Genomic DNA, 55,209 nt, shown 5'->3' with positions numbered 1-55,209 from the left:
TATTATACATGAATTCCTTGAGAATAAGGTGTCAACTTTATTTATACAGCATCACGATGAATCTGGAAACGCAAACTTTAAAAATGATAGAATGAAATGCACCTATGAGTATAAAGTTAATGGTATTTCATATAAAAAGAAAATTACGTTTCAGTCACCAGGTATGGTAGCTGTAAAGTTCCCTTAAACAATAACGGTTTATTATGATTCGAATAACCCTTCTAAGAGCGTTTGCAAGGAAGAAGCAAGTCAAGGATCACAGCGGACAGCTGGTTGTTTGGGAACAATAGCTTTTGTAGCTATCACATTTATTGTTATTTATAATTTGTTGAAATTAGTATAAGAGAGGTTATTGGTAATCCGTGTTATTGCCGGTATTGCAAATAATATTAATCAGGCAGTAAAGCTTGGTAATTCACAGGGAAAGTTATATTACAGCGATATTGATAAACTGCAGAGCAGTCTGGATGATGTAAAGAATGTGCAGGATAGAAAAATCGGAATTCGTAGGAGGTATCGAAAAATGAATAGGAAAACTTTATTCTGTTTTCTGACAGCTTTGATAATGATTTTTGTTCTTGCCGGCTGTGGTGGAAAGAATAGTGGTGGGAATATTGACAATGTTCAAATTCCTGATTGGAAACCATCGGAAATATATTCAGACAGTGATATTGAGGCGGCTTTCCAAACAGTAAAAGACTATTTCGGCAACGAATTTGACGGCTGCACACTGACAAAACTGTCCTATCCCGGAGATACATACGCCGATGAATTTTATGAATGGGCTGAACAATATGACGCGGATGAAGCAATCGTAATATTATCATCTTTCGATGTAGACTCATCAGGCGGGGATGGTTCGCTTAATCCGGATTCAACATATGATGATTGGAAATGGATTCTAATTAGGAATGACAGTGGGAATTGGGAACATGTTGACCACGGGTATTAAAGCGACAGATTCCAGTTTGCAGAATTAAGAAAATTGGTAATTGTGAGGAGAAAAGAATGAATATAAAGCAATTTTGGAAAGCTGTTCTTGCTCAGGATGAGGAAGAAATCAGAAAATATTTCCACAAGGATGCCTATGTAAATTGGCATTGTACTAACGAACATTTTACTGTGGATGAATATATTATTGCGAACTGTGAGTACCCTGGAGAATGGGACGGAATTATCGAACGGACAGAAATGGTAAATGAGTTAATTATCACCGTTACGCAAATCAGCCCTCACTACGATAGCAGGCGCCGAACCAACTATGCGCAAAAGGGGCTCTATTTTTCGCACGTTGAGCATTGGTATAGGATACCAGGCGCAGACCGTCGTGAGGACGCAGATAGGCAGATATTACAGCCCGTAGTGACTGTTACTCCGTCCGAACACTGGAATCGAAAGAGTGACAGTCATAAATAAAAATATCTGATCTATCAAGGACGAACAGAGTTGATGCGGTAGGGGAATTTACTTCCCCGTGAGCGTTTAGCAACTGTGCGAAAAATACGTCTTTTGCGGGTGAGAACCTAAAACATAGTTGGTGACATGAAAACCATAGAGCAGATTGGAAAGCCGGGCGTAGCGCTTCTGAACCCCTTTAGGGGTGCCTTCCACGGCGGAGCCAAGGATTTCCTTTCGGAAACGGAAACAAGGAAGAATCACGGTATCCGCCGCCAGAGAACCACGGAAATAGGGCACCCGGGAATGCGGTGGCGCCACAGAAAGCGTTGCGTGTGGCGCCACGTTCGTACGTTCGAACCAAGGAAAAAAGCAGGAGAGAGGAACAAATTTTCCACCCTCTCAGACAGCCAACCGCCCGGAGGGCTACTTGACAATAGCAACACTTTTGACTCACCTTGCAAAAAATTTAATTTTCGGCAGAGGAAGAATATCGAATAAGGGCATAGAAAAAGTGTTGCCAGTCGTCACCGACAACACCATGCACAAGGAACGTTTCCGGGAACCTACGCACTGTATGCATTGAGGGATGCAAAGTCACAGCACAGCGCAAGAACCAACAGAAACCCTTACCAAAAGCATACCGCAACACATCCCCTCTGTCAAACACAGTCCCACCCACAAGCATCACCGTAAACGCCAGTGTGCCTTGACAGTAGGGGGAGCCGTGTCAGCCTTGTGTCCGTGGCACGTGCCCACGCACTTCGGGAACGTTCCCCGGGCACCGTCAAGGCTCGGCTCCGGGTTCATGCTGTCAAGGCTAGGTGATGCCACACACACCAAGAACAGACCAGCCCCAACCGTGCCACAGCAACACTTCACCAGGCACATTTTACAACCGTCATGTGTACCGCCCATGCAGAGCCAACACATGACGGTCTGTTAAGGAACAAATCAGCCCTTACTACGATAGCAGACGCAGAACCAACTATGCGCAAAAGGGGCTCTATTTTTCGCACGTTGAGCATTGGTATAGGATACCAGGCGCAGACCGTCGTGAGGACGCAGATAGGCAGATATTACAGCCCGTAGTGACTGTTACTCCGTCCGAACACTGGAATCGAAAGAGTGACAGTCATAAATAAAAATATCTGATCTATCAAGGACGAACAGAGTTGATGCGGTAGGGGAATTTACTTCCCCGTGAGCGTTTAGCAACTGTGCGAAAAATACGTCTTTTGCGGGTGAGAACCTAAAACATAGTTGGTGACATGAAAACCATAGAGCAGATTGGAAAGCCGGGCGTAGCGCTTCTGAACCCCTTTAGGGGTGCCTTCCACGGCGGAGCCAAGGATTTCCTTTCGGAAACGGAAACAAGGAAGAATCACGGTATCCGCCGCCAGAGAACCACGGAAATAGGGCACCCGGGAATGCGGTGGCGCCACAGAAAGCGTTGCGTGTGGCGCCACGTTCGTACGTTCGAACCAAGGAAAAAAGCAGGAGAGAGGAACAAATTTTCCACCCTCTCAGACAGCCAACCGCCCGGAGGGCTACTTGACAATAGCAACACTTTTGACTCACCTTGCAAAAAATTTAATTTTCGGCAGAGGAAGAATATCGAATAAGGGCATAGAAAAAGTGTTGCCAGTCGTCACCGACAACACCATGCACAAGGAACGTTTCCGGGAACCTACGCACTGTATGCATTGAGGGATGCAAAGTCACAGCACAGCGCAAGAACCAACAGAAACCCTTACCAAAAGCATACCGCAACACATCCCCTCTGTCAAACACAGTCCCACCCACAAGCATCACCGTAAACGCCAGTGTGCCTTGACAGTAGGGGGAGCCGTGTCAGCCTTGTGTCCGTGGCACGTGCCCACGCACTTCGGGAACGTTCCCCGGGCACCGTCAAGGCTCGGCTCCGGGTTCATGCTGTCAAGGCTAGGTGATGCCACACACACCAAGAACAGACCAGCCCCAACCGTGCCACAGCAACACTTCACCAGGCACATTTTACAACCGTCATGTGTACCGCCCATGCAGAGCCAACACATGACGGTCTGTTAAGGAACAAATCAGCCCTTACTACGATAGCAGACGCAGAACCAACTATGCGCAAAAGACAAGTTTAACGAATAGTTCTGCGGGAAGATGACTCTGTAACGCTTCATAAAGCTTGTTTCGTCTGTTTTAGCAGATTTCCGCGGAATCCAGTAATATGGTGAATGGACCGTCATTCAGCAGGGATACTTTCATGTCAGCACCAAAGATTCCTTTTTCTACCTTAGGAATACTTTCGCGGCACCTGCTGATGATATATTCGTACAGTTCATTCGCCATATCCGGTTTACCGGCGTTGATGAAGGACGGGCGATTTCCTTTTTTGCAATCTGCGTACAGTGTAAATTGTGATACCAGCAACAATTCACCGTTAACGGCATGCAGATCCAGATTGGTCTTGCCCTGGGCATCTTCAAAGATCCGCAGACCAAGAAGCTTTTTAATCATTTTATCGGCAATTTCCCTGGTGTCTGTCTCAGCCACGCCGATCAGCACCAGGAAGCCTTTGCTGATGCTGCCGGTTACCTCACCATCTACCTTTACCTCTGCATGCTGTACTCGCTGTATTACAAATCGCATCTGCCTACTTCTCTCCTACGTTTTTCTCTTCTTGATCTTTTTTATCCTGTTCAAAATCAACTTGATCTTTGATCTCATGGTCCCTTTGTAGCCTGGAATCCAACTGATGGAATCCTTCCTCATCAATATTCTTAAGATAAGAGTACTTTACAGTCTCTACCGGCAGATCCTTTTTCCGAAGAAACGTATTGACTACTGCCTTAATCGCCGCATAAATTACCGCAAAAATGGGCACACCGACGATCATGCCAAGGATTCCGAACAATCCTCCGAATACCGTGATTGCAAAAATAACCCAAAATCCCGTAAGTCCTGTGGAATTGCCAAGGATCTTGGGACCTAAGAAGTTGCCGTCAAACTGCTGCAATACCAGAATAAACAGTACAAAATAAACACAGTTTAGCGGATGCATCGGGTCAACCACCAGGATCAGAATAGCACTGGGAATCGCTCCCAGGTAGGGGCCAAAGAAAGGAATAATATTCGTTACACCTACGATTACACTGACTAAAGCTGCATAAGGCGTCTGCAGTAAGGTGGTTCCGATAAAGCACAGACATCCGATAATAATGGAATCTACGATTTTACCGCCAATGAATCCGATAAAAGTATTGTGGGTAAAACGAAAGCTTCTGATCAGACGGTTTGCGGACTTCTGCTCAAGGAAAGCATATGTCATTTTCTTTGCCTGTCCGGCAAACTTTTCCTTGCTTGCCAGAACATAAATGGAAATAACAAATCCTATAATGAAATCCCACAGACCTTTCAGAATATTTATCACACTTAAGGATACTGTCATGAGCACTTGACTGGTCTTGGTCAGCACCGTGTTATTTAACCAGTTCTCCAGCTCTACGGAATATTTATCGATCAGTAAAGTAATCTGACTTCCCAACTCCGGATTATCATCCATGATCTTACTGATCCATTTTGTAAAGTTACTGATATAGGTATCAAAATTAGATGCAATGTTTACAATACTGGGAACAATCTGAGAAAGCATCATAGCAACCAAACTGTAAATCAAGGCAATAAACAAAAATGCTGTGATCAGAATACCGATTCCACGGACAATGGAATTGCGCTTCTTATTTTCCTTCACCTTCAGTTTCCGACACAGAGGGAATAACAGCTTTGTCTCTATATAATTCAATACCGGAGTCAACAGATATGCTGTCACCAGACCATATAACACGGGCATAAGAATTCCTGTGATCGTACGGAATCCTGATTTGATACTGTTCCCATGGAATAACAGATAATAGAAGCAGATACTGGCTGCAATGGTCAGAAATGCGGTCAGCCCCCAGCGAAAATACTTATTGTTTTTTAAGTCGTATTTCATTCAACTACACCTTTCTTCATAAAATCTTATCTCTTTTAATATACTATGGTTTTGCACTCACCACAAGAAGAAATCTGTCGTTTTTGTTGAAAAAGAATTCCCGGCAGTATAAAATAGATACCAGTAAAAGAATGGAGTTAACAATGACATTACAAAAAGTATTGAGCCGTGTCAGACAGGCCGTGGATGACTATCATATGATTGAAGAAGGCGACCGGATCGCCGTGGGAATCTCCGGCGGCAAGGATAGTCTTACTCTCCTGCTGGCTTTAAATGAACTCAGCAAATTTTATCCGAAGCATTTTACGCTTATTGCTGTAACGGTCGATCTTGGATTTGACAATCTGAATCTGGATGAAATCCGTACACTGTGTGCTGACAGAGACATCCCCTATACCGTAGTGAATACCTCCATTGCCAAAATCGTATTTGAAGATCGTAAGGAAGACAATCCCTGTTCCTTATGCGCCAAAATGCGAAAAGGAGCCTTAAACGATGCCATCAAGGCTGCCGGATGTAACAAGATCGCATACGCACACCATGAGGATGACGTAGTGGAGACTATGATGCTGTCCCTCTTCTATGAAGGGCGTCTGCATACATTCTCTCCGGTAACTCATCTGGATAAAACAGACTTAACCGTGATAAGGCCTCTGATCTATATGCAGGAATCGGAAGTCATCGGCTTTGTGAACAAATATCAGATCCCTGTCGTAAAAAGTCCCTGTCCCGCCGACGGACATACCAGGCGGGAATATGTCAAAGAACTGCTTGGGCAACTTAATAGAGAGAATCCCGGCATCAAGAACCGTATCTTTACCGCGATTCAAAAAGGAAATATGGAAGGATGGACCGATTACTTTGGCAGTCATTAAAGAAGAAAATTACCACGATGAACAAAATAAGAACAATATTCTCAAGCTTCGTAAGGTACTGGATACGCTTCCGCCGTTCTGCCGAGATTTTTTCCGTGGGATCGAACCCTATACCTCCACCAGAACCAGGCTTGCTTATGCCTATGACATCCGTCTCTTTTTTGAATTTCTCCATGAGACGAACAGCTATTGTAAAAAAAGAGAGATTACCGAGCTGCCTTTGTCCGTCCTGGATATGGTGCAACGGACGGATATCGAAGAATATCTGGACTATATGAGCCTGTATCAGAAGGACGGAAAAGATATCACCAACGAGGAACGTGGTAAGGCAAGAAAGCTTGCCGCTCTACGGAGTTTCTATAATTACTATTTTCAGAGTGAACGCATTCAGAAAAATACCGCGGCACTGGTTCCCCTTCCGAAACGCCACGAAAAAGAGATTATCCGGTTAGAGCCTAACGAAGTGGCTATTCTGTTGGATCAGGTGGAGGACGGCACTAAGCTGACCAAAAAAGAGCTGGAATATCATAAGAAAACAAAACTTCGCGATGTTGCTCTGCTGACCCTTCTTTTGGGAACCGGTATTCGTGTATCGGAATGTGTAGGACTGGATATTAATGATGTGGATTTCGATAACGGCGGCATCAAGATCCGGAGAAAAGGTGGATATGAGGCAATCGTCTACTTCGGAGATGAAGTAGAAACCGCTCTGCTTGACTATCTGGAACAGCGGGAACATATCATCCCTGCGGAGGGACATGAAAATGCACTGTTTTTGTCCTTGCAGAACCGCCGTATGGCAGTCCGCTCCGTAGAGAATCTGGTGAAAAAATACGCTTCACGCGTCACCACCCTGAAGAAAATCACCCCCCATAAACTACGCAGCACTTACGGTACCGAGCTCTATAAAGAGACCGGCGATATCTATCTGGTGGCGGATGTTCTGGGGCATAAGGATGTCAATACCACAAGAAAACACTACGCAGCGTTGGAAGAACAGCGTCGTAAGCAGGCAGCGAATGCCTTTCATCTGAGGGAACACTCTGGCAGACATTCGGAGCATCCGGACAGCTAATCTCCTGCTATAAATAACAATACACCGAATCACATTACACTTATGATCCGGTGTATTTTATATTATTTCATCTTAATTACTTCACAAAGTCATAAGAATAATAGGGTACGATCAGTGTCTGTCCGGCACGGATGCTGTCCTCTTCCGCCAGATGATTGATACTCTGTACTTCTGCAATATATTCCTTCTTATCCTTATATTCATCATAATCGATGTAATCATCGGACAGATCCCATAAGGTCTCTCCGTATGCAACAGTTACCTGTGTATAATATTTGAACTTCAGCTGATCTTCTCCGGAGCTTGCCAAAGAACGGATTCCGTGATAGGACACTGCACAGAATGCAATCACACAGATGGTAGCAAGCATGGTAACTATTCTGCGCTGCAGCTGACGTCTCCGTCTCAGCTGTCTCTTATATATTCTTAACTCTCTGTCTGTCATATAGTATACACTCTTCTGTACTCTCATAACTCATTCACCTCATATAAGAAAACGTGTTCGGGAACATTTGTTCTTTATGTTTGTATTATATCGAACATGCATTCTGATGTCAAGCCAAAAATCGAACATATTTTTGGAATATATGTTTGCTTTTTGTTTTTTGCTATGCTATAATCGTTATATAAAACAACAAGAACCAGCATTTATCGGAGGTCATTTATGGGTTATGGAAAGATCACTGCCAAGCAGCAGGAAATATTAGATTATATCAAGGATGAGATTTTGAAGAGAGGCTATCCCCCTACCGTACGTGAGATCTGTGAGACGGTGAATCTGAAGTCTACCTCTTCCGTACATTCTCATTTAGAGACACTGGAGAAGAACGGCTACATCCGCAGAGACCCGACCAAACCCCGTGCCATTGAGATCTGTGATGACAGTTTCCAGATGGTACGTACCGAGATGGTAAGCCTCCCTGTCATCGGCAATGTTGCTGCCGGACAGCCGATCCTCGCGGAGGAGAATATTCAGGACTACTTCCCAGTTCCCGCCGATGTGGTACCCAAGGGAGACTCTTTCATCCTGAACGTTCGCGGAGAGTCCATGATCAATGCCGGTATTTTTAACGGCGACCGTGTCTTCGTGCATGCCCAGAACACAGCACATAACGGCGAGATTGTTGTTGCTCTGATCGATGATTCCGCTACAGTTAAGACCTTCTATAAGGAAAAGGGACATATCCGTCTCCAGCCGGAGAATGACACCATGGATCCCATCATCGTCGATGACTGCCAGATCCTTGGCACTGTGTTCGGCGTGTTCCGATTCTACAAATAGCTTGAGCACTTTGCTATTATTCTCTATCTGATTTTCTATAATGGTTTTCTATAATGGTATTAAAAAAATTCCTCTGTATCTTTACAGAGGAATTCTTAATTCAAAAAAACTACAGTTCTATGAAATTATATTTACATTATGTAATCTGTCAGATATTACTCCTCTGGGAATCGTACCTTCATATAAGAAATGATCTCATCCACGCATCTTTCGTATCCCAGCTTGGAGCTGTCCAGACACAGATCATAGTTCCTTGCATCTGTCCATTCCCGTCCGGTATGATACTTATAGTACTCCGCACGGTGCTTATCCGTCTTATTGATAAAGCGCTCCAATTCCTTCGGGCTCATGCTATGCTTCTTCGCTGCACCTTCCAGACAATATTCCTTCGGGGCATGAATAAATACGCTGAGGACATTTGGGTAATCCTTCAACACATAATCCGCACAACGACCGATAATGACGCAGGATTCCTCCTTTGCCAGGTCACGGATGATCTTCGCCTGATAGTTAAACAGGTTATCTGTAGATGTAAAATCATCGCTTTCCGGAGGGATCAGTTCTCCATGATATTCTTTCCTGGCAATATGGAACAGACTGGTGTTTTTCACTTTTTCGTCCGCATTCACGAACAGAGCCTCATTGATTCCGCTGTCATCACTGGCAAGCTTCATCAGCTCTTTGTCATAATAATGGACATTCAGCTTCTTTGCCAGCATCTCGCCGATGGTTCTTCCTCCGCTTCCATACTGTCTTGCAATGGTAATAACTACATTATTCATCCCAATCACCATACCTTTCTGTCTCTGCTGCTTCCACCCGCAGCGACTTACATCAAGGGTTATTCACCCAGATATGCTTTCTTAATGGAATCATTATTCAGAAGGTCACTTGCTTTGCCTTCCAGAACGATCTTACCGGTCTCTAATACATACGCTCTGTCAGCGATAGACAGTGCCTTCTTCGCATTCTGCTCAACTAACAGAACCGTAGTACCGCTCTTGCTTACCTCCTGAATAATATCAAAGATCTCATTGACGAAGATCGGAGACAGTCCCATAGACGGCTCATCCATTAATATAATCTTGGGATGAGACATCAGGGCTCTGCCCATTGCCAGCATCTGCTGTTCACCGCCACTTAAAGTTCCTGCCATCTGGTTCTGACGTTCTTTTAAACGGGGGAAACGCTCAAATACTGTCTCTAAGGTCTGAGCGATCTCTTCTTTATCTTTTCTGGTGTAAGCACCCATCATCAGATTCTGTAATACGGAAAGCTGTGCAAATACTCGTCTTCCCTCCGGTACATGCGCCATACCCATGGATACGATCTTGTGTCCCGGAATTTTGACCAGATCCTGACCTTCAAAAGTAATGGAACCTTCCTTCGGCGTCAGCAGTCCGGATACGGTGTGCAAGATTGTCGTCTTACCGGCACCGTTGGCGCCGATCAGTGCAATGACCTCACCCTCATCTACATGGAAGGACACACCCTTTATGGCCTGTATCATGCCGTAATATACTTTGATATCATTTACCTCTAACATTGCCATAGCCATCTATCCTCCTATTCGCCCAGATAAGCCTTGATGACTTCCGGATTGTTCAGCACATCACTGGTCTTACCCTGACACAGCACACGACCGAAATTCAACACCGTAAGTTCCTCACAGATTCCGCTTACCAGTTTCATGTCATGCTCGATCAGAAGGATCGTCATATCAAAATGCTCTCTGACAAAACGAATGGTATCCATCAGTTCCTGCGTCTCGTTGGGATTCATACCTGCAGCAGGCTCATCTAACAGAAGAAGCTTCGGTTTGGTAGCCAGTGCTCTGGCAATCTCTAACTTTCTCTGTTTACCGTAGGGAAGATTATCAGCCAGTGTATCTGCTTCCGCTTCCAGTCCGAATACCTTCAGAAGCTCCATGGCTTCCTCCGTCATCTGCTTTTCTACTTTATAATATTGGGGCAGACGTAAAATTCCCGTAATGGTACTGTATCCCATATGGTTGTGCAGTCCTACTTTTACGTTATCGATTACAGACAGATCCTTGAACAGTCGGATATTCTGGAAAGTTCTTGCAATACCCGCCTGATTGATGTCGATAGTCTTTTTGCCGGTGATATCCTTGCCATCCAGGGTAATAATTCCCTCTGTGGGTTTATATACACCGGTCAGCAGATTAAATACGGTGGTTTTTCCGGCACCATTGGGACCGATCAGTCCATACAGTGCACCTTTTTCAATACTGATATTAAAATCATCTACCGCACGAAGTCCGCCAAAAGAAATGCCTAATTTTTTTGCCTCTAATAATGCCATGATTATTCAGCCTCCTTTTTCACAGACTTCTTACTCTTAAATCTGGCTGCTACTTTCTCTCTCCATTCAATACATTTCGGAGCCCAGTTAAACAGCATCATAACGATCAGTACGATGGAATAGATCAACATACGATAATCGTTCAGTCCACGTAAAAGTTCCGGCAATAACGTCAGAATTACAGAAGCAATAATGGAACCGCGGATGTTACCGATACCGCCCAGTACAACGAACACCAGAATCATAATAGACATATTGTATCCGAAGTTCTTAGGCAGTGCTGTCAGGGTAGACAGATTGTGTGCATACAATACTCCTGCCACGCCTGCGAGAGCTGCGGAGATAGAGAAAGCCATCAGCTTATATTTGGTAATATGAATTCCCACGGATTCCGCTGCAATGGTATTATCACGAATAGCCATGATTGCACGACCGTCTCTGGAATGAATCAGGTTCAATACAATAAACAGCGTCACAAGTAATAACACAATACCAATGGTAAAATTGGAGTCATGAGGAGTACCGGTGATACCCTGCGCTCCTTTAATAATGACCTGACCGTCCTCAGACATATTCAGATCCATGGTGTTGGTAAAGGAAATGTGGAAGCCATTCTCATCCAGTCCCACAAACAGAATATTGACCAGGTTCTTAATGATCTCGCCAAAGGCCAGCGTTACGATGGCAAGATAGTCACCCTTCAGACGAAGTACGGGAATACCGATCAGCAGTCCGAAAATACCCGCAAACGCGGCGCCGATCAACAGTGCACAGAAAAAGCGAAGCCCGGAAGGCATTGCGGTATTTTCCATGACTTTGGAGAAAAAGGCACTGGTAAAGGCACCGATACACATAAATCCGGCATGACCGAGGCTCAGCTCTCCCAGGATGCCTACCGTAAGGTTCAGAGATACCGCCAGAATCGCATAAGTACACAGAGGAACCAATAAGCCCTGTATCAGACTGCTCACTGCACCGGCAGACACCAGGATCTGCATGATCACATAAGCTGCGATCACCATTCCGTAAGTAATAAGGTTATCACGGAAGGTTTTATTCATTTTCTTATTCGATAATTTCTTCATATTATTCACCTGCCTCTTCCCTTATACTTTTTCCTGAATATTTTTGCCAAACAGTCCGGCAGGTTTTACCAAAAGTACAACAATCAATACCGCAAACACAATAGCATCTGCCATCTGGGAAGATATGTAGGCTTTGCCGAAGATTTCAATAATACCGAGCAGAATACCACCGACCAGAGCGCCGGGGATGGATCCGATACCACCGAATACAGCAGCTACGAAAGCTTTGATACCCGGCATGGAACCGGTATAGGGTGTCAGGGAAGGATATGCGGAGCATAACAGCACACCTGCCACTGCTGCCAGACCGGATCCGATTGCAAAGGTAAGCGCAATGGTTCCGTCCACATTGATTCCCATCAGCTGTGCCGCTCCTTTATCCTCGGATACCGCCAGCATGGCCTGACCGGCTTTGGTCTTATTAATAAAGAACATCAGACCGGCCATAATAACCAGACAGGACAGAATCGTCACGATCGTCTCACCGGTAATATTGATCTGTCCGTCTGCCAGCTTCAGTGCCGGAACAGATACTACTGAAGTAAATGCCTTCGCATTGGCGCCAAAGATCAAAAGTGCCACATTCTGCAGCAGATAGCTGACACCAATTGCAGTGATCAGTACCGCCAAAGGAGAAGCTGCCTTTCTCAAAGGCTTGTAGGCTACCTTTTCAATAGCCATTCCAAGCAGAGTACAGGCAACAACAGCTGCCAGAACACCAATCACAGGAGAAAGCCCCATGGTACTGCACATTGTATAAGTAATAAATGCACCGACCATAATAACATCACCATGTGCGAAATTCAGCATTTTAGCAATACCATATACCATGGTATAACCTAATGCGATCAGCGCATAGACACTTCCAAGGCTGATACCGTTGATCAGATAACTGATAAAACTCATGTGAACTACCTCCATTCATGCGAATGCACAAATTATCGTATAAAATAAAGTATAACTAAAATAAAGTATAACAGAACATACCGGGAAAAACAACTGCTCCCCTATTATTGCAAAATCTCTGGCATTAAGTAAAGAGGGCTACCCTGCGGTAACCCTCTTTGGAAACTTTGTCAGCAAAATTACATAGCCTTGTAAGCACCATTCTCGATCACAACAGCCTTAGGAGCCTTGTTAGCCTCACCGTCTGCGGTCCAGGTCATGCCGTTACCGGTCAGACCATCTACAGTGATCTCTGTCATGGCAGCCTTCATACCCTCACAAATATCAGAAACACTCATATCAGGAGTAACACCGCTCTTCTCGATAGCAGCCTTGATCACATAGATAGCATCATAGCTGTCTGCTGCGAACTGGTTGGGAGTCTCACCGTATTTTTCCTTATACTTAGTTACGAAAGACTGGGTCAGATCATCGGTTGCATCAGCTGCGAAAGGAGTTAACAGCATAACGCCTTCGGTCAGAGATACATCAAAGTTGTCTACACCACCGAGAATACCATCCATACCGTCACATGAGAACCACTTGGGAGCATAACCCATAGCAGCTGCCTGGGTCAGGATAAGTGCGGATTCCTGATAATAAATAGGAAGGAATACCATGTCTGCTCCGGCATCCTTTGCCTTCTGTAACTGTACGGAGAAATCAGTCTTGTTATCAGCGGTAAAAGCTTCTGCTGCTACGATTTCAAACGGCTGATTCTCAGCTTCTTTTGCAAACTTCTCGTAAATACCGGAAGAATATACATCGGAGCTGTCATAAATAACGGCAATCTTCTCAGCCAGACCATTCTCACCAATATACTGTGCGGATGCAAGACCCTGGTTAGGATCGGAGAAGCATACGCGGAAGTTGTTATCATACTGAACACATTCTACTGCAGAACCGGAAGGAGTAATCTGGAACATATTGTCCTCTTTGGTCTTGTCAGTAACTGCAATACATGCACCACTGGTGGTAGAACCATCAATGATCTGAGCGCCCCAGTCCTTTAATGCATTATAAGCATTTACGGATTTCTCAGCATCTGCCTCATCATCCTGGAACTTGAATTCTACCTGATAACCGTTGATACCGCCTGCTGCATTGATCTCTTCTACTGCAATCTCTGCACCGTGCTGTACAGCCAGTCCATAAACTGCTGCGCCACCGGTAGTAGGTCCGATACCACCGATCTTAAATACGCTGCCGACTGCTGCACTGTCGGATGCTGCTGCACTCTCAGTTGCTGCGTTTGTACCGGTTGCTGCAGAACCATTGTCTGTATTACCACAGCCAGCCATAGCCATTACCATAGCAGATGCTACGGCAACACTTAAAAACTTGTTAAATTTCTTCATAATATCTTCCTCCTTTTTAACAATGTATACAAATATACAATGTATAATTGTTATTTTTGTATATTACTCGCTTCTATTTCCTTTGTCAATGGATTTTCTTTTCTAATTTGATGTTTTTTGACATTAAAATAGATCAATAAAATCATATTTAAATATAAATATAGTATATTTTTTATTCCGGGGGAAAGACTATTTACGAAACAATCATTTAATAGAAACATCAAAAAAATGTCTGTATGGAACTTACAGCAGTAAAATCCATACAGACAGGATAAGGAGATTTTATGGGTAATAAATATTTGGATGGAACCGCTCTCACCATAGCCATAATAGGTGCCGTGAACTGGGGGCTGATCGGACTTTTCCGCTTTGATCTTGTAGCCTTCCTGTTCGGTGACATGTCCTGGTTTTCCAGAATTGTATATGTGTTGGTGGGAATCAGCGGACTCTATCTCATCAGCTTCTTTCTCCATCTGGGAGATAGCGAAGCTTAAAGTTCCTCTACGGGAATCTGTACGCCATCTCTCCAGATACGTTCCAGATCATAGAGCAGACGGTTTTCCTTGTCAAAGACATGTACGATCACATCGCCAAAGTCTAACAGTACCCAGTTGGCTGTCTCATAGCCTTCGGTCTGTCTGGCAGGGAAACCGGCTCTTCCCAGTTTCTCTTCCACATTATCACACAATGCCTGAATCTGACTGGAATTATTACCGCCGGCAATAATAAAATAATCTGCGATCACAGATACTTTACTGATGTCTATTACTTTAATATCTTCTGCTTTTTTATCATCCAATGCTTCTACGGCAAGCTTTGCCATTTTTCTGGATTCTTCGCTCATGCTTACTCCTCACACTTTCTATTTTATTGATTCATTCTTCTTATAATAGTTATAGGTTTCTTCTGTCATAGGATCCATCTCACCGTCTCCCGATTTCAGGTATTCCAGAGTATCCTCTAAAATCTTCGTCACGGCAGCATCCAGATCCGTAAATGCCAGGTGGCGGATCTGGGTAAGGTTCGGTGCCTGTTTTCTCCCCGGTTCAATATAATCTGCGGTAAAAATGATCTTCTCCAGAAGCGTCATGCCCGGACGCCCTGTGGTATGATATAAAATTGCACTTAAGATCTCAGGATCTTCGATTTTATATTCCTTTTTCGCCAGATAACTTCCCACCTCGGCATGTAAAAGATAGGGATTGCGCTTTTCCACATCCGTCGCGGGAAGATGATACTTTTCACAGGCAGACAACAGTTTATCATTTTCCATGCATTTGGCACAATCATGAAGCAGTCCCGCGATCTGTGCACGCTCCACATCTTCACCATATCGCATGGCAAGGGCCGCCGCCGTGTATTCTACCCCCAATGTATGAGTAAAGCGCTTGGGATCCTGTACTTTTTGCATTTCTTTAGTCAGTTTTTTTAGGATATCACTCATCCAGGTAAAGCCCCTTTTCTTCCATATATTCCCTCACTGCTTCCGGTACAAGATAACGCACGGAAAGGCCTTGGGATCTTCTCGCTCGGATTTCAGAAGAAGAAAGCTCAATTCTTCGAAAAGAGAGTAACTGTATCTTCGCAGAAAAATGTTCCTCCAACTGCCTGATCTTCTCCTGCATTCCTTTCATATCCGCATCTCCCCGTACCGCAGCGATGATCTCACATGCAGCAAACAGGCGCTCTGCGCATTTCCAATGTTCCATGGTAAACAGACAGTCAGCTCCGCAGATGAAATAAAAAAGATGGTCCGGATATTCTCTGTGCAGCTGCTCCATAGTCTCATAGCTGTAAGAGTCTCCGGGACGTTTTATCTCAATGTCCAGGCAGCGGAATCTGTCGTTATCTGCGATAGCAAGTTGCACCATGTCATAACGTTCTGTCCCGGGCAGAACCGTAATGCCCTCTTTTGTCTTCAGATAAGAACAGCCCGTCGGTATCATCCAGATCTGGTCTAAGTGTGCCGACTCCAATGCCTGTTCTGCCAGCATCAGATGTCCTATGTGGATTGGGTTAAAGGTGCCACCCATAATGCCTATTCTGCTCATACTTCATCCCTCTGTACGGATTCCGATTGCAATATAACGATTAACGGGGCAGTTCGATCTTCGGCTTGTCCTTGTCCGGCTTATACAGTACGATTTTTTTGCCGATGACCTGTACCACCTGGGAATGGGTACGTTCTGCCACCATCTCAGCGATCGCTCTGGGATCGTCGAAACAATTCTTCAGCACGCCGATCTTGATCAGTTCGTTATTGTTGAAAGACTCACCGATGGCTGCGGTAAGTTCCGGAGTCAGGCTGGATTTTCCCACCTGGAAAATCGGATTCAGATTGCTTGCCAGACTCATCAAATAGGCTCTCTGTTTGCTCGTCATAATTTATTTCCTTTCTCAAACGTTTCCATTTTTTACTTATAGTAATCAAAGGACAGACCATACATACGGACCGTATCACCCTCCTGGATACCTAAGCTTTCCAATTCTTCCAGTATTCCGGCATCCTTCAGAAAATTCTGGAAGAAGGTAAATCCCTTCTCGCTGTCCAGATTCGTATAACCTAACATCTTCTCGATCTTAGGTCCTTCTACTACATACTCGTCCTCTTCCTCATCATAGGTTACGGTATAAGCATCGTCCACAGACCCTGTCATGCTATCCGGGAAGTACTCCTGTGCGAAGACCGTAGTCTCTTCTCCAATTCCCTGAAGCATTTCATTTACTTCATATAAAAGCTCCTTTACACCCTGACCGGTTACTGCAGACATAGGGAATACCTTTATCCCCTTCGGCTCAAACTCTGCACGGATCGCCTCCACGGGGTCGGATCCGTCCTCGGTATAAATAGCATCGATCTTATTCGCTGCAATGACCTGGGGGCGTGCAGCAATCTCCGGATTATAGGCTTCCAGTTCCTTATTGATAGCATAGATATCCTGAATGGGATCTCTGCCTTCCGTGCCTGCCGCATCCACAATATGGATGATCACCTTGGTACGCTCAATATGGCGCAGGAACTCATGTCCCAGTCCCACACCTTCGGAAGCACCTTCGATCAGTCCGGGGATATCCGCAATAACGAAACCACCGGTTCCTTCCAGATCCACCACACCCAGATTCGGATTCAGAGTAGTGAAATGATAGTTGGCAATCTTGGGTCTGGCATTGGTTACTCTTGACAGAAAAGTGGACTTACCCACATTGGGGAATCCCACCAGTCCTACATCGGCGATGACCTTCAGCTCCAACAAAAGCTCCAGTTCCTGCGCTGCCTGCCCCGGCTGTGCATACTTCGGAGCCTGCATGGTGCTGGTGGCATAGTGTTGGTTACCGTTGCCGCCCTTACCACCTTTTAGAAGAACAACCCGTTTGTTGTCCCCCGACATATCCGTAATTACCTGCCCGCTCTGTGCTTCTTTGATCACGGTTCCCGCGGGGACTTTGATAATAATATCTTCTCCGTCCTTACCACGGCAATTCTTTTTGCCGCCTTCTTCCCCGTCTCCGGCCTTGTACTTACGGATGTGCCGGAAATCGATCAGGGTATTCAGTCCCTCATCCACAACAAAGATCACGTCTCCGCCGTGACCACCGTCTCCACCGTCAGGGCCGCCACTGGGAACATATTTTTCGCGGCGAAAGGACACATGACCATCTCCGCCTTTACCGCTTCTTACGTAAATTTTAGCTCTGTCAGCAAACATATTGTTCTCCTTTCCGACAAAATCCTTTACGGACTAAAAGGGCTTCAAACAATCAGTATGTTTGAAGCCCTGGTTAAATCAACTTATTTCTCTACAGGATATACGGAAGCCTGCTTCTTGTCTCTGCCCTTTCTCTCGAAACGGAGAACGCCGTCAACTAAAGCAAACAGAGTATCATCTCCACCGATACCAACATTGACACCGGGATGGATCTTTGTACCGCGCTGTCTGTAAAGAATATTTCCAGCTTTTACAAACTGGCCATCAGCTCTCTTCGCACCTAATCTCTTGGATTCGGAGTCTCTACCGTTCTTGGTAGAACCAACTCCCTTTTTATGTGCAAAAAATTGAAGGTTAAAGTTAAACATGGTCTACACCTCCTCGATTTTTACTTGCAAATACTGTTCCCCATACTGTCTGCTGAGATTCTGTAGTGAGAACACCATGGAATCCATCAGAAATACGGATTTGTCCTGCAGAACATCCTGAAAATCACATTTGATAAAGCCCGTCTCCTCGTTCTGGGTCAGCTTGAGTTCTTCACCTGCCAGTTGCGAAAGTGATCCGATGGTACTTTGTACCAGTACGGAAATCGCTGCACAGAGGATATCCGGTTCCGTACCGAATAATCTTTTCTTGGCATATCCTGCATGCCCCATGCAGTAGAATCCACGATAGATTCCCTCATGGTCCTTACGAATGATAATAGTCGTCATAACGATTACGCGTTAATCTTTTCGATCTTAACCTGAGTGTATGCTTGTCTATGACCATTCTTCTTGTGGTAACCGGTTTTTCTCTTGTACTTGTATACAATAACCTTCTTACCTCTACCCTGCTCCATAACGGTTGCGGTAACAGTTGCGTTAGCAACGTCAGCACCAACCTTGAGGGTATTGTCACTTACTGCGATCACCTGGTCAAAAGTAACAGTATTACCGGCTTCTGCATCGATCTTCTCAACTTTGATTACATCACCCTCAGAAACTTTGTACTGCTTTCCACCTGTTGCAATAATTGCGTACATAATAAGGCACCTCCTATTATTTACTCGCTAACTTTGGTGGTGAAAGATCCTAAAATCCAACACACTTATACCTAGTTATGCGGCATACCGTAGTATAATAGCATGAGGTGCCCTGATTCGTCAAGATATATTTTTTATTTTTTTGAAAAAATTGCAGAAATTACTTTTCTAAAATATCTGCATTATTTTTCTTCTCGAAGTCTTCCACGTACTGAATGATCAGCTTTACGGTTCCTTCAATACCGAGGATGCTGCTGTTGATACACAGATCATAGCTGTCGGCTCTGCCCCACTTCTTGGAAGAATAGTAATTGTAATAGCTCTGACGCTGTTTATCCTTCTTCGTGATCATTTCCTTCGCCTTGGCTTCCGTCAGATCATATTTGGTCATAATACGTTTTGTCTTTACATCATCATCACCGAAGATAAACAGATTAATGCAATTGTTGTAATCGGAAAGTGCATAATCCGCACAGCGTCCGACGATCACGCAGGGGCCTTCATCGGCAATCTTCTTGATCGTATCGAACTGTGCCAGGAACACCTTGTGGCTGATGGGCATATCTACAAAAGAGGATGCATTGTAGCCAAAGGAATACGTATCCATTACCAGATTATACAGGAAGGAATTCGTCGGTCTCTCATCATGATTCTGGATCATTTCCTCACAGAAACCACTTTCCTGTGCAGCTCTTGTAAGAAGTTCCTTGTCATAGCATTTGATTCCGAAATACTCTGCAACCTTTTCCCCGATCTCACGACCCGCAGAACCAAACTGACGTCCAATTGTAATAATAGTATTCATACACACACCCACTTTCTGCTGAACTTGATAACTAGCAATTTTTGTAGTTTTATTATACGTGATATTTAACAAAAAATCAACTAATTATCAGATTTTTTAGTCGTAATTCAACAATTATTGTGTGATGAATGCATTTTTTCTGCTATTTTCATGCCTTCTTCCGTACGCGCCAATCCACCAAGTGCTGTTTCCCGCAGGGATGCATCCATTTTATCTCCCACTTCTTTCATGGCATCCATGACCTGATCCGGAGGGATACGGCTTGTAATTCCCGCCATAGCCATATCTGCAACAGACATAGCATTCACCGTGCCGATCACATTGCGCTTTACACAGGGGACCTCCACCAGTCCTGCCACCGGATCACACACCAGTCCCAGCAGATTTTTCATGGCCATAGCCGCTGCAGTCGCGATCTGTGTGCAGTCACCGCCCTGGAGATATACCAGTGCTCCGGCTGCCATGGAACTGGCCGCTCCGATCTCCGCCTGGCATCCGCCCGCCGCTCCGCTGATGGAAGAACGGGCGGCTATGATCTGCCCGATTCCCGCCGCCACATACATGGCTTTCAGGATTTTATCGGTATCCTTACACCGCTTCTGAAAATAAGGTACCAGCACCGCAGGCAATACTCCGCAGGCTCCCGCCGTAGGTGCCGCTACAATACGTTTCATGCAGGCATTGGATTCTCCCATCTGCAAAGCTCCCGCAATGCAGGTGTCCACATATTCCCCACACAGTGACGGGATCCCGGCGCTGTGGATATATTCCTCCATTCGTCTGCCGTCGCCGCCCACAAGCCCGCTGGAAGAGTTTAGATCCCCTTCGTAAGTGGCTGCCGCAAGTAACATGGCATCCCAGGTGGCACGCATGTGTTCCATGCTGTCCTCTTCGGATACATTCCGCTCCGCCATATCGTCCTCTAAGATCACCTGCCAGAATTCTTTTTCTTCTGTATGACATTTCTGCAATACCTGCTCAAACGACTGATAAGACATGCTTAATCCTCCACATTGATATATGTCACCTTAATGATGCCGTCAAGCTGCTCCAGCCATTCCACGGAATCCTGCGGCACTTCCTGATCCGTCTCTATGACCATAACTGCATAACCGCCTCTTTTATCCCGGTACAGCTGCAAGGTTGCGATATTGACATTTCTCTCCGCCAGCATGCTTGTCACCTGTGCCACATGTCCGGGCTGATCCACGTTGTGTACGATCAAGGTGGGCTTTTCCGCGGTGAAATTCACTTCGATGCCGTCTAATTTTGCGATCAGGATCCGACCGCCGCCGATGGAAGCTGCCTGAACCTCTATTTTCCGTCCGTGTTCTCCGGTCAGCCGCAGAACCGCAGTATTCGGATGTGCATCTTTTAGGGTAACCGTGGAAAAAGTAAACTCCATTCCGGCCTTTTTTGCCAGGGCAAAGCTGTCGGGGATCCGGATATCGTCCGGATGCATCCCCAAAAGTCCGGCGATCAATGCTTTGTCCGTACCGTGTCCGATTCCCGTGGTAGCAAAGGAACCATGCAGAAGGATCTCCGCCTTCATCACATGGTCCTGAAGTAATTTTTCTGAAATATATCCGATCCGGACAGCTCCCGCAGTATGGGAACTGCTGGGGCCGACCATGACGGGACCTAAAATATCAAACAGATTCATAAGCGCCTCATTTCTGCACAAAAATAATCTATAAGACCTATTTTTGTGTCAACACAGCCAGAAGGTGTTCAAAATATTCCGGCAGTGGTGCGTCAATTTCCAGATACTCTCCGGTAGTAGGATGGATAAATCCCAGAGTCTTGGCGTGAAGTGTCTGCCCTTGCAATTTAAAAGGACTTTTCCGATTGGAATACACCTCATCTCCGAGAAGCGCATGTCCGATACTTGCCATATGCACACGGATCTGATGCGTTCTCCCTGTCTCTAATACGCACTCTATATAAGTATATCCCTGAAAACGCTGCAATACACGATAATGCGTCACCGCCCGTTTTCCGTTCTGATGATTGATCGCCATCTTCTTCCGGTCATTCGGATGTCTGCCGATGGGCTGATCGATGGTGCCTTCCTCCTGCTTCAGTTCTCCGAAGCAGATGGCCCGGTATCGTCTGTTGATGGAATGCTCTTTTAGCTGCTCCGCAATACATCTGTGTGCCTTATCATTTTTACAGGCAATGACAGAACCGGTAGTATCTCTGTCGATCCGGTGGACAATCCCGGGGCGCAGCACACCGTTGATCCCGGATAAATCTTTACCGCAATGATACATCAGTGCATTGACCAATGTCCCTGTATAATGTCCTGCCGCCGGATGCACTACCATTCCCTTAGGCTTATTCACCACGATCAGATCCGCATCCTCATACAAAATATCAAGTGGAATGTTCTCCGGCTCAATATCCGGCTCTACTGACTCCGGAACGGAAAATACCACCTCATCATCGCATTTGACACGATAGCTTCCCTTCACGGGCTTACCGTTTACCAGGACATTGCCTTCCTTGATCAGTTTCTGTATAAACGAACGGGACAGATTCTCCACCAGCAGACTCATACACTTGTCGATCCGTTCGTCTTCCGTTTCTTCCGTAATCTGAAATCGGAGTTCTTCCATTGTTCTCTCTCCTATTTCATCTCCCGATAACGGTTCTGCTTAAAATTAAGGAACTCCAGATCCTTTTCCTTATAAACAAACAAAAACAGAATAAACAGACCGATCGTAGCGACTACCACATAGATATCCGCCACATTGAAAATCGGATAATTGATCAATACAAAAGAAATAAAATCCACCACATAATCCAGGCGGAATCTGTCGATCATATTACCGATTCCCCCGGCAATGATCACCGCCAGCAGGACATGAACGATCCGGAATTTCTTCTGTTCGGGAAGCTTGAGCAGGAAAAATAAAAGCACTGCCAGGAATACGATCCCAACGAACAGAATAAATACTTTCTGATTCTGCAGCATTCCGAAAGCAGAGCCTCTGTTCTCCAGATACTGCAGTTCCAGTACGCCGTCAATGAGTACATACGGTGCCTGACCCTTCAGATGTACAACAGCCAGATGTTTCGTGAATTGATCAAACACTAAAAGTACCGCAGCGATCAGCATATCTATAAGCAACATAATCATACGACTCTTTTTTTCTTTATTCATGGGCATCCTCTTCACTAAAATTGATTTCTTCGATAGCAGCCAGAATTTCTTCATCTGTAACGGTTCTGTCAATGACTGCCTTACCGATCTTTTTAAGCAGAATAAATTTAATCGTACCGGCTTCCATCTTTTTATCGGATCTGGTAAGCTTCAGAATCTCCTGCGGATCAATATCGTCCACGGAGATCGGAAGATAAAACGGTACGAACATATCGCGGATCTCATAAAATTCTTCCATGCTGAGCATTTCCTTTTTCCAGGAAATATATGCCGCTGCCACCGTACCAAGGGCAACACATTCGCCGTGATACAACTCAAAATTCTTGTATTTTTCAATGGCATGTCCGATGGTATGTCCCAGATTAAGGAGTGCCCGGTCTCCCTGCTCGGTAGGATCCTTCTCTACAACCATTTTTTTGATGGAACAGGTACGCATGACCATCTCTTCCAAAGTGGCAGGATCTCTTTCGCAGATCTCATACATATTCTCGATCAGCCACTCGTAAAATAAAGCATCCTTGATCAAAGCAGACTTCATGACTTCCGCAAAACCGGAATAGAACTGTCTCTCTTCCAGTGTCTTAAGTACCGACAGGTTCATATATACCAGTCTGGGCATCTTGAAAGCACCGACCATATTCTTATAGCTGTCAAAATCCACGCCGGTCTTGCCGCCGATGGAACTGTCAACCTGCGCTAACAATGTGGTGGGAATCTGTACGAAATCAATGCCTCTTAAATACGTTGCCGCAACGAAACCGGTCAGATCGCCGGTCACACCGCCACCGAGCGCCAACAGCATATCCTTTCTGTCAAAGCCCTCTTCGATCAGAAAACGATATACATCCTTTACCGTCTCCAGATTCTTATTTTCCTCTCCGGCAGGAAATGCATATTTTACGATCTTACGGCATTTTCCTTCCAAAAGTTCTGAAACCTGTGCTCCGTACAATTCATCCACGGTAGAATCTGTGACGATGCATAATTTCTTCTCAGCAGCGCCCAGTTCCTCCAGTTCTTCCCATAAGCCGTCAAAAGACTTCTGAAATACAATATCATAACAAGGCTTTTTGTTATAAAGCACCGGTAATCTCTGTGCCATGTTTTCACCCTCCGGTCTGATTCCAAACCGTTCTTTCTGTGTTTTCATTCTTTTCTTTTAAAAAACTTCCTACAGCCCGCTGCAGGAAGTTATCCGTTTATGACATTTTATGACATTCCGTTGTTAATAGGCATTTCAAAGGATCCGGCACCGCCGAAAATATCCTGGAAATCACCGGAGATATCTACGCTTGCCGGTGTGATGATAAATATATAATGCGATATTTTCTGTAAATTACCGGAGATTGCAAAACAGGAGCCGGAAGTGAAATCAATGATCCTCTGTGCGATATCCACATCCAGGCCTTCCAGATTCAGTACCACTGTCCGGTTTGCCAGAAGTGTCTCGGTAATCTCCCGTGCATCCTCTACGGAAGTAGGTTTGATCACACAGACTTCCATGCCGGTTCCGGGCATTTTCTTGGTAACGGTACGATGGATCGGAGTAACCTTGGGCTGTGAAGTACGCTTCCCTTTATCATCCAGATCTTCCTCATCCTGTGCCTGCTGTCTGTTCTTGGCAGTGCCAAACTTTTTCACAGGCTCTACTTCTTCCTCATCATCCAGATAATCATCATCATAGAAACCTTCATCTTCTTCATCGTTCAGTTTCATATAATTCAGGAACTTATCCATTACACCCATGCTTACGAGTCTCCTTTATTAAAATCTTCTTAAAATATTCTTTATATCGTCTTACTGTAATCTCGCTCTCCGAATATACCGGTTCCTACTCTGACGATCGCAGCACCTTCCTGTACTGCCACTGTATAATCTCCCGTCATCCCCATGGAAAGTATGCTCATAGACACATTATCGATGTTTTTATTTCCGATGTCAACAGCTAATTGCCTAAGTTTCCGAAAATATGTCCTGTTTTCCTCCGGGTCTTCCACAAAAGGTGCGATGGTCATAAGTCCCTTAATATGTACACCGGGTAACAACGAAATATCGCGAACCAGTTTTTCTGTCTCTTCTGTTGTGGTACCAAACTTGCTCTCTTCCTGTGCCACATTAACTTCGATCAGAATATTGACTTCCACCTGCTTCTTCACAGCCTCCCTGCTGATCTCCTCTGCCAGTCTGAGACTGTCCACACTGTGGATCAGGTAGACCTTATCCACAATATATTTTACTTTATTGCGCTGTAAGTGTCCGATCAGGTGCCATCTGATATCCGAAGGCAGCTGTGGTATCTTATCCACCAGTTCCTGTACTTTATTCTCTCCGAAGTCCCTGGCACCCGCATGGTAGACATCCATAAGCATGTCCACCGGCTTTGTCTTGCTTACCGCAAGCAGGGTCACTTCCCGCTCCGATCTGCCAGTCTTCTCACAGGCTTTTCTGATATTTTCTTTTACCGTATTATAATTTTGTGTCAGTTCTATACTTTGTACGGTCTGTTCTGCTCCCATTTCTGTCCACCGTCCTTTCTGTCACCTTTAAGCTTCCGGGGTATTCTCCGGTTCAACACTGTTTTCCGGTTCCGGGCTGTTCTCCGTCGTTTCCCCGGAAGTCTCTGCCGTCGATTCCGTCTGTGTCTCCTCTGTACCTTCCGGAACAGTTTCCTCCGATGTATCCGTTGGCTCTGTCGCTACCATATTGTCCGTGGATTCAGCTGTTTTGCTGCTGTCTGTCTTCCGGATGTTGGTAATGATCTGGTCATCCGATACTGCTGTTCCGTCCAGCACAATATAATCATATACGTTCAGTCCATAGGTCGTATTCGCCTTTACAATAGAGTATTCATCATTCTGATACAGGATGTTTATCTGCTTGAAATCCGCATATCCTTTATTTACATTATATACACCGATCAGAGTGGCACGTTTGCTTACCGTATAGGTATCCTGGCTGTTCGTCTTATACAGGACATCTCCCGTCTTAAGTACGGAAGTATCCATATAATACACACCTTCCGTCTCGTCATAGCTGTATGCATCCGTCTCCACGAATTCACTGGATATATTACCGTTTTCCAGATAGCACTGTCTGATGACGCCCTGGGTTCCCGCATTTTCATCGGTCGTAACGAAGTCTTCGTCAATCAGGAAAAATTCCTTCTCCACGATAGAGGAATTCGGGATCTTTAGTCCCGTCTCATCGTTTAAGATCAGTTCAATATCCAGAAACCGATCGGATACAAACGTTACCATAGAATTGGTAAAGGTAAGAGATAGAAAAGTGTTCCCATCACTTCCGGTGAACAGCTTCGCCTGCCCCCAGGATTCATACTGGTTCTTCAGAAAACGGACCTTTACATAATCTTCCTGCTGAATCTGGGCACCACGCTGTGCATCTATGGGGATCACAACAGACCAGTTTTCATCCGTGGACAGCTTATATACCGGGTCTCCTACCGCCATCAGTTCGTTACCCAGCATCTGCTTTTTCTCATAATCTTTATTGTCGAATACTGCTTCTGTCACCGCATCCACGGTCAGATCTTCGTATCCGTCGGTCCAGTATGCCACGATTCCCGTCTCCGGGGCATAGCAGAAGTTCACGATATTGGCGGCTGAACCACCGTTTTCGTTTTCAATGCTCTGCAGCATATTGACATTCGCCAGCTTCAATACTGTATTTTTTAACGAATATTTGAAATCATAGGTATTCTCGTAGTTCCTGTCATCATACCCATGCATAAAATTCACGATCTCATTTCGAAATTCCGAAAGTTCCTGATTGCTCAGAGTATTCTCTCCCAGACTGGCATCTTCCAGTTCCTGACTTAATCTTCCGGTCTCGTCTACGATATATACCGTATCTCCTTTGGCGACACGTTCGCCCTCTCTTGCATAAAAATTTACATATCCCGCCGTATCGGTGTTCACGACACTCTCACTGCGGATAGCGATCCCACGGTAAATATTGTTCGTAGCCAGGGATCCTTCCGTTACTTCATAACGGACAATATGATCCGTCTGGTAATACATGATCACACAGATGATCACATAAATAAAAATAGCACCGAAGATCAGCATACCGATATTGAGGTTCAAAGGTTTTCTGTACTGTTTTACTTTATTATTTTTAGATTTTCGCTGCTGTGCCATAAGAAAAACCTCCTTTCCTCTTTTTATCCTCTTACATTTGAGAAGCCCCGGTTGACATCCGAGGCTTCTCATACGTGAAAATTATAATACGTTTTCTTACAAAGATACGATGATCTTATCCTTAACAGCCTCCGGTAATTCGGATTCATCCATTGATACGCTGAGGATAAAATCTACCTGGAAGAAATCGCTCATTTTGTCCAGCTTCTCAATCACTGCGGAAATATCTTTGCCTTCCAGTGCTGCGATCTTCAAAAAGCTGTCAAAATACATCTGTTCCAGATCATGATCCTGAGAAATGATACCGCATACGAACCCCAAAAATTCGCTTTCATTCTCGATCATATAGCGGGAAACGTCGATCAGACGCACCTTGTTGTTCAGTTCATACATATGTTTCGTACTTTTGTCCAGATATACGATACTGCCCGAAATATCCTTTACCTCGCTGTTCACTTTGTCCAACAGCTGTTTTGTCTTGCCCTTACCCTTTTTGCCTACAATCAACTGAACCATTGGTGTAACCCTCCTGTCGTAAAATTTATAGGAACTTCACGCAACCTATTTACTTTATTATAGTTTATATACCCTTAAAAAACAACATCTATTTGTTGATTTGCTCCAGGAGTTGTACCATTTCCGGATACAGCACATCGCTTGCCGAAGAATTCAGTATCACGGAAATATACGGTGCTCCGCTCACATCCCGGGACAACAATATCAGGCAGTGTCCTGCCGCATTGGTGGTACCGGTCTTGCCTCCGATCACCGTAATATTCTCCGGTGCCTGAAAGTCTCCCTTCAGGAAACGGTTCGTATTATTCACGGTAAGCTCTTTTGCCTTACCGTCCTTATCATAATACGTGGTCTGATAGGATGTCATATGAATAATTTCATTGAAGGAATCATATTTGATTGCTTCATTGAAGATCAGATACAGATCATATGCTGTGGTATAGTGGTTATCATCCGACAGACCGTGGGGATTGGCGAAACTGGTATTGGTTGCACCAAGTCTTGCTGCTTCTTCGTTCATCATCTCCACGAAATGATCCACGCTGCCTCCAACATTCTCCGCAATCAGTATGGCTGCATCATTTGCGGAATACATCAGCAGAATATGCAGTGCCTGATCTAACGTCATGGTATCGCCGCTTTTCAGTCCGCAGAGCTGAGCACCGGACTCCGTGATCTTAACGGAATTCGTGGCAGTAAGTATCGTATCCAAAGATGCGTTTTTAAGTGCTACCAATGCCGTCATTACCTTCGTCAGGCTGGCGGGATAAAGCCGCTCATAGGCATTTTTGGAATACAGTACTTCTTTGTTATTCACATCGAACAATACCGCCGCCGACGCCTGGGTCATATCCACGCTGCCGTCTCCGGTATTGTCCCCGGTAACCACGCACAGATCCTGGGCGAATGTTGCTGCTTTGTCTTCTCCCGTTCCGGCGAGAACATTAAAACTGCTGACGTTAGAATCCACGTCATAGGGAAACACATAGGCTACATTACCACATCCCGTCAGCATTATCATACAAAGTACTGTCGAAATGCAGGAAGTAATCATACGAAATTTATTTGTACATCTCACGCCACTCTAAATCTCCTCTGTCTAAGGACTTGATCAACAGTTCTGCGCTGGCAAGATTCGTTGCCAGTGGGATATTATGCATATCACAGAGACGCATTACATTACTCACATCCGGTTCATGTGCCTTCGGCGCCAGCGGATCCCGCAGAAAGATTACCAGATCGATCTCATTGTGTTCGATCTGTGCACCAATCTGCTGCTCACCGCCCAGATGACCCGCCAGATATTTGTGAACGTTAAGATTGGTAACCTCTTCGATCAGCCTTCCGGTAGTTCCGGTAGCGTACAATTCATTTTTGCTCAGGATTCCCCGATAAGCAATGCAGAAGTTCTGCATTAATTTCTTTTTGGCATCATGTGCGATCAGTGCAATGTTCATACTCTATACCCCTTCTTCTCTTCTATCTTTAGACTTTCTTTAACCTTTTTTCGCTTGAAGCCGTACATTCATTACAACTCCCATACCAATATACAGACTGAGTAAGGATGTCAGTCCATAACTGACAAAAGGCAGCGGAAGTCCTGTGTTCGGAAGAATAAATGTTGCAACTCCGATATTTACAAAGCTCTGGAAGGCGATCAGGCCTCCCATAGACGCGGCGATAATGGTTCCTGCAATATCCTTTGCTTTTGATGCAATGGATATGCATTCCATCGCCGTGAAAAGCAGTAGAATAATAACCGCTATACTTCCCTTAAATCCGAACTCTTCCCCGATTACCGCAAATATGAAATCGGTTTCCGCTTCTGACAGGAAATTGCCGTTTTTCACCGATGTGATCTCGTTATTTTTATAGCCCTTGCCGTTCAGTTCCCCCGAGCCGATGGCCGTTACGGAATTCAGCTGCTGGTATGCCAGATCCGTGGAATATTCCTCCGGATTCACAAAGGCAAGAATACGATTTCTCTGATAGGTCTCCAATATGGTACTGTCCGGCCGCATCGCCAGTGATACCAGGATAATGATAACCGGAACGGCTACCGCCAAAGCTCCGAAGATCAGTTTATAACTGATGCCGCCGGTGTACAGAATCACGCAGAAAATAAAGATCAGTACAATACTTGTAGACAGTGCCGGCTGTTCCTTTACCATGATCCAGGGAACTCCCATAAGTACCGCGATCAGAGCGATCACACGGAAGGTGTTCAGCTTCTCCTTATATTTCATAATAAACTGTGCAAAGAATAAAATCAATAAAATTTTTGCAAGTTCCGAAGGTTGAAATTGCAGTCCGCCGATCTTCAGCCATCTCTGTGCTCCGTTGCCTTCTTCGCCCATCAAAATGACCAGTCCTAACAGGACAAGATTGCCAATATACATCAGCCAGTATAGCTTCAGCAGAATGGAATAATTAAAAAAAGAAAGGACGATCATGATAACCAATCCGACTGCCACACCGGCAATCTGCTTGTTCTGCTGTGCCGGTTCGGCGCTGCCGATCGTCAGTATTCCGACGACCGACAGTGCAAGCACCAATATGATCAATTTAAAATCATAATCCCGTAATCTATAATTCTTAAACATTTATCAGCCTTTCTGTTTCTTATGTATTCATGGCATTTTTGCATTTTTCTGCAGATCCAGGATCGGTATATTGGCAATCAGGCTGGGAGTTTTATTCCGTCCGCCTTTATTATTGCCCTTCGCCTGTATCTCAATCTCCATATGGTCTGTGTCAATGCGCATATACTTGGAGATCACTTTGGTAATATCTGCCTTGATCAGTTCCATCATCTCCGGCGAACAGTTTACCCTGTCGGATATCAACAGAATTTTCAACCGGTCCTTTGCCACCTGGCAGGAACTTTTCCTGCGAAAAAAATGTTTCATATTCATCCGTCCCCTTCCTATACTTTTCGAAAAATACCGGTTACTTTTGTCCAGAAAGACATACCTTTTTCGAAGTCCAGGAAAGGAATTTCTCTTCCTCGCAGACGTTCCACCACATTGTAATATGCTTTTCCCGCCGGTGTATCATTCCCTACAAGCGGTTCTCCCTGATTCGTGGCGATCACCACGTTTTCATCATCCGGAATGATTCCGATGAGAGGTATCGCAAGAATATCCACCACATCATCCGCAGACATCATATCTCCCCGGCGCACCATATCCATACGCAGTCTGTTGATCACCAGATCCATCTGTTTGAATCCGTTGGCTTCCAACAGTCCTATGATACGATCTGCATCCCGGATAGCAGATACCTCCGGCGTGGTTACGACTAACGCCCGGTCCGCTCCGGCGATGGCATTCTGGAATCCCTGTTCGATTCCCGCAGGGCAGTCTAAAATAATATAATCAAACTGTTCCCGCAGGTGGTCTATGACCTTCACCATCTGCCCCGGGGTGACCGCGCTTTTGTCTCTGGTCTGTGCCGAAGGCATCAGATAGAGTCCGGGATGTCTCTTATCACGAATCAATGCCTGCTTGATGCGGCAGTTACCTTCTACCACATCCACCAGATTATATACGATACGGTTCTCCAGTCCCATGACAACATCGAGATTGCGCAGTCCGATATCCGTATCGATGAGGCAGACTTTACAGCCCGCCTTTGCAAGACCTGTTCCGACATTTGCAGATGTAGTGGTCTTACCTACACCGCCTTTTCCTGAAGTGACGACAATGACTTCGGAGCTTTTCTTCTCCGTGGAAACATTTTGTTCCATATTGGATTCCTCCTGTTTTATTTTGTCGTCCCCTGGATCCTGTTAAAAGGCACCCAGTAATTCTTTTGTAAGGGGATCAAATACGATCTTCCCACCCTTCAGGTGTGCAATTTTCGGTTGTACTTTGGGGTGTATTCCCCATTTCAACTGTTTCGCATTGGTTTTATATTTGAAATCGCCGATTTTTAATCTTTCCGGCTCCATTTCAAGCGCTACGATATAGGCATCTTCTCTGCCGTCTCCTCCGGCATAAGCTTCGCCATACAGGCCTCCCAGAATGATAATGTTGCCTGCAGAAAACACTGCACTTCCCGGATAGACATCCCCCAGCACCACAATGCTGTTCTCCGTCTCGATCACTTCCCGGTTCTTCAGAGTTCCTTTATAGAATTGTCCTCCTTCCGTACCGGACAGCTTTTTATCCATATGTTGAAGTGCCTTGATGAAATTTTTATTGGTATCGTCATCATGTCCGACAATACAGGCGATCCTGACATTGCTGTTCACGCGGATGGTATCCAAAATCAGAATTTCTTCTGCTTCTGTAACCTTCCGCCCCTCCATAGACAGTGCCATGGTGGAGCTTCCGAAAAAATTCCTTGCTTCTGTAAATTTTACCGTAAGTTCCTGTAAAATTTCCTCCATGGAAGCATTCTCTCTCATCAAAAGCGTAATACCATTTGGAAAACTTTTAATCAATACTGCATCTTTCATGTTCTATACCTGTCTTTTTAATTTATCTATCCGGAGTCCCACATTCGCATAATCGCTTCTTTGAAGCTTTCCTTTTGCGAATAGGATTACATCTCGTTCGATACCGCATTATCCAGTGCATCTGCCGTACCGGTGATCAGATCATCCTCTTCTGCCAGTCCGTAATAATACTTAATAATGTCTCTGGTGAACTGTGCCGCATAGTCGGAAGAATATCCGAAGGGAATTCTGGTCGCAATAGCGATCTCCGGATTCTCATACGGTGCATAACAGATAAACAGCGCGTGGTTTGGTCTGGACGCGGTCTGCTCTGCCGTACCGGTCTTACCTGCCACATTTACCGCCAGATCGCTGAAATATTTTTTATTCTCCACCACCTGACGCATTCCCAGATGGAAAGCATTCCAGTATTCCTGCGGCAGATCGATCTGATTCCGCACCTCTGCATGATATTCCTTCAGCAGATTCCCCTGGGAATCTGTGGTCTTATCTAAAAGGGTCAGATTATAGCAGGTACCGCTGTTGGCAATGGTAGTAACATATCTGGCGAGTCCTACCGTCGTATAGCTGTTGCTGCCCTGTCCGATAGCGGAACGTACCGGGTCCTTGGTAGACACATCCGGAGCATATTCGCCAATCTCCACGCCGGACTTATCCGTCAATCCATACAGATCCGCATATTTACTTAAAGTATCCAGACCTTCTTCCTCATTATAAGTTCCACTTCTTGTAGCCAGTTGATAGCCGACATTGTAGAAGAAATAGTTACAGGAATCTTTGATGGCTGATGTTACATTCTCATAACCATGTCCGGAGATCCTCCAGCATCTGGGAGATGGTGTGATCTCAGTAAAGGTTCCGACACAGTTCACTTTGGTCTGCAGATTGATCACATTCTCCATCAGCCCTGCCGTAGCAGACACTATCTTGAATGTAGATCCGGGCGCTGCCTTGTATTGTGTGGCAAAATTCAGCTGAGGGCTGGACTTGTCCGCATTCAGCTGCGCATAGTATTCCGCATCCACGGTATTGGCCATTTTATTGTTGTCATAGCCGGGGTAAGATACCATGGCAAGCACGTCACCCGTATTGACATCCGTAATTACCACAGAGGCATTGCAGGGATCCAGCGCCAGCTGTGCCGGTGTGATCTCCAGATTATTGATCCGGTTCATCATGAACTGATATGCCGACATTTTTCCGGAATACAGAGCTTCCTCATCTTCCGCAGGAATATCCACCACCTGTTGTTCGCATAAGAGCATGCAGATCTGTCTGCCGGTGATCTTATCATTTAACAACATATATTTATAAAAACGTTTTTGAAATTCCGATGTATGGTCCACCTCATCAATGATGTAATCCAACAGTTTGTCATACACCTCTGCGGAATCGGAATATTTATCATTCAGTTCCAGCTTGCTGACATCGATCCAGTTCATAGCAATGCAATACTGAAGGTATTCCTTCAAAGAGATGACCTCTTCCTTTGCCCAGGCATTCTGTGTGGCATCGTTATCATCCACCAGTTCTTTCATGATCACGCCATTCTCCCTAAGTAGGCTCACAATATTGCTCTGGTAGACCTGATACTCCTTGGATAGTTTATTGTACGGTGTTGCCCCGTCCGTAAGTTCGTATGTCAGTTTATCGTAAACACCCTGTTTATATTCCAGATAAGCTGCGTATACAGCCTGCTCCGTCTCTTTTGCGTCCTCTGCTTCAAAGTGCTTTCTGTTCAGAATATTGTTATTGATCATGGCAAAATACACATCGTAGATGGGTATCTTGATGGAAGAGCTTTTCGCATTTTCCGGCAGATTAAACTCTTTGGCATTGATGATCTTGCTGGCTACCAGACCGGCAAGCTTCTGCTCCACAATATTATAAACCGCTTCTGTAAGATCCTTGTCTATGCTCAGGTAGACATCTGCTCCCGGCTGTGCCTCCTTACGTTCCAAAATGGTGATCACCTTACCGGTAACATCTACCACCACTTTCTCACTGCCCTTGGTACCCTGCAGCGTTGTCTCCATATAGGCTTCCATACCGCTCTTACCTACCACATCATTGATAGTATACGAGTCTTCACTTCCGCCTTCCGCTACGACCTGCGCGTTTAATTCCGTCAGTTCATCGGAAGAAATCTTGCCGGTATATCCCAGCACATGTGCAAAATATTTACTGTCTATATAATGTCTCACCGTGTCTTCCACAATGGAGACACCGTCTAACTGGTCGGAATTCTCCATGATGACGGCTACCGTCTCCTCACTGACATTGGTCGCCACAGTGGTTCCCACGTATTTACGGAAAGAGGTCAGATTCATGGCATACCGGATGGTCACCATCTGCAGCCACTCTTCCTTCGTATAACCCTTTCCGGGTACAAAGACAGTCTTATTGTCCTCAGGATCCTCGTACTGACCGATGGCAAAGCCCTTGGCACGGCTTAAGTATTCCATCAGCTCCTGGGCAGTCATGGCCTTTTCTTCCTCTGACAGCTTGTCGACGGTCTTGTATCCAAGTACGTCCGCTTGGAAACGGAGCAGCGCCGTACCATCCACCGAATAAGTGAAATCACCGTCCTCATCGATCACAATCTTAAAATCTGTGATCACACTGTCCCCGTTTTTCTCGATCAGTTTGATCAGACGATATACTACATCGTTCACCTTGGCATTCTTATTCCGGCTGGATTCAAATACATCCTCGATCTTCACGGAGTACGCCAGCTCATTTTCCGCAAGGACATTGCCGTTGCGGTCTAAAATACGGCCTCTGGTACTGGAAATATCTCTGGTCTTCTCAATTTGGAGAATAAAATCATTCAGATATTCTTTACCGTTTACGATCTGCAGATTAAAACAGCGATAAACAAGCACTCCGGCGAAAAAAACAAATAAAATCGCCAACACTGTCAGTCTGCTGGTCACAATATTTATAATGTGATCTTTGATTTCACGAAACAAATTTCTGTGCGCTCCTTTTTTCCTTCTCCTCCAGCTTCTGATTGATCTTCAAAATCAGAGGATACAAAATAATCGTAACAACGATAGTGTAAAGTGCCTCCGGAAGGATCACTTTGGTAAAATAATACGGGAAATAAAAACGCCCTCTCAACAGGAACATCAGAATATAGCAAATTAATCCATAAGAAATATCACTTACGACGATCAGTGCCAGTGGCAGTTTGATGTCTTCCGGATAAAAGATCCGGCAGAATTTTCCGTTCACAAAGCCTATGTACATCATGACCATGGCATAAAATCCAAGAAAACTGCCAAAAAAAATATCACATAAAAGCCCACAGGCAAACCCGATCAGAAGTCCCGCCTTCTCCCCTCTCATGAATCCGAAAGAAGAAGTCAGAATGATCATCAGATTGGGAATGATGCCACCTAACGCCAGACTGTTAAACACACTGCACTGCAGGATAAAGAATACAAGGATCAGTAACACGACCACGATCTTGCGTAGAATACTGCTGTTATTCTCCATCTGTGCCTCCTCCCGGAACCTGCTGCTTTTTGTCTGTAATGACAAGCACTTCGCTCAGATGTTCAAAATCCACCACCGGAGTCAGATATCCGGATTTGGTCAGATTATTTGTATCTTTGTTGATGGTGCTGATATAACCGATCAGGATATTGGGCAGATATTTGTCACTGATATCGGAGGTTACGACCTTATCTCCCTCTGCGACCGCATCCTGACTGTCCACCAGCTTGCTGAAAGAGATCACTCCCTGCGCCATCAGCTGTAAATCTCCGGATACAATAAGATTATCCCCTGTTGCCAGTGTCATACCGCTGACATTGGAATTATCGGAAATGATCGATGTCACCCTGGACCAGTTCGGTCCCACAGAGGTAATCCGTCCTACCAGTCCGCCTCCGGCGATCACATTCATATCATCTGCAAGTCCGTCATTGGAACCCTTGTCGATGACAAAGGAGGAATACCAGTTCCCGGAATCTCTGCTGATGATCCTGGCTCCGATCTTATTGTAATCTCCGTATTCCTCATCCAGCTCCAATAAGCCTCTTAATTCATTCAGTTCATATTTATCCTGCTGCAGCAGGGTGTTCTCCTCCGTGAGGGATGCCACCTGTTCCTTCAGGGCGCTGTTCTCCGCTAAAAGCGTGCGGATCTGCACCAGTTCATCCGAACGGTTCGATAACCATTCTCCCGCCTTGGCGATACCCTGTTCAAAGGGAACGATCACATATCCCACCACACGGTTAAACGGGCGGTTAAACACATTGGTCCCGAAGGTCACCAACATCATAACAGTACACAGGATAGTTAAAATAAAAAGGAGATATTTACTCGGTAAAGTAAACCTCTCCCCTTTTCTTTTTACGACTGGGCTCATTTACTCATCCCTTCAATTGCGTAAGCTACAGTTTTATAGTTATCATCCTTGATGATCTTGGCAAGTCCCGTTGCCACGCTGGTCAGAGGATTCTCTGCCACATTAACGTGCAATCCGGTACCAGTTGCCAGTCTCTCCGCTAAATGGCTCACCTGGGATGCGCCGCCGGTCAGATAAATGCCGTGACGATAAATATCCGCTGCCAGTTCGGGAGGAGTCCTCTCTAAGATTACTTTTACGTTATCAATGATCGTGTTGAAATGCTCTTCCAAGGACTCGTCCACCATTTTCGTGGGAATCTCACGTTCTACCGGAAGACCGGTTACAATATCTCTGCCGTATACAATGGCACCCTTACCCTCTTCTTCCAGTTCTTTCAGAGCAATCTTCACATTCTCCGCGGTCTTGCCACCGATGATCAGTGAGAATTCTCTTCTGACCGCCGCACGGATGGCATCGTCGAATTTCATACCTCCCACCTTGATCAGACGGCTTAATACGATACCGCCCAAAGACAGGATGGAGATCTCCGTGGTCTCATAACCGACATTTACCACCAGCACACCCTGGGAATTTTTCACATCGATATCCAGTCCCAGACCGTCCGCAACTGCCTTTTCCACTACCATGATCTTCTTCGCCTTCACATTGGCACCCTTGATCAGATCGTAGAAAGCTCTCTTCTCCACCTCGGTAACATCCGTCGGCACCGCAATGAAGAAATCGGAAGGCTTGGTATTGCCTTTTTGCAGATCTCCGATAAAATACTTCACCAGCGTCTCCATATTCTTAATGTCTGCGATCACTCCGTTGGAAAGTGGATAAGAAATATGAATATTGCCGGGAGCCTTCTCATACATTTCAAATGCGGAGTTGCCGTAAGCAAATAAAGTATTCTTATTCTCGATGGCAATCATATTCTTCTCGATCATAATGTTGTCATCATTGCGATTATAGATCTTTATGTTGTTGGTACCGAGGTCGATACCGAATGCGTTGTTTGCCACTGTCGTTTTCCTTTCTTCTATCATCTCAATAATTTTTGTTCTTTAAAGCTAGTATACCTGTTATCCCCGATAATAATGTGGTCTAACAGGGGAATATCCATCTGTTCTCCCGCTCCGGCCACGTTGTCGGTAAGTTCTCTGTCCGCTCTGCTGGGCGTTGGATCACCGCTTGGATGATTATGCACAAGGATAATATTCACCGCTTTGTCTTTCAATGCTTCTAAAAATATCTCTCTGGGAGATATCAGTGCCATGTTCACACAGCCGTCCGACAGTTTTTTCTCCCGGATCAGCTGTCCTTTTGCATCCAGGCAGAGCAGATATACACACTCTGTATCCTTATGGCGCAGCTTCTCCATGAAATATTCCGCCACCATATCCGCTCTGGTAAAACAGATCCCGGTGCTTGCTCTCGCCCGGCTCATACGATTGGATAATTCGGCGATGCATTTTAATTTCACTGCTTTCACTACGCCGATCCCACGAATCTGTGTCAGTTCCTCCACGCTTACGTCGTGTAGGCCCAAAAGTCCCTCCCTGGGATATTTTGCCAGTGCCAGAACCTTCTCCGCCAGTTCCAATGCGGAAGAGTCTTTGGTTCCGGTTCGCAGGATAACTGCCAGAAGCTCCGCTTCCGTAAGGTTCTCCGGTCCGAAGTTTAAGAATCTCTCATAAGGCAGCTGTAAATCCGTTACATGTTGTGTTAATTTTGCAGGCATAAGTCTCCTTCTGCCTTCTCCGACGTATGTTCTCTAACGGATAAAACGGTATACCACAAAAGCAATGATCACACCGATCACGCTGGCAATGGTAATGTTAAACTCCAGTCCGAAGGTAAGAATGATAAAACCGAGATTCAGTTCAACCGGGCTGCTGAGTCCAAAATTCTGTCCGTAATTCAGAAAAGTACCGTCAAAATAAGTTCCTATAAATCTACCGATCACAAATCCGATCAGTACCAGGACAATCAATACCCAATTAATTCTCTTCAAGGCATTTCCTCTTCTTTCTTTTCTTGTGTACTCTCTGTATCCGTCCGGGTCTCCCCATAAGTCCCATCTTCCATACGTCTTTTTATACTATCACAAAAAGCTTCTTCTGTACACAAATTTAGTGGATTTTATTTTGCGCTTTTTCTACAGGATTCGTATTCCCTGGCAGGTTCTATATTGCCAGCCTTATCTGTTCTTCTGTCACGATTCCCTTCTTAAGCAACGCCTGCAGGGATTTCAGAATGCCGAACTTGGCATGCTGCCAGGTCAGTCCACCCTGAAAATATACGGCATAGGGAGGCTTAATGGGACCGTCTGCTGACAGTTCAATGGAGGATCCGGATACAAATGCCCCTGCCGCCATGATGACCTGTGCATCATATCCCGGCATATCCCAGGGTTCCGGCGTCACATGGCTGTCTACCGGAGCCGCTGCCTGGATTCCCTGACAGAAGCCGATGACGCCTTCCGGCTGTCCAAACGTTACAGCCTGGATAATATCATGTCTGCTCTCTGTACCGTTCGGTACTACCGCAAAGCCTAATTTTTCATAGATATTTGCTGCAAAGATCGCTCCCTTTAATGCACCAGCCGTCACGGTAGGCGCCAGGAAAAATCCCTGATAAAAATCCTTCAGAATGCCAAGAGATGCTCCTACTTCCTTACCGAGTCCCGGGGAAGTCAGCCGGTATGCCGCATTTTCCACGCATTCCTTTTTACCGGCGATATAACCGCCGATGGGAGCCAGTCCGCCGCCGGGATTTTTGATGAGGGATCCCACGATCATATCCGCACCCACATCGGAGGGTTCTATCGTCTCCACGAATTCTCCGTAGCAGTTATCCACCATGCAGATCACATCCGGCTTGATACCTTTGATAAAAGCGATCAGGTCACCGATCTGCTGTACCGACAGGGTCGGTCTGGTCTGATATCCCTTGGATCTCTGGATCGTTACCAGATGGGTCTTGTCATTAATGTTTTCACGGATCTTATCATAATCAAAGCTTCCGTCCGGCAGCAGGTCTACCTGGCGATAAGTTACACCGTATTCTGCCAGAGACCCCTTCGAAGGGCGGATGCCAATGACTTCCTCCAAAGTATCATACGGCTTGCCTACGGGGGACAACAGCTCGTCTCCGGGTCTTAAGTTGCTCATCAGAGCCAGTGCCAGTGCGTGGGTACCGCAGGTGATCTGGGGACGCACCAGGGCATCCTCCGTATGGAAGGTTGCTGCATATACTGCTTCCAGAGTATCTCTTCCCAGGTCATTATATCCGTAGCCGGTAGTACCCAGCAGGCAGGCTTCACTTACCTGATGCTGTTGCATGGCTTTTACCACCTTTAGCTGATTATACTCCGCATTCCGGTCCACCTCGTCAAAACGCTCCCGCAGACTTTTCTCAATGGCACATCCATAGTCATATACCGTCTTACTGATCCCCATGGAAAGATACATTTCTTCATTACTGTTATTGCTGTTTTTCATAGATCCCTTTTTCTCCTAATTCCTTTATCATATATTCTAAAATTTTCTCTTCGTCATAGTCAAATTGCTGTTTATCCAGCCAGGTAACTTCGTTCTCCCTGCGGAACCAGGTCAGCTGTCTCTTGGCAAAATGCCTGGTGTCCCGCTTCAGAGTATACACCGCTTCCTCCAGGCTGCATTCTCCGTCCAGGTACTCCAGGATCTCTTTGTACCCCAGTCCCTGCATGGATACCATTCCTCTGTGACAGCCTTTTGTTTTCAGGCTTCTGACTTCTTCCACCAGTCCTTCCGACAGCATTTCATCAATGCGGTTTTCGATCCGCGCATACAGCTTTTCTCTGTCATCCGTCAGGACAAAATAGCTGAAATTATATGGACTCGTCCGTTCTTTTTCTCGTTCATTATGAGTAGAGATCGGTTCCCCGGTAAATTCATAATATTCCAGTGCACGGATGGTTCGCTTGATATTGTTTGCATGAATGTTATCTGCTGAAACCGGATCAATTTTTCTGAGCATGTCATGTAGTACTTCCGGTCCCTTTTCTTTCGCAAGCTGTTCCATTTTTTCCCGATATTCAGTATTCTCTTCGTTCTCTGTAAAATCAATCCCCCGAAGTACCGCCTGAATATAGAACCCGGTGCCTCCCACCAGAATGGGAATATGTCCCCTGTCATAGATCTGTTCCATGCATTCCAGACACCGTTTTTGGAATACCACCACATTAAATTCTTCCCACGGCTCCAATATATCGATCAGATGATGGGGCACTCCCTGCATTTCCTCCGGGCGGATCTTGGCGGAACCGATATCCATATGTTTATATACCTGCATGGAATCTGCCGAAAGAATCTCTCCGTCTATGGTTTTTGCCAACGCAATGGACAATTTCGTCTTGCCTGCTGCGGTGGGACCGGTCAGTACGACCAGCGGTCTTTTTATAGATTGTGTTACCGACATAATTCTTCTTCCTTACACATTATCCATTATTATTCTGGGTGCAGTTTGCCGCATCAATGGCGATGACTAACATCAGCCCTTCCAGTTCATCCTTCGGATCAGCAAAGTTAATCGTGTAGGTATCTCCCCAACGGAACAGTTCCTTAGAGATATGAATGATACTGCTGCATCCGCTGTACACATCGTAATCCCATCCCAGAAAATCTCCCTCCACGCGCCAGCCGTTGTAATCGATCTCGTACCTTGGCTTGAAAAAGGAGAACTGCTTGCGGATCTCGCCCCTTATCTGTCCGTTAATTTCGATTTCAAATGCCGGGAGCAGGGTCAACAGCCGCTGTCTGATAACACCCAGTTCACGATTGTTTCTGTCATATACATGCAGCTGATGTCCTAAGGAAAAAAACTCCGCCTTTACAAAATATTTTGCATTTTCATTTTCGTCATAGACGTCATAAGAATCTGTCCAGGAAAATACTCGTTGTTTGATCAGTAAACGCATTATACAATCCTCTTAAATTTCTTCTCCAGGTCAGTCTCCGTCATGGCAATGATGGTAGGTCTGCCGTGGGGACAGTTGTAGGGGTTATCCAGTGTCAGAAGTTCATCGATCAGCTGATCCGCCTCCTGAAGGCTTAATCGGTTGTTACCTTTAACAGCTGCCTTGCAGGACATGGATGCAATCTTCTCCTCGATGACCTGGAAGCTTCCGCGGTTGCCGGTCTCCTGGGACAGTTCATCAAGCACCGCTAAAAACAGTTCTCTCTCGCTGCACCCGTAGAGGTCCACCGGAACACTGCGCAGGGCATATTCGTTGCCGCCGAAGGCTTCGATCTCAAATCCAAGCTGTGAAAAGGCATCCTCATAGGTGTGAAGAATGCTTTCCTCCTGTCCCGTGAGACTTACAATGATGGGCGGCATCAGGCGCTGGGATATCACACTTTTTTCATGGAACTGCTTCATCAGGCGTTCGTATTTCACCTTCTCATGGGCTGCATGCTGGTCAATGATGAACAGCTTATCCTTGAACTGGATCAACCAGTAGGTATCGAAGACCTGTCCGATGATACGGTAGCGGCTGCGATTCTGCACAGATAACAGTTTCTCTTCAAACAGATTCATCTGCTGAACAGCCTTCACCTCAGGTTCCTTATCTTCCGGCTGTGTCTGCGCAGGACTATCTTCCTTCGGCTCGATCACCTCAGCGGTCTCCGGGCAGATAACAGGCTCTGATGAAGTCTCAGCCCTTGGCTCCAGCGGTGCTGCCTCCACGAAGAAATCATCCTCTTTCGTTTCAGGCGTTGCTGCGGTTACCGGGTTTGGTTCCTCTGTCCGCGCACTTATAGACTCCGGTTTACGGATACTGGTCTGTATGCCTGCATGTGCCTCCTGCCAGATCGGCTTCTGTATAAATTCCCTCCGGTCTTTCGGTACTGCCTCGTATTTGGCAGCCTCCATGACGCGGTAGCTTTCTTCTCTTTTTTTCTCGAACACCTCCGGCGTATGCTCCTTCCAGGAAGCTTTTCTGTCTTCCTGCTCCTTTTTCTGAATGGATTTTTCATCCTCTAAGGAAGCATCCGGGATCATTTCCCGGTTCCGCAGGGTTGTTGCTATATTCTCGCTCAGCATTCTGGCAAATGCCATGCCATCGGAGAACCGTACATCCATTTTGGAGGGATGTACGTTCACATCCACGGTCTCCGTATCCATCGTAATATGCAGCACGCACAACGGGAATTTATGCTGCATCAGATACTGCTTATAACCTTCTTCAATAGCTTTAGCGATCACACCGCTGCGGATAAAGCGACCGTTGATAAAATAGATCTCAAAATTGCGGTTGGAACGTACCAGCACCGGTTTTCCCAAATATCCCTCTACCTTAATGCCGTTTTCTTCCATCTGGATCGGTACCAGCTGTGCAGCGATCTCTCTGCCGTAGATCCGGTAGATGACTTCCCGCAGATCACCATTTCCGGAGGTATGGAATCTGGTCTGATTCCCCAGTACGAATTTGAAAGAGATATCCGGTCTGGACAGTGCCAGATGTTCCATCAGATCCGTGATATAACTGCCCTCCGTGGCAGGCTGTTTTAAAAATTTCCGGCGGACCGGCGTATTGAAGAACAGATTCCTCATGAGAAATGTGGTACCGTCCGGTGCGCCGATCTCATCGATGGACTGTTCCTTTGCCCCCTCTAACACCATGCGGGTTCCGGTGAGATTTTCCTTTCTCTTGGTGATGATCTCCACACGGGACACCGCCGCGATACTGGACAGAGCCTCACCACGGAAGCCAAGGCTTGCGATATGGTTCAGATCATCCGCATCTTCGATTTTGCTGGTGGCATGCCGCAGAAACGCTGTGGGAAGCTGTTCCCGTTCAATGCCGCAGCCGTTATCCGTCACACGGATGAACTCAATACCACCTTCTTTTGCCTCTACCGTAATCGCCGTGGAACCGGCATCTATGGCATTTTCCACCAGCTCTTTCACCACACTGGCAGGTCGTTCTACCACCTCACCGGCAGCGATCCTATCGATCGTCCGGGAGTCCAGTACATGTATTCCCATATATCTACCTATGCCTTTCCCTTATAACTAACCGTTCCAGCGGTTCTTTAGCTTATTCTGTAACCGGTACAGGGTGTTCAGTGCATCTAACGGGGTCAGCGTCGTCACCTCAATCTCCATCAGTTCCTTCAGAATATCCTCATCCGTCACAGTGTCGAACAGAGACATCTGTGCCAGATCCACCTCATCGTATTTGGGCTGTTTTTTTGCCTTGCCATCGTTTTTATTATCGATAGCGATGCTCTGCACCTTTTCCGTAATATCATTGTCCGACAGCTGTTCCACGATCTCCTTGGCACGGTCAATGACCATATCCGGCACTCCTGCCAACTTTGCTACCTGGATGCCGTAGCTCTTGTCCGCACCGCCCTTTACAATCTTACGTAAGAACACGATATCGTCGCCACATTCCTTCACAGCAATGCAATAGTTGTTCACATTATTCATTTTGCCTTCCAGCTCGGTCAGCTCATGGTAATGGGTGGCGAACAGCGTCTTGGCTCCTAAAAGCTTGCGGTTGCTGATATGTTCGATCACTGCCCAGGCAATGCTCAGTCCGTCAAAAGTGGAAGTACCTCTTCCGATCTCGTCTAAGATCAGAAGGCTCTTGGAAGTGGCATTCCGTAAGATATTCGCCACCTCATTCATCTCCACCATGAAAGTGGACTGACCGCTGGCCAGATCATCCGAAGCTCCCACACGGGTAAAGATCCGGTCTACAATACCGATATTAGCGGTTCTGGCAGGGACGAAGCACCCGATCTGCGCCATCAGTACGATCAGTGCCGTCTGACGCATGTATGTGGACTTACCTGCCATATTGGGACCGGTAATGACGCTGATACAATGACTGCCATTATCCAGATAAGTGTCATTGGCAATAAACATATCATTGGTGATCATCTGTTCCACCACAGGGTGTCTTCCGTCCTTGATGTCAATAACACCCTTTTCATTTAACTTCGGACGTACATAATGATTGCGCTCCGAAACCAACGACAGGGACGCATACACATCCAGCTTTGCAATCGCTTTCGCGGTGTTCTGGATGCGGACCAGTTCCTGAGCAATGGTATCCCTTATTCTGCAGAACACATCATATTCCAGCGTCTGGAGCTTGTCCTCCGCATTTAAGATAGTGTCCTCCAATTCTTTCAACCGCGGTGTGGTATATCGTTCCGCATTTGCCAGAGTCTGCTTGCGGATATAGTCCTCCGGCACCAGATCCTTGTAAGAATTGGTCACCTCGAAATAATAACCGAATACTTTGTTATATTTGATCTTCAGATTCTTGATCCCGGTACGTTCTCTGTCTTCTTCCTCTAACTGTGCCAGCCACTGTTTTCCGTCATGCTTGGCGCTTCGCAGTCTGTCTATGGTCTCATCGAACCCATCTTTGATCATTCCACCTTCCCTTATGGAGATCGGCGGTTCTTCAATGATCGCTTCATCGATCAGCTGATAGATGTCCTCCAGTCCGTCAATCTGCTCCCGGATTTCCACAAGTTCATCTTTTTCAAATGCAGACAACACCGTCTTAATAGGCGGCAGCATCTCCAGGGAATTCCGAAATGCGATCAGATCTCTGGGATTTGCAGTCTTATAAGTCACCTTACTGAGCAGTCGCTCCAGATCGTAGATGGGATTTAAGTATTCCCGGATCTCATCCCTGGAGATAGAGTCCTGATTCAGCTCCTGGATAGCATCCAGACGTTTCTCCATCTCATCCTTCTCAATCAATGGCTGTTCAATATAATTGCGCAGAAGCCTGGCGCCCATGGCAGTCTTCGTCTTGTCTAACACCCACAAAAGTGAACCTCTCTTCTGCTTCTCTCTGAGGGTCTCCGTCAGTTCCAGATTTCTTCTGGTGGAACTGTCCAGCAGCATATATTTGCTGGTAAGATAGGGATAAATATGGGTAAAATGCTCCAGATCCGTCTTCTGTGTATCATACAGATACTGCAACAGTGCTCCCGCCGCTAAAAGTCCCGTAGGGAATTCTTCGACGCCAAGTCCGATCAGCGTATTTACCTTAAAATGCTTCATAAGGATCCGTCTGCACCCGTCATCATCGAACATATGGGATTCCAGCGCATTGACGGAGATATGTAAGCGGGACTTTAAGTCATTCACATCAAAGCCACTGACTAAAAATGCCTCGTTGCAGATGATCTCAGAAGGTTCGTACTTCATCAGTTCATCATTTAATTTTTTCAGATCTTCAACTTCCGTCACATAATAATCACCGGTAGTTACATCTGCAGCGGAGATACCGATACCGTCCGAAGTATAGGCGATGCTCAGCAGATAATTATTTTTGCCGGCTTCCAGTGATTGTACGTTTAAGTTGGTACCGGGTGTCACCACACGGATCACTTCCCTCTTCACCAGTCCCTTGGCAAGCTTCGGATCCTCCACCTGTTCACAGATAGCTACTTTATAGCCGCGGCTTACCAGTTTGGACAGATAGCCTTCCACGGCATGGTAAGGAATACCGCACATGGGCGCACGTTCCTCCAGGCCACAGCTTTTTCCCGTCAGTGTGATCTCCAGTTCTTTGGAAGCCACCAGCGCATCGTCGAAAAACATTTCATAGAAATCTCCCAGACGATAAAAAAGGATGCAGTCCTTATACTGCTCCTTGGTCTCCATATATTTTTGCATCATTGGTGTCAATTCAGCCATGATCTTCTCCTGTTCTGTAAAAAGGATCCACGACAAAGCGGACACGCAAAAGCTTGCGTATCCGCATCTATCTTAGCACAAAATATTGAGGTTGTAAATTAAAGAACCCCTATGAAAAATGATAGTTTTTCACACTTACTGCAGCTTTGCTGCACGTTCCAGTGCATCATCAATATGGGCACAGACATTTTCTCTGCCCACCTTATCTAGGAATCCGCTCTTCTCCATGACATGCATGGGCTGTTCCCCTACATGGGACAGAATGATCTGGATGTTTTTCTTCTTACAGTCTGCATATAACTGCTCCAGATTATGCATGGCCGTGGCGTCGATGGCGCTCACGCTGCGCATACGCAGTACCAGGCAGTTCATCTTCTCATCTAATGTGATCTTCAGGATCTTGTCCGCTGCACCGAAGAATAAAGGACCACTCACTTCGTAGACCATGGTGTTGTGAGGTACGACTCTTAAGGACAGGCTGTCCGCATCATCATCCTCATCCACGTATTTCCAGCCTTCCACTTCCGTCACATCGCTCATACGCTTCATGAACAGAATGGCTGCCAATAAAATACCTACTTCAATCGCTACTACCAGATCGAATACAACAGTCAGTACAAATGTGGTCACCAGAACGATAATGTCACTCTTGGGTGCGGTCTTGCACAGACCTACAAATTTACGCCAGTCGCACATATTGTAAGCCACCATGAACAGAATAGCTGCAATGGTGGGCATGGGGATCAGTGCCGCATAAGGCATCAGTACTACCAGAATCAACAAAAGAGTCACGGAATGCACCATACCGGCAATAGGGGTTCGTCCGCCGTTTTTCACATTGGCAGCAGTTCTTGCGATGGCACCGGTGGCGGGGATTCCGCCGAACAATGCAGAAGTAATGTTGCCGGCACCCTGGGCGATCAGTTCCATATTGGAACGATGTCTGCTGTTCACCATACTGTCCGCTACCACGCAGGAAAGCAATGACTCAATGGCCGCCAGAATCGCGATGGTAAAAGCATCCGGCAGGACGTTCTGTACCGTTTTCAGGCTGAAAGCGGGCAGAGAAATTGACGGAAGCTTATTGGAAATCTCATACAGATCTCCAATTGTATTAACATTCATGTTAAGCAGTGCTACCATGGCACTTCCCACCAGTACCGCGATCAGAGAAGGGGGAATCTTCTTGCAAAATCCCGGCAGATACTGCCACAGGATCAGGATCAGGAGACTGATCACACCTACAAGCAGTGCCTGCAAATTTGTGGTGGAGATGAACTGAAATACTGCTTTCAGTTTATCCATGGTCTCGATCAGTGGCTCTTCGCTGACAATGGTCAGTCCCAGGAAGTCCTTGATCTGTCCGATAAAGATTGTCACAGCAATACCGGAAGTAAAACCGGTGGTGATCGTATAGGGTATAAACTTGATCAGATTGCCAAGTCGTAAGAAACCCATCAGGATCAGGATCACACCCGCTAACAATGTCGCTATGATCAGACCGTCCATCCCGTTCTTCGCTACAATTCCTGCAACAATAGTGGCAAATGCCGCAGTAGGGCCTGCGATCTGTACACGGCTGCCACCTAAGAAAGAGATCACAAAGCCTGCCGTAATGGCGGTGTAAATACCTTTTTCAGGCGTTACTCCGGAAGCCAGTGCAAGTGCAATGGATAAGGGCAGGGCAATGATTGCTACAATGATACCTGCGATCACATCTTTTACAAACTGTTCTTTCGTGTAGCTTTTCATCACAGAGAAAAGCTTCGGTTTCAATTTTTCCATAACATTCTCCTCAATATAATCTCCTCAATAAAAAAACCGTGTGAAATTATAAAATTTTTATAAAATCACACGGGTCTTATCATAGCTCTATTTTTTAAGCTTTGCAAGACTTTTTTATTATTTTAAACCTATTCTACCATACGGTTTTTACCGTTATTTTTGGCAGTATATAATTTCCGGTCCACAGAGGTAAACAATAGATCCAGCTGTTTATCAGCCTCATAACGCTCCATTCCACCGCTGATGGTAATATCCGTCTGTCTGGTATTCTGGGAATATCTCCTTAAGCCTTCCTGGATATTCCGGAATGAATGTAACACTTGTTCCCGATCATCCTGTTCAAACACCAGCATAAACTCCTCGCCGCCGAACCGGGACGCGATTCCTTTTCCCTGCATTTCTTCCAGCATCAGTCTGCCGGCCTCCCGCAGTACATCATCACCGTATCCATGCCCATAGGTATCATTGACTGCCTTGAAATCATCTACATCCATCAATACGATCCAGAAGTTCTTGCCCGGCTTGCATATCCATTCATTCACCTGATTTACAAGATAGCGCCGGTTATACAGCCTGGTCAGAGGATCATGGTTCGCTGCAAAGTTCAGATTTTCACTCAGACTCAGCAATTGCTTTCGTTGTTCCTCGTATCTTCTGAGCAATTCAAATATCATGGCAAATACAGACACTCCCACAATAACAAAGGAGCCAAGCGTAGTTCCGATTTTACCCGCTTCATCCATATTTCTCCATACGGAAGGCCGTTCAAAGCTGCTCATCATGATCACCAGATATTCCAGCAGTGTGACCGTAAAAGAAACGATCACCACATTTCTCGGGAAAAATATCGCCAGTCCAACGACCCCCAGGACCAGATATACGATAGAGGCATCCCCGTAGCAATAATACAAATAAGGAAATTCAAACCATACAAGTAGTAATATGATCAAGACCGCCGGTATTTGCACCTTTTTCGTAGTCCATCCGGCAATGCCGATGATCACGATCATCAGCAGGCATATCCCGCAGATTATGGTCGGCAGTTTCGTACCGTGAATACAGAAATTGCAGATTGTTCCGATCAGATTTGCGGTGCACGCCGTTATCGTCAGAATCTGATACATTTTCCAGGACATGTTCTGTTCCAGTTCTATTCTTTTTACCTTCTCTTGTTCTTCCATTTTGATTTCCTTTTACAATTTATTCGTCTGTCATATCTATGATGCCAGGGTCAAAAGGTCTAAGCCCACATGAGCTTGCTCATAGGTAGGTGAAAGACCTTAGGATCATCAGAGTCATGACTGAACCATATGTCCCATATAGTAAAATCCATGACATCCATCCAGTGAAACATTCACAAGCTTTCCCACCAGTGATGCATCTCCCGGAAAATGTACCAGCGTATTATTTGACATTCTTCCGGTCACTAAGGAACTGTCATTTTCATTGATCTCTTCTACCAGCACATCGCAGATCTGTCCCTGATACCTGGATACCTGTTCCCTTGCTGTCTCCTGCACGGTCTTAAGCACCCGGTCAAACTGCTCCTTTACCAGTTCCTCCGGCACCTGCTCCATGGTTGCAGCCGGTGTTCCGGTTCGTTTGGAATAGATAAAGGTAAAGGCATTGTCGTATTTTACGCGACGGATCACATCGATGGTCTCGTCTACGTCTTCCTTCGTCTCTCCGGGGAATCCTACGATAATATCCGTAGTGATCGCCATATCCGGAATCTCCTTACGGATCTTCTCCGCCAGTTCCAGATACTGTTCCTTAGTATAACGACGGTTCATTGCTTTTAATATCTTCGTGGAACCGGACTGCAAAGGAAGATGGAGGTGTCTGCAGATCTTCTTGGAATGCTTCATCACCTCGATCAGCTCATCCGACAGATCCTTGGGGTGGGAAGTCATGAAACGGATCCTCTCCAATCCCTCGATTTTTTCTACTTCCTGCAAAAGCTGCGCAAAGGTAATGGGCTCTTCCAGATTTTTACCGTAGGAATTTACATTCTGTCCCAGCAGCATGATCTCCACAACGCCATCTGCCACCAGTCCCTCGATCTCACGGATGATATCCTTCGGATTACGGCTGCGCTCCCTGCCACGGACATAAGGTACAATACAGTAGCTGCAGAAATTATTGCAGCCGAACATAATATTGATACCTGACTTGAAAGAATACTTTCTCTCCACCGGCAGATCTTCCACGATCTTGTCCGTATCCTTCCAGATATCAATGACCATTCCCTCATTTTCAAACAGGGAGCATAACAGCTCTGCGAATTTGAAAATATTATGAGTTCCGAAGATCAGATCCACGAAGCGGTAACTGTTTTTGATCTTCTCGATCACGGAAGGCTCCTGCATCATACAACCGCACAATGCGATCTTCATGTGAGGATTTTTCCTCTTGTAGCCGTTTAATACTCCCAGTCTTCCGTAGACACGCTGATTAGCGTTATCTCTCACCGTACAGGTATTATAGATCACAAAGTCCGCATTCTCATCCTCAATGATCTCATAGCCGACTTTTTCCAGAATTCCCACCAGTTTTTCCGAGTCCCTGGCGTTCATTTGACACCCGAAGGTAGTCACACAGCAGGTAGGCTTTCTGCCCAGTTCTTCTCCAAGCTTTGCCACATAACCGGAGGCTTTCTCCATAAAATAATACTGTCTGTCGGTTTCGTTCATTTGTGTTACATTTGTCATATAAAAAATATTGCCTTTCTAAACATCGGTATCTATTATCTGTCTGCGTATTTTGCCGCAATGGCGATCAAAAGTCCGGTCGTCTTTTCCATGGACTGTACACAGGCATACTCATATCTTCCGTGATAATTTTCTCCGCCGGTGCACAGGTTCGGGCAGGGCAGCCCCATGAAGGACAGTCTGGCGCCGTCGGTACCGCCGCGGATGGGAGATACCTTGGGTTCGATTCCCAGCTCTTCCATGGCTGCTTTCGCATTGTCGATCAGGTGCATGTGCTGCTCCATGATCTCCCGCATATTATAATAAGAATCTTTCATATCCACTATGGCGGTGCCTTCCCCATACTTCCGGTTCAGGAAATCCGCACAGGACAAAAACAGCTCTTTTTTCTGTTCAAACAGCTGTCTGTTATGATCACGGATAATATAGTCGGCAGTAACCTCCTCCACATTGCCGCTTATGGCATCCAGATGGAAGAAGCCCTCATAGCCTTCGGTATACATTGGATTCTGCTCCACCGGCAGCAGCTTCTGGAACTCCTGTGCGATCAGGATGGCGTTTTTCATTTTGCCCTTGGCGGAACCGGGATGTACACTTCTGCCATAGACATGAAGCTTCGCTCCGGCAGCATTGAAGTTCTCATATTCCAATTCGCCCAATGCGCCACCGTCTACGGTATACGCATAATCCGCTCCGAACAGCTTCACATCAAAATGATCCGCTCCGGCACCGACTTCCTCATCCGGGGTAAAACCAATGCGGATCTTGCCATGCTTTTTCTCCGGATGTTTTAACAAATCTTCCGCCATAGTCATGATCTCGGCAACTCCTGCCTTGTCATCTGCGCCAAGCAGAGTCGTTCCGTCTGTCACGATCAAATCTTTCCCCACATAATTTAACAGCTCCGGGAAATCCGCTGTCTTCATAATGATGTTCTCTGCTGCATTCAGTACGATATCTTTTCCGTCATAATTCTCCACGATCCGGGGCTTCACATTGGTATCCGTCACTGCGGGAGAAGTATCCATATGGGCAATAAATCCAAGCACCGGTGCATTCTCGCAGCCTGCGGATGCCGGAACGGTGGCATAGACATAGCAGTGCTCCCGATCATAAGTGATCTCTGTGGCGCCCATAGTCTCCAGTTCACTGACAAGCAGACCTGCCAGGTCATGCTGCTTCATGGTGCTGGGGGTCGTGGTGCTCTCTTCACTGGACTGGGTATCGATCTTCACATATCGTAAAAAGTTTTCAATCGTCTTAGTCATAATCTCACTCCTAACGTTTCTACACAAATACAACTTATCCGGGCTTGTACTTCTCTCAAATCCGTATAGCCACATCTTATTTATCATATCATGGTGACCGCACCGCTTCAATATTTAATTTCATTTCAGGGGTAATTTCTGGGGGTGATTTCCGGCGTGATCGTTCAGAGCTTATATGATCTTATTTCCCGACAGATTCCCTTCGACAGCATCACTACCGCCAGAAGATTCGGCACTGCCATCAGACCATTACAGATATCCGAAAAATCCCATACCGCTTCCAGCGAACAGACGGCACCTAAAAAAGCCGCTATACCATATCCCACTCGGTACCATCCGGTCCGGTGGCAGCGTCCCATCAGATATTCAAATGCTTTCTCTCCCTGATATTCCCAGGCAATAATGGTAGCAAACGCAAACAATGCAATAGATAGTGTAAGCATCCATTCCCCCACCCTGCCAAAGGTGGAAGAAAATACAGCGATCATAAGCGCAGTTCCGTTCAAAAATTCCCCCTGCGCATCCCTCTGTCCCAGCATGCCGCTGGATGCTATGGCAAGCCCTGTCAGGGAACAGATCACAATGGTATCAATAAAAACTCCCGTCATGCTGATATACCCCTGACGCACCGCATCCGATGTATCTGCGCAAGCCGCACTGATACCGGCTGCTCCAAGTCCCGCTTCGTTGGAAAATACACCACGGGAGACACCATAGCGCATAGCCTGCCTGCCGGAACAGGCAGTGCCGTTACCTATAGAGCATAAGAATCCGATGGTTCCTCCTGCCATAGCCTCCGGGCAGAAAGCCCCCCACAGGATCTGCCAAATTCCTGACGGTAGATTATGTAAATGAGTAAAGATCACCATGCCTGTTCCGAACAGATAAAATACTGCCATACAGGGCACCAGATATTCCGTGACCCTTGCTATTTTATCGATTCCTCCAAGGATTACCAGAATCGTAAGGATACCAAGCACCAGTCCTGTGGCTGTCCTGCCTACTCCAAAAGTCACAGCCAGTGCCTCCGCAATAGAATTCCCCTGCGTCATATTCCCCATGCCAAAGGAGGCAAGTACTGCGAATATTGCAAACAGTACCGCAAGGATCCGCCCCATGCGTCTATACGGAAATGCATTTTGCAGAACATACATGGGACCACCCACCGGTTTCCTTTTGTGATCTCTTACACGATATCTGACGCACAGCGTACTTTCCACCAGTTTGGTCGACAGTCCGATGATCCCGGACAAAAGCATCCAGAACAATGCTCCCGGTCCTCCCAGCACCATGGCAGTAGCCACGCCTACGATATTTCCCGTGCCTATTGTTGCCGCCAGTTCTGTAGTCAGAGCTGAAAAAGAAGAAACCCCTTCCCCATCTGTACCTTTCCAGCTCTTAGAATGGAACACCAGCCCAAGTGCCGCCAACAGATTTCTCAAGGGAAGAAAGCGCAGACTTATCATCAGATAACAGCCACAGCCCAATAATAAAAAAATAAGCCAGGGTCCCCATACGATCCGGTCTGCCTGCTGTAAAAAGCCTTTTACCTCTGTGATCATAAAAAGTCTGTCTCCCTGACTTATTTTTCTAAAATATATTCTTTATTTTTCTATTTTATACGTTGATATCACTGTCCGGCTGCTTTTCCGGATTCCTGTATTTTCCGGAATGTATTTACTTGTTATCCGGCCAAAAACCCGGGATCTTTTCTGCGATCTCCCGAATCCCGAACAGATATCCGATGCCTTTCTCCAGTTGTCTTTCGGAAGCATTGAGCAGTGTTGCGATCAGATGCAGCTTATGCTCTCCGTATTCCAGATCACACGTATACTCACCGTTGTCGTTTCCCATAGTTGTCTGCTCCTTCGCTTCTGTTTCAGCCTCTATTTCAGCCTTTATTTCAGCCTCTTTATCCCACATGATCTGTGCATTGGTATCATAAGGCACCTCTCCTTCTATTTCCATATAGGTCTTGGAATCATAATCATGCAGATAGGACTGCATATAATCGGTGATAAAATAATAAGGGGCATCCGCACCGATATCATCCCAGGTGACCGGTTCTGTCTCATCTGCCAGCACGACCTTCATGGCATAGAGTGTTCCGGTCTCGGAATCCACGACACACTCTATACTGACTCCCGTAACCTCCTCTTCCTTCATGCGCATACAGATGTCATAGGCCATGATCGCAACTCCATCCGACAGCTTTTCATCATACAAAATATATCGTTTGATGGAAATGTTATCTGTATCCATATTTTTGAAAAAATAATCCTCCGGGATCACACCCATATCCTGAAAAGTGTAATTCCATTCCGTATTTAAAATATATTCATCGATCAGACTATATATTTCACCATCCGTTGCAGCTTCATAATCCTGTTCAGAGATATAGTACTGTTTTCCCAAAGCGATACCGTCTGCCAGATTTTGAAGTCTGCGCACGGTGTCTGTCTCATACTCTTCCTTCCAGACAGTATAATCCGTTCCCGTATTCGATATGCTGACTGACCCAGTCAGCCTGTTCTTATCCTGCAATCGTAACAGCCCTTCCGGTCCTGCGAATGCAAATACGATCAGCACAAGCAGTCCGCCCATACATAGCAGGAAATTCCGCCGGTTCTTATTCTCCTGTTTTTTCATATTCCGCCTTTTGCTCCCCTGTTGCTTTTATTTTTTACCACCTGCATTTCCCCGGGAAAATATAACCGCATTACCGTGCCTTCTCCAAGCTTGCTGTCAATCTTCAGTTCCCCCTGGTGCAGGGTGATGATCTTCTGACAGAGGGCCATTCCGATACCGGCTCCGCCCTCCTTGCGGGATCTGGACTTATCCACCATATAAAAAGCCTCCGTGATCCTCGCGATCTCCTCCTGTGGGATCCCCCTGCCGTTGTCTACCACCTTGATCTCATAGCCCTGTGAAAGCTTCCTTCCCTTCATCAGGATAAATCCACCTTCTTCCACAGCCTTTACAGCATTATCCAGCAGATTATATAACAGTGACAAAAGCAGATCCCTGTCACCCAAGATCACCCCTTTTTCCAGATCGATCTTTCCCCGGATCCCTTTGCGTTCAAAGGGGATCCGCATCGTATCCCGGATATTTTCCTCCAGTTCTTTCGTCTGAATCTTCTTGAATTCTAATTCCTGTCTGTCCATTCCCACCAACTCCAGCAATTTGTGAGACAG

The 55,209-nt window shown here is 45.9% G+C and carries 58 protein-coding genes (1 of these 58 cut by a window edge); 7 read left to right on the top strand and 51 right to left on the bottom strand.

Translation table 11 applies throughout. The annotated features are described in order from the left end of the window. From ACTRDR_RS04540 to ACTRDR_RS04530, 3 genes are all read left to right on the top strand, one after another. Positions 1-187 (top strand): hypothetical protein (locus tag ACTRDR_RS04540; RefSeq protein ID WP_440526303.1); only part of this gene is annotated, 187 nt, incomplete at its 5' end. 165 nt (positions 188-352) lie between these two features. Next, entirely contained in the window at positions 353-952 is a 600-nt protein-coding gene (locus ACTRDR_RS04535; RefSeq protein ID WP_440526302.1) for a hypothetical protein, read from the top strand. 56 nt (positions 953-1,008) lie between these two features. Next, positions 1,009-1,416: a hypothetical protein gene (locus ACTRDR_RS04530; RefSeq protein ID WP_440526301.1), complete on the top strand. Its 408-nt coding sequence runs from the start codon at positions 1,009-1,011 to the stop codon at positions 1,414-1,416. Positions 1,417-3,588: 2,172 nt separating this feature from the next. Here the strand turns inward: ACTRDR_RS04530 and dtd are convergent. Beyond that, a complete protein-coding gene (dtd, locus tag ACTRDR_RS04525) occupies positions 3,589-4,038 on the bottom strand; it encodes a D-aminoacyl-tRNA deacylase (protein WP_440526300.1) in 450 nt (149 codons plus the stop codon). Between the two features lie 4 nt (positions 4,039-4,042). After that, positions 4,043-5,383 (bottom strand): AI-2E family transporter, encoded by a 1,341-nt coding sequence (locus tag ACTRDR_RS04520; protein WP_440526299.1) that lies wholly within the window; start codon positions 5,381-5,383, stop codon positions 4,043-4,045. Positions 5,384-5,526: 143 nt separating this feature from the next. On the opposite strand from ACTRDR_RS04520, the gene ACTRDR_RS04515 reads away from it, so the two are divergent. Both ACTRDR_RS04515 and ACTRDR_RS04510 read left to right on the top strand, forming a co-directional pair. Next, complete coding sequence (locus ACTRDR_RS04515; RefSeq protein WP_440526298.1) at positions 5,527-6,258, top strand: tRNA 2-thiocytidine biosynthesis TtcA family protein; 732 nt, start codon at positions 5,527-5,529, stop codon at positions 6,256-6,258. Next, complete coding sequence (locus ACTRDR_RS04510) at positions 6,254-7,333, top strand: tyrosine-type recombinase/integrase (RefSeq protein ID WP_440526308.1); 1,080 nt, start codon at positions 6,254-6,256, stop codon at positions 7,331-7,333. Before ACTRDR_RS04515 ends, ACTRDR_RS04510 begins: the two co-directional genes overlap by 5 nt. A 76-nt stretch (positions 7,334-7,409) precedes the next feature. Here ACTRDR_RS04510 and ACTRDR_RS04505 read toward each other — a convergent pair whose 3' ends face one another. After that, positions 7,410-7,805, bottom strand: coding sequence for a LysM peptidoglycan-binding domain-containing protein (locus ACTRDR_RS04505; protein ID WP_440526297.1), 396 nt, complete (start codon positions 7,803-7,805; stop codon positions 7,410-7,412). A gap of 192 nt (positions 7,806-7,997) precedes the next feature. Here ACTRDR_RS04505 and lexA point away from each other — a divergent pair, with 192 nt between their 5' ends. Then, a complete protein-coding gene (gene lexA, locus ACTRDR_RS04500) occupies positions 7,998-8,615 on the top strand; it encodes a transcriptional repressor LexA (protein ID WP_440526296.1) in 618 nt (205 codons plus the stop codon). 155 nt (positions 8,616-8,770) lie between these two features. Here the strand turns inward: lexA and ACTRDR_RS04495 are convergent, their stop codons facing one another. The 6 genes from ACTRDR_RS04495 to ACTRDR_RS04470 all read right to left on the bottom strand — a co-directional run bounded on the left by ACTRDR_RS04495 (position 8,771) and on the right by ACTRDR_RS04470 (position 14,328). After that, on the bottom strand, positions 8,771-9,397 hold the full coding sequence (locus tag ACTRDR_RS04495) for a cytidylate kinase family protein (protein ID WP_176863176.1): 627 nt from the start codon (positions 9,395-9,397) through the stop codon (positions 8,771-8,773). Positions 9,398-9,456: 59 nt separating this feature from the next. Continuing rightward, positions 9,457-10,167 (bottom strand): ATP-binding cassette domain-containing protein, encoded by a 711-nt coding sequence (locus ACTRDR_RS04490; RefSeq protein WP_176863178.1) that lies wholly within the window; start codon positions 10,165-10,167, stop codon positions 9,457-9,459. A 14-nt stretch (positions 10,168-10,181) separates the two neighbouring features. Continuing rightward, positions 10,182-10,940 carry an ABC transporter ATP-binding protein gene (locus tag ACTRDR_RS04485; protein WP_440526295.1) on the bottom strand — a complete coding sequence of 253 codons (759 nt, stop codon included), beginning with the start codon at positions 10,938-10,940 and terminating at the stop codon, positions 10,182-10,184. A gap of 2 nt (positions 10,941-10,942) precedes the next feature. Then, positions 10,943-12,025, bottom strand: a complete 1,083-nt coding sequence (locus ACTRDR_RS04480) for a branched-chain amino acid ABC transporter permease (RefSeq protein ID WP_440526294.1) — start codon at positions 12,023-12,025, stop codon at positions 10,943-10,945. Positions 12,026-12,046: 21 nt separating this feature from the next. Then, a complete protein-coding gene (locus ACTRDR_RS04475) occupies positions 12,047-12,931 on the bottom strand; it encodes a branched-chain amino acid ABC transporter permease (RefSeq protein ID WP_440526293.1) in 885 nt (294 codons plus the stop codon). Between the two features lie 179 nt (positions 12,932-13,110). Then, complete coding sequence (locus ACTRDR_RS04470; RefSeq protein ID WP_440526292.1) at positions 13,111-14,328, bottom strand: ABC transporter substrate-binding protein; 1,218 nt, start codon at positions 14,326-14,328, stop codon at positions 13,111-13,113. Positions 14,329-14,612: 284 nt separating this feature from the next. Between ACTRDR_RS04470 and ACTRDR_RS04465 the strand changes: the two genes are divergently transcribed. After that, entirely contained in the window at positions 14,613-14,822 is a 210-nt protein-coding gene (locus ACTRDR_RS04465; protein WP_117465665.1) for a DUF378 domain-containing protein, read from the top strand. Here ACTRDR_RS04465 and rsfS read toward each other — a convergent pair. The 42 genes from rsfS to ACTRDR_RS04255 all read right to left on the bottom strand — a co-directional run. Further along, positions 14,819-15,172, bottom strand: coding sequence for a ribosome silencing factor (gene rsfS / locus ACTRDR_RS04460; RefSeq protein WP_117465664.1), 354 nt, complete (start codon positions 15,170-15,172; stop codon positions 14,819-14,821). The two genes, ACTRDR_RS04465 and rsfS, sit on opposite strands and share 4 nt — an antisense overlap. A gap of 18 nt (positions 15,173-15,190) precedes the next feature. Next, a complete protein-coding gene (gene yqeK / locus ACTRDR_RS04455; RefSeq protein WP_440526291.1) occupies positions 15,191-15,772 on the bottom strand; it encodes a bis(5'-nucleosyl)-tetraphosphatase (symmetrical) YqeK in 582 nt (193 codons plus the stop codon). Next, positions 15,765-16,379 (bottom strand): nicotinate-nucleotide adenylyltransferase, encoded by a 615-nt coding sequence (gene nadD / locus ACTRDR_RS04450; protein WP_440526290.1) that lies wholly within the window; start codon positions 16,377-16,379, stop codon positions 15,765-15,767. The genes yqeK and nadD overlap by 8 nt, the downstream gene beginning before the upstream one ends. A 40-nt stretch (positions 16,380-16,419) precedes the next feature. After that, positions 16,420-16,710, bottom strand: a complete 291-nt coding sequence (gene yhbY, locus ACTRDR_RS04445) for a ribosome assembly RNA-binding protein YhbY (RefSeq protein ID WP_022153048.1) — start codon at positions 16,708-16,710, stop codon at positions 16,420-16,422. A 32-nt stretch (positions 16,711-16,742) separates the two neighbouring features. Beyond that, a complete protein-coding gene (obgE, locus tag ACTRDR_RS04440; RefSeq protein WP_022153047.1) occupies positions 16,743-18,035 on the bottom strand; it encodes a GTPase ObgE in 1,293 nt (430 codons plus the stop codon). Positions 18,036-18,118: 83 nt separating this feature from the next. Continuing rightward, entirely contained in the window at positions 18,119-18,403 is a 285-nt protein-coding gene (gene rpmA, locus ACTRDR_RS04435) for a 50S ribosomal protein L27 (protein ID WP_022153046.1), read from the bottom strand. A 3-nt stretch (positions 18,404-18,406) separates the two neighbouring features. Continuing rightward, positions 18,407-18,751 (bottom strand): ribosomal-processing cysteine protease Prp, encoded by a 345-nt coding sequence (locus tag ACTRDR_RS04430; RefSeq protein WP_118546922.1) that lies wholly within the window; start codon positions 18,749-18,751, stop codon positions 18,407-18,409. Positions 18,752-18,756: 5 nt separating this feature from the next. Next, positions 18,757-19,062 carry a 50S ribosomal protein L21 gene (gene rplU / locus ACTRDR_RS04425; protein ID WP_022153044.1) on the bottom strand — a complete coding sequence of 102 codons (306 nt, stop codon included), beginning with the start codon at positions 19,060-19,062 and terminating at the stop codon, positions 18,757-18,759. 160 nt (positions 19,063-19,222) lie between these two features. Then, positions 19,223-19,867, bottom strand: a complete 645-nt coding sequence (locus ACTRDR_RS04420; RefSeq protein ID WP_176863192.1) for a cytidylate kinase family protein — start codon at positions 19,865-19,867, stop codon at positions 19,223-19,225. A 107-nt stretch (positions 19,868-19,974) separates the two neighbouring features. Beyond that, entirely contained in the window at positions 19,975-20,865 is an 891-nt protein-coding gene (gene sdaAA, locus ACTRDR_RS04415) for an L-serine ammonia-lyase, iron-sulfur-dependent, subunit alpha (RefSeq protein ID WP_440526289.1), read from the bottom strand. A gap of 2 nt (positions 20,866-20,867) precedes the next feature. Then, on the bottom strand, positions 20,868-21,530 hold the full coding sequence (sdaAB, locus tag ACTRDR_RS04410) for an L-serine ammonia-lyase, iron-sulfur-dependent subunit beta (protein WP_176863196.1): 663 nt from the start codon (positions 21,528-21,530) through the stop codon (positions 20,868-20,870). Between the two features lie 37 nt (positions 21,531-21,567). After that, positions 21,568-22,485, bottom strand: a complete 918-nt coding sequence (locus tag ACTRDR_RS04405; protein WP_440526288.1) for an RluA family pseudouridine synthase — start codon at positions 22,483-22,485, stop codon at positions 21,568-21,570. 11 nt (positions 22,486-22,496) lie between these two features. After that, positions 22,497-23,033 carry a signal peptidase II gene (lspA, locus tag ACTRDR_RS04400; protein ID WP_440526287.1) on the bottom strand — a complete coding sequence of 179 codons (537 nt, stop codon included), beginning with the start codon at positions 23,031-23,033 and terminating at the stop codon, positions 22,497-22,499. Further along, entirely contained in the window at positions 23,026-24,135 is a 1,110-nt protein-coding gene (gene aroB, locus ACTRDR_RS04395) for a 3-dehydroquinate synthase (protein ID WP_440526307.1), read from the bottom strand. The genes lspA and aroB overlap by 8 nt, the downstream gene beginning before the upstream one ends. A gap of 107 nt (positions 24,136-24,242) precedes the next feature. After that, positions 24,243-24,779, bottom strand: coding sequence for a cell division protein SepF (locus tag ACTRDR_RS04390; protein WP_440526286.1), 537 nt, complete (start codon positions 24,777-24,779; stop codon positions 24,243-24,245). Between the two features lie 41 nt (positions 24,780-24,820). Next, complete coding sequence (locus tag ACTRDR_RS04385) at positions 24,821-25,549, bottom strand: YggS family pyridoxal phosphate-dependent enzyme (RefSeq protein WP_440526285.1); 729 nt, start codon at positions 25,547-25,549, stop codon at positions 24,821-24,823. Positions 25,550-25,576: 27 nt separating this feature from the next. Then, positions 25,577-27,190, bottom strand: a complete 1,614-nt coding sequence (locus ACTRDR_RS04380; RefSeq protein WP_440526284.1) for an HlyD family efflux transporter periplasmic adaptor subunit — start codon at positions 27,188-27,190, stop codon at positions 25,577-25,579. A gap of 96 nt (positions 27,191-27,286) precedes the next feature. Beyond that, entirely contained in the window at positions 27,287-27,706 is a 420-nt protein-coding gene (locus tag ACTRDR_RS04375; RefSeq protein WP_176863208.1) for a twitching motility protein PilT, read from the bottom strand. An 88-nt stretch (positions 27,707-27,794) separates the two neighbouring features. Beyond that, entirely contained in the window at positions 27,795-28,727 is a 933-nt protein-coding gene (locus ACTRDR_RS04370; protein ID WP_440526283.1) for a D-alanyl-D-alanine carboxypeptidase family protein, read from the bottom strand. 40 nt (positions 28,728-28,767) lie between these two features. Next, complete coding sequence (gene mgsA / locus ACTRDR_RS04365; protein ID WP_022154416.1) at positions 28,768-29,163, bottom strand: methylglyoxal synthase; 396 nt, start codon at positions 29,161-29,163, stop codon at positions 28,768-28,770. A gap of 39 nt (positions 29,164-29,202) precedes the next feature. Next, the gene (locus ACTRDR_RS04360) at positions 29,203-30,309 is read right to left on the bottom strand and encodes an FtsW/RodA/SpoVE family cell cycle protein (RefSeq protein WP_176863210.1); all 1,107 of its coding nucleotides are present in this window, start codon (positions 30,307-30,309) and stop codon (positions 29,203-29,205) included. Positions 30,310-30,336: 27 nt separating this feature from the next. After that, on the bottom strand, positions 30,337-30,621 hold the full coding sequence (gene minE / locus ACTRDR_RS04355) for a cell division topological specificity factor MinE (protein ID WP_176863212.1): 285 nt from the start codon (positions 30,619-30,621) through the stop codon (positions 30,337-30,339). Positions 30,622-30,632: 11 nt separating this feature from the next. Beyond that, positions 30,633-31,454 (bottom strand): septum site-determining protein MinD, encoded by an 822-nt coding sequence (gene minD / locus ACTRDR_RS04350; RefSeq protein ID WP_176863214.1) that lies wholly within the window; start codon positions 31,452-31,454, stop codon positions 30,633-30,635. Between the two features lie 42 nt (positions 31,455-31,496). Continuing rightward, entirely contained in the window at positions 31,497-32,168 is a 672-nt protein-coding gene (locus ACTRDR_RS04345) for a septum site-determining protein MinC (protein WP_440526282.1), read from the bottom strand. 86 nt (positions 32,169-32,254) lie between these two features. Then, a complete protein-coding gene (locus ACTRDR_RS04340; RefSeq protein WP_176863218.1) occupies positions 32,255-35,140 on the bottom strand; it encodes a penicillin-binding transpeptidase domain-containing protein in 2,886 nt (961 codons plus the stop codon). Further along, positions 35,130-35,669 carry a rod shape-determining protein MreD gene (mreD, locus tag ACTRDR_RS04335; protein WP_440526281.1) on the bottom strand — a complete coding sequence of 180 codons (540 nt, stop codon included), beginning with the start codon at positions 35,667-35,669 and terminating at the stop codon, positions 35,130-35,132. Before mreD ends, ACTRDR_RS04340 begins: the two co-directional genes overlap by 11 nt. Beyond that, entirely contained in the window at positions 35,659-36,546 is an 888-nt protein-coding gene (gene mreC, locus ACTRDR_RS04330; protein ID WP_440526280.1) for a rod shape-determining protein MreC, read from the bottom strand. Before mreC ends, mreD begins: the two co-directional genes overlap by 11 nt. Then, the gene (gene mreB, locus ACTRDR_RS04325; protein WP_176863222.1) at positions 36,543-37,553 is read right to left on the bottom strand and encodes a rod shape-determining protein MreB; all 1,011 of its coding nucleotides are present in this window, start codon (positions 37,551-37,553) and stop codon (positions 36,543-36,545) included. The genes mreC and mreB overlap by 4 nt, the downstream gene beginning before the upstream one ends. A gap of 20 nt (positions 37,554-37,573) precedes the next feature. Continuing rightward, positions 37,574-38,272, bottom strand: coding sequence for a RadC family protein (gene radC, locus ACTRDR_RS04320; RefSeq protein WP_176863224.1), 699 nt, complete (start codon positions 38,270-38,272; stop codon positions 37,574-37,576). 33 nt (positions 38,273-38,305) lie between these two features. Continuing rightward, positions 38,306-38,545, bottom strand: a complete 240-nt coding sequence (locus tag ACTRDR_RS04315) for a DUF4321 domain-containing protein (protein ID WP_022312493.1) — start codon at positions 38,543-38,545, stop codon at positions 38,306-38,308. Positions 38,546-38,717: 172 nt separating this feature from the next. Beyond that, positions 38,718-40,034, bottom strand: coding sequence for a methionine gamma-lyase family protein (locus ACTRDR_RS04310; protein ID WP_176863226.1), 1,317 nt, complete (start codon positions 40,032-40,034; stop codon positions 38,718-38,720). After that, complete coding sequence (gene miaA / locus ACTRDR_RS04305) at positions 40,018-40,974, bottom strand: tRNA (adenosine(37)-N6)-dimethylallyltransferase MiaA (protein WP_440526306.1); 957 nt, start codon at positions 40,972-40,974, stop codon at positions 40,018-40,020. The genes ACTRDR_RS04310 and miaA overlap by 17 nt, the downstream gene beginning before the upstream one ends. A gap of 37 nt (positions 40,975-41,011) precedes the next feature. Further along, positions 41,012-41,491 carry an LURP-one-related family protein gene (locus ACTRDR_RS04300; RefSeq protein ID WP_176863228.1) on the bottom strand — a complete coding sequence of 160 codons (480 nt, stop codon included), beginning with the start codon at positions 41,489-41,491 and terminating at the stop codon, positions 41,012-41,014. Beyond that, entirely contained in the window at positions 41,491-43,563 is a 2,073-nt protein-coding gene (gene mutL, locus ACTRDR_RS04295; protein ID WP_440526279.1) for a DNA mismatch repair endonuclease MutL, read from the bottom strand. Before mutL ends, ACTRDR_RS04300 begins: the two co-directional genes overlap by 1 nt. Positions 43,564-43,590: 27 nt before the next feature. Continuing rightward, positions 43,591-46,248 (bottom strand): DNA mismatch repair protein MutS, encoded by a 2,658-nt coding sequence (gene mutS, locus ACTRDR_RS04290; RefSeq protein WP_176863233.1) that lies wholly within the window; start codon positions 46,246-46,248, stop codon positions 43,591-43,593. A 135-nt stretch (positions 46,249-46,383) separates the two neighbouring features. Next, positions 46,384-48,033 (bottom strand): SulP family inorganic anion transporter, encoded by a 1,650-nt coding sequence (locus ACTRDR_RS04285; protein ID WP_440526278.1) that lies wholly within the window; start codon positions 48,031-48,033, stop codon positions 46,384-46,386. A 128-nt stretch (positions 48,034-48,161) separates the two neighbouring features. Further along, positions 48,162-49,214 (bottom strand): GGDEF domain-containing protein, encoded by a 1,053-nt coding sequence (locus ACTRDR_RS04280; RefSeq protein ID WP_440526277.1) that lies wholly within the window; start codon positions 49,212-49,214, stop codon positions 48,162-48,164. Between the two features lie 114 nt (positions 49,215-49,328). Next, positions 49,329-50,744, bottom strand: coding sequence for a tRNA (N6-isopentenyl adenosine(37)-C2)-methylthiotransferase MiaB (miaB, locus tag ACTRDR_RS04275; protein ID WP_440526276.1), 1,416 nt, complete (start codon positions 50,742-50,744; stop codon positions 49,329-49,331). 35 nt (positions 50,745-50,779) lie between these two features. After that, positions 50,780-52,012, bottom strand: coding sequence for a peptidase T (gene pepT / locus ACTRDR_RS04270; protein WP_440526275.1), 1,233 nt, complete (start codon positions 52,010-52,012; stop codon positions 50,780-50,782). 164 nt (positions 52,013-52,176) lie between these two features. Beyond that, positions 52,177-53,574: an amino acid carrier protein gene (locus ACTRDR_RS04265; protein WP_176863244.1), complete on the bottom strand. Its 1,398-nt coding sequence runs from the start codon at positions 53,572-53,574 to the stop codon at positions 52,177-52,179. Positions 53,575-53,689: 115 nt separating this feature from the next. After that, the gene (locus tag ACTRDR_RS04260; RefSeq protein ID WP_440526274.1) at positions 53,690-54,661 is read right to left on the bottom strand and encodes a hypothetical protein; all 972 of its coding nucleotides are present in this window, start codon (positions 54,659-54,661) and stop codon (positions 53,690-53,692) included. Continuing rightward, on the bottom strand, positions 54,658-55,209 hold the 3' end of the coding sequence (locus tag ACTRDR_RS04255; protein ID WP_440526273.1) for an ATP-binding protein. Its footprint extends 927 nt past the window's final position; the window shows 552 of its 1,479 coding nt (coding positions 928-1,479); its start codon lies off the right edge, out of view; it ends in the stop codon at positions 54,658-54,660. Before ACTRDR_RS04255 ends, ACTRDR_RS04260 begins: the two co-directional genes overlap by 4 nt.

The organism is Simiaoa sp. (assembly GCF_051972595.1).
Lineage (GTDB): Bacteria > Bacillota > Clostridia > Lachnospirales > Lachnospiraceae > Acetatifactor > Acetatifactor hominis.
The sequence above is the reverse complement of the archived record's forward strand: the minus strand, read 5'-3'. Positions and strand labels throughout refer to the sequence as shown.

Bases quoted from the DNA above. Each gene is read 5' to 3' on its own strand.
- ACTRDR_RS04530 (WP_440526301.1), top strand. From the start codon at position 1,009: ATGAATATAAAGCAATTTTGGAAAGCTGTTCTTGCTCAGGATGAGGAA.
- dtd (WP_440526300.1), bottom strand. From the start codon at position 4,038: ATGCGATTTGTAATACAGCGAGTACAGCATGCAGAGGTAAAGGTAGAT.
- ACTRDR_RS04520 (WP_440526299.1), bottom strand. From the start codon at position 5,383: ATGAAATACGACTTAAAAAACAATAAGTATTTTCGCTGGGGGCTGACC.
- ACTRDR_RS04515 (WP_440526298.1), top strand. From the start codon at position 5,527: ATGACATTACAAAAAGTATTGAGCCGTGTCAGACAGGCCGTGGATGAC.
- ACTRDR_RS04505 (WP_440526297.1), bottom strand. From the start codon at position 7,805: ATGAGAGTACAGAAGAGTGTATACTATATGACAGACAGAGAGTTAAGA.
- lexA (WP_440526296.1), top strand. From the start codon at position 7,998: ATGGGTTATGGAAAGATCACTGCCAAGCAGCAGGAAATATTAGATTAT.
- ACTRDR_RS04495 (WP_176863176.1), bottom strand. From the start codon at position 9,397: ATGAATAATGTAGTTATTACCATTGCAAGACAGTATGGAAGCGGAGGA.
- ACTRDR_RS04490 (WP_176863178.1), bottom strand. From the start codon at position 10,167: ATGGCAATGTTAGAGGTAAATGATATCAAAGTATATTACGGCATGATA.
- ACTRDR_RS04485 (WP_440526295.1), bottom strand. From the start codon at position 10,940: ATGGCATTATTAGAGGCAAAAAAATTAGGCATTTCTTTTGGCGGACTT.
- ACTRDR_RS04480 (WP_440526294.1), bottom strand. From the start codon at position 12,025: ATGAAGAAATTATCGAATAAGAAAATGAATAAAACCTTCCGTGATAAC.
- ACTRDR_RS04475 (WP_440526293.1), bottom strand. From the start codon at position 12,931: ATGAGTTTTATCAGTTATCTGATCAACGGTATCAGCCTTGGAAGTGTC.
- ACTRDR_RS04470 (WP_440526292.1), bottom strand. From the start codon at position 14,328: ATGAAGAAATTTAACAAGTTTTTAAGTGTTGCCGTAGCATCTGCTATG.
- ACTRDR_RS04465 (WP_117465665.1), top strand. From the start codon at position 14,613: ATGGGTAATAAATATTTGGATGGAACCGCTCTCACCATAGCCATAATA.
- rsfS (WP_117465664.1), bottom strand. From the start codon at position 15,172: ATGAGCGAAGAATCCAGAAAAATGGCAAAGCTTGCCGTAGAAGCATTG.
- yqeK (WP_440526291.1), bottom strand. From the start codon at position 15,772: ATGAGTGATATCCTAAAAAAACTGACTAAAGAAATGCAAAAAGTACAG.
- nadD (WP_440526290.1), bottom strand. From the start codon at position 16,379: ATGAGCAGAATAGGCATTATGGGTGGCACCTTTAACCCAATCCACATA.
- yhbY (WP_022153048.1), bottom strand. From the start codon at position 16,710: ATGACGAGCAAACAGAGAGCCTATTTGATGAGTCTGGCAAGCAATCTG.
- obgE (WP_022153047.1), bottom strand. From the start codon at position 18,035: ATGTTTGCTGACAGAGCTAAAATTTACGTAAGAAGCGGTAAAGGCGGA.
- rpmA (WP_022153046.1), bottom strand. From the start codon at position 18,403: ATGTTTAACTTTAACCTTCAATTTTTTGCACATAAAAAGGGAGTTGGT.
- ACTRDR_RS04430 (WP_118546922.1), bottom strand. From the start codon at position 18,751: ATGACGACTATTATCATTCGTAAGGACCATGAGGGAATCTATCGTGGA.
- rplU (WP_022153044.1), bottom strand. From the start codon at position 19,062: ATGTACGCAATTATTGCAACAGGTGGAAAGCAGTACAAAGTTTCTGAG.
- ACTRDR_RS04420 (WP_176863192.1), bottom strand. From the start codon at position 19,867: ATGAATACTATTATTACAATTGGACGTCAGTTTGGTTCTGCGGGTCGT.
- sdaAA (WP_440526289.1), bottom strand. From the start codon at position 20,865: ATGTCTTATCAGTCGTTTGAGCAGGTATTGCAGAAATGTCATACAGAA.
- sdaAB (WP_176863196.1), bottom strand. From the start codon at position 21,530: ATGAATCTGTTTGATATTTTAGGTCCCGTCATGGTCGGCCCCAGCAGT.
- ACTRDR_RS04405 (WP_440526288.1), bottom strand. From the start codon at position 22,485: ATGGAAGAACTCCGATTTCAGATTACGGAAGAAACGGAAGACGAACGG.
- lspA (WP_440526287.1), bottom strand. From the start codon at position 23,033: ATGAATAAAGAAAAAAAGAGTCGTATGATTATGTTGCTTATAGATATG.
- aroB (WP_440526307.1), bottom strand. From the start codon at position 24,135: ATGGCACAGAGATTACCGGTGCTTTATAACAAAAAGCCTTGTTATGAT.
- ACTRDR_RS04390 (WP_440526286.1), bottom strand. From the start codon at position 24,779: ATGGGTGTAATGGATAAGTTCCTGAATTATATGAAACTGAACGATGAA.
- ACTRDR_RS04385 (WP_440526285.1), bottom strand. From the start codon at position 25,549: ATGGGAGCAGAACAGACCGTACAAAGTATAGAACTGACACAAAATTAT.
- ACTRDR_RS04380 (WP_440526284.1), bottom strand. From the start codon at position 27,190: ATGGCACAGCAGCGAAAATCTAAAAATAATAAAGTAAAACAGTACAGA.
- ACTRDR_RS04375 (WP_176863208.1), bottom strand. From the start codon at position 27,706: ATGGTTCAGTTGATTGTAGGCAAAAAGGGTAAGGGCAAGACAAAACAG.
- ACTRDR_RS04370 (WP_440526283.1), bottom strand. From the start codon at position 28,727: ATGATAATGCTGACGGGATGTGGTAATGTAGCCTATGTGTTTCCCTAT.
- mgsA (WP_022154416.1), bottom strand. From the start codon at position 29,163: ATGAACATTGCACTGATCGCACATGATGCCAAAAAGAAATTAATGCAG.
- ACTRDR_RS04360 (WP_176863210.1), bottom strand. From the start codon at position 30,309: ATGTTTAAGAATTATAGATTACGGGATTATGATTTTAAATTGATCATA.
- minE (WP_176863212.1), bottom strand. From the start codon at position 30,621: ATGAATATGAAACATTTTTTTCGCAGGAAAAGTTCCTGCCAGGTGGCA.
- minD (WP_176863214.1), bottom strand. From the start codon at position 31,454: ATGGAACAAAATGTTTCCACGGAGAAGAAAAGCTCCGAAGTCATTGTC.
- ACTRDR_RS04345 (WP_440526282.1), bottom strand. From the start codon at position 32,168: ATGAAAGATGCAGTATTGATTAAAAGTTTTCCAAATGGTATTACGCTT.
- mreD (WP_440526281.1), bottom strand. From the start codon at position 35,669: ATGGAGAATAACAGCAGTATTCTACGCAAGATCGTGGTCGTGTTACTG.
- mreC (WP_440526280.1), bottom strand. From the start codon at position 36,546: ATGAGCCCAGTCGTAAAAAGAAAAGGGGAGAGGTTTACTTTACCGAGT.
- radC (WP_176863224.1), bottom strand. From the start codon at position 38,272: ATGCCTGCAAAATTAACACAACATGTAACGGATTTACAGCTGCCTTAT.
- ACTRDR_RS04310 (WP_176863226.1), bottom strand. From the start codon at position 40,034: ATGAAAAACAGCAATAACAGTAATGAAGAAATGTATCTTTCCATGGGG.
- ACTRDR_RS04300 (WP_176863228.1), bottom strand. From the start codon at position 41,491: ATGCGTTTACTGATCAAACAACGAGTATTTTCCTGGACAGATTCTTAT.
- mutL (WP_440526279.1), bottom strand. From the start codon at position 43,563: ATGGGAATACATGTACTGGACTCCCGGACGATCGATAGGATCGCTGCC.
- mutS (WP_176863233.1), bottom strand. From the start codon at position 46,248: ATGGCTGAATTGACACCAATGATGCAAAAATATATGGAGACCAAGGAG.
- ACTRDR_RS04285 (WP_440526278.1), bottom strand. From the start codon at position 48,033: ATGGAAAAATTGAAACCGAAGCTTTTCTCTGTGATGAAAAGCTACACG.
- ACTRDR_RS04280 (WP_440526277.1), bottom strand. From the start codon at position 49,214: ATGGAAGAACAAGAGAAGGTAAAAAGAATAGAACTGGAACAGAACATG.
- miaB (WP_440526276.1), bottom strand. From the start codon at position 50,744: ATGACAAATGTAACACAAATGAACGAAACCGACAGACAGTATTATTTT.
- pepT (WP_440526275.1), bottom strand. From the start codon at position 52,012: ATGACTAAGACGATTGAAAACTTTTTACGATATGTGAAGATCGATACC.
- ACTRDR_RS04265 (WP_176863244.1), bottom strand. From the start codon at position 53,574: ATGATCACAGAGGTAAAAGGCTTTTTACAGCAGGCAGACCGGATCGTA.
- ACTRDR_RS04260 (WP_440526274.1), bottom strand. From the start codon at position 54,661: ATGAAAAAACAGGAGAATAAGAACCGGCGGAATTTCCTGCTATGTATG.